Annotated in this window: 61 protein-coding genes and 1 riboswitch (2 of these 62 running past the window's edge); of the genes, 21 read left to right on the forward strand and 40 right to left on the reverse strand. The window is 59.7% G+C overall.

Features of this window, described 5'->3' with window-relative positions:
• Window positions 1-321, reverse strand: partial view of a glycosyltransferase gene (locus ACMGG9_RS13245; protein ID WP_033643379.1) — the start only. Its footprint begins 681 nt before the window's first position; only the first 321 of its 1,002 coding nucleotides appear in the window; the start codon lies at window positions 319-321; its stop codon lies beyond the left edge, outside the window.
• Window positions 322-846: 525 nt separating this feature from the next.
• Here ACMGG9_RS13245 and pabB point away from each other — a divergent pair.
• From pabB to ACMGG9_RS13265, 4 genes are all read left to right on the forward strand, one after another.
• Window positions 847-2,220: an aminodeoxychorismate synthase component 1 gene (gene pabB, locus ACMGG9_RS13250; protein WP_197755881.1), complete on the forward strand. Its 1,374-nt coding sequence runs from the start codon at window positions 847-849 to the stop codon at window positions 2,218-2,220.
• Window positions 2,217-2,795, forward strand: a complete 579-nt coding sequence (locus tag ACMGG9_RS13255) for a CoA pyrophosphatase (protein WP_033644292.1) — start codon at window positions 2,217-2,219, stop codon at window positions 2,793-2,795. The genes pabB and ACMGG9_RS13255 overlap by 4 nt, the downstream gene beginning before the upstream one ends.
• A gap of 446 nt (window positions 2,796-3,241) precedes the next feature.
• On the forward strand, window positions 3,242-4,606 hold the full coding sequence (sdaA, locus tag ACMGG9_RS13260) for an L-serine ammonia-lyase (RefSeq protein ID WP_025159820.1): 1,365 nt from the start codon (window positions 3,242-3,244) through the stop codon (window positions 4,604-4,606).
• 268 nt (window positions 4,607-4,874) lie between these two features.
• Entirely contained in the window at window positions 4,875-6,461 is a 1,587-nt protein-coding gene (locus tag ACMGG9_RS13265; protein ID WP_342173689.1) for an EAL domain-containing protein, read from the forward strand.
• Between the two features lie 16 nt (window positions 6,462-6,477).
• On the opposite strand, the gene ACMGG9_RS13270 is transcribed toward ACMGG9_RS13265, so the two are convergent.
• Window positions 6,478-8,022, reverse strand: a complete 1,545-nt coding sequence (locus ACMGG9_RS13270) for a TerC family protein (protein ID WP_033650932.1) — start codon at window positions 8,020-8,022, stop codon at window positions 6,478-6,480.
• A gap of 562 nt (window positions 8,023-8,584) precedes the next feature.
• On the opposite strand from ACMGG9_RS13270, the gene manX reads away from it, so the two are divergent.
• From manX to mntP, 5 genes are all read left to right on the forward strand, one after another.
• On the forward strand, window positions 8,585-9,544 hold the full coding sequence (manX, locus tag ACMGG9_RS13275; protein ID WP_033650931.1) for a PTS mannose transporter subunit IIAB: 960 nt from the start codon (window positions 8,585-8,587) through the stop codon (window positions 9,542-9,544).
• A gap of 56 nt (window positions 9,545-9,600) precedes the next feature.
• Complete coding sequence (locus ACMGG9_RS13280; RefSeq protein WP_033634888.1) at window positions 9,601-10,401, forward strand: PTS mannose/fructose/sorbose transporter subunit IIC; 801 nt, start codon at window positions 9,601-9,603, stop codon at window positions 10,399-10,401.
• Between the two features lie 15 nt (window positions 10,402-10,416).
• Window positions 10,417-11,259 (forward strand): PTS mannose transporter subunit IID, encoded by an 843-nt coding sequence (locus ACMGG9_RS13285; protein WP_033634889.1) that lies wholly within the window; start codon window positions 10,417-10,419, stop codon window positions 11,257-11,259.
• Window positions 11,260-11,313: 54 nt separating this feature from the next.
• Window positions 11,314-11,772 carry a DUF986 family protein gene (locus tag ACMGG9_RS13290; protein ID WP_414161475.1) on the forward strand — a complete coding sequence of 153 codons (459 nt, stop codon included), beginning with the start codon at window positions 11,314-11,316 and terminating at the stop codon, window positions 11,770-11,772.
• A gap of 218 nt (window positions 11,773-11,990) precedes the next feature.
• Window positions 11,991-12,177, forward strand: a riboswitch (yybP-ykoY riboswitch).
• 7 nt (window positions 12,178-12,184) lie between these two features.
• Entirely contained in the window at window positions 12,185-12,754 is a 570-nt protein-coding gene (gene mntP, locus ACMGG9_RS13295) for a manganese efflux pump MntP (protein ID WP_025159822.1), read from the forward strand.
• A 62-nt stretch (window positions 12,755-12,816) separates the two neighbouring features.
• Here mntP and rlmA read toward each other — a convergent pair whose 3' ends face one another.
• The gene (gene rlmA, locus ACMGG9_RS13300) at window positions 12,817-13,635 is read right to left on the reverse strand and encodes a 23S rRNA (guanine(745)-N(1))-methyltransferase (protein ID WP_414161476.1); all 819 of its coding nucleotides are present in this window, start codon (window positions 13,633-13,635) and stop codon (window positions 12,817-12,819) included.
• A 161-nt stretch (window positions 13,636-13,796) separates the two neighbouring features.
• Between rlmA and pgeF the strand changes: the two genes are divergently transcribed.
• A complete protein-coding gene (gene pgeF, locus ACMGG9_RS13305) occupies window positions 13,797-14,513 on the forward strand; it encodes a peptidoglycan editing factor PgeF (RefSeq protein ID WP_033650929.1) in 717 nt (238 codons plus the stop codon).
• A 52-nt stretch (window positions 14,514-14,565) separates the two neighbouring features.
• On the opposite strand, the gene cspE is transcribed toward pgeF, so the two are convergent.
• From cspE to ACMGG9_RS13320, 3 genes are all read right to left on the reverse strand, one after another.
• Window positions 14,566-14,775: a transcription antiterminator/RNA stability regulator CspE gene (gene cspE, locus ACMGG9_RS13310; protein ID WP_002221949.1), complete on the reverse strand. Its 210-nt coding sequence runs from the start codon at window positions 14,773-14,775 to the stop codon at window positions 14,566-14,568.
• Between the two features lie 41 nt (window positions 14,776-14,816).
• Window positions 14,817-14,933: a DUF2627 domain-containing protein gene (locus ACMGG9_RS13315; RefSeq protein WP_002211058.1), complete on the reverse strand. Its 117-nt coding sequence runs from the start codon at window positions 14,931-14,933 to the stop codon at window positions 14,817-14,819.
• Window positions 14,934-15,615: 682 nt separating this feature from the next.
• Window positions 15,616-16,653 (reverse strand): MBL fold metallo-hydrolase, encoded by a 1,038-nt coding sequence (locus ACMGG9_RS13320; RefSeq protein WP_414161477.1) that lies wholly within the window; start codon window positions 16,651-16,653, stop codon window positions 15,616-15,618.
• 221 nt (window positions 16,654-16,874) lie between these two features.
• On the opposite strand from ACMGG9_RS13320, the gene ACMGG9_RS13325 reads away from it, so the two are divergent.
• Window positions 16,875-17,165 carry a hypothetical protein gene (locus ACMGG9_RS13325; RefSeq protein ID WP_033643389.1) on the forward strand — a complete coding sequence of 97 codons (291 nt, stop codon included), beginning with the start codon at window positions 16,875-16,877 and terminating at the stop codon, window positions 17,163-17,165.
• A 40-nt stretch (window positions 17,166-17,205) separates the two neighbouring features.
• On the opposite strand, the gene ACMGG9_RS13330 is transcribed toward ACMGG9_RS13325, so the two are convergent.
• From ACMGG9_RS13330 to ACMGG9_RS13340, 3 genes are all read right to left on the reverse strand, one after another.
• Entirely contained in the window at window positions 17,206-18,567 is a 1,362-nt protein-coding gene (locus tag ACMGG9_RS13330; RefSeq protein ID WP_072627486.1) for an amino acid permease, read from the reverse strand.
• A 175-nt stretch (window positions 18,568-18,742) separates the two neighbouring features.
• A complete protein-coding gene (locus ACMGG9_RS13335; protein WP_025303167.1) occupies window positions 18,743-18,979 on the reverse strand; it encodes a DUF4060 family protein in 237 nt (78 codons plus the stop codon).
• A gap of 75 nt (window positions 18,980-19,054) precedes the next feature.
• Complete coding sequence (locus ACMGG9_RS13340; RefSeq protein WP_033643391.1) at window positions 19,055-19,357, reverse strand: phage protein NinX family protein; 303 nt, start codon at window positions 19,355-19,357, stop codon at window positions 19,055-19,057.
• A gap of 169 nt (window positions 19,358-19,526) precedes the next feature.
• On the opposite strand from ACMGG9_RS13340, the gene fos reads away from it, so the two are divergent.
• Window positions 19,527-19,934 carry a fosfomycin resistance glutathione transferase gene (fos, locus tag ACMGG9_RS13345; RefSeq protein WP_033643393.1) on the forward strand — a complete coding sequence of 136 codons (408 nt, stop codon included), beginning with the start codon at window positions 19,527-19,529 and terminating at the stop codon, window positions 19,932-19,934.
• 38 nt (window positions 19,935-19,972) lie between these two features.
• Here fos and ACMGG9_RS13350 read toward each other — a convergent pair whose 3' ends face one another.
• Entirely contained in the window at window positions 19,973-20,248 is a 276-nt protein-coding gene (locus ACMGG9_RS13350) for a YebO family protein (RefSeq protein WP_033643394.1), read from the reverse strand.
• Window positions 20,249-20,329: 81 nt separating this feature from the next.
• On the reverse strand, window positions 20,330-20,488 hold the full coding sequence (locus ACMGG9_RS13355; RefSeq protein WP_004927688.1) for a PhoP/PhoQ regulator MgrB: 159 nt from the start codon (window positions 20,486-20,488) through the stop codon (window positions 20,330-20,332).
• A 161-nt stretch (window positions 20,489-20,649) separates the two neighbouring features.
• On the opposite strand from ACMGG9_RS13355, the gene ACMGG9_RS13360 reads away from it, so the two are divergent.
• Window positions 20,650-20,883 (forward strand): YobH family protein, encoded by a 234-nt coding sequence (locus ACMGG9_RS13360; protein WP_033643398.1) that lies wholly within the window; start codon window positions 20,650-20,652, stop codon window positions 20,881-20,883.
• 40 nt (window positions 20,884-20,923) lie between these two features.
• Here the strand turns inward: ACMGG9_RS13360 and ACMGG9_RS13365 are convergent, their stop codons facing one another.
• On the reverse strand, window positions 20,924-21,163 hold the full coding sequence (locus ACMGG9_RS13365; protein ID WP_033643399.1) for a DUF2766 family protein: 240 nt from the start codon (window positions 21,161-21,163) through the stop codon (window positions 20,924-20,926).
• A gap of 188 nt (window positions 21,164-21,351) precedes the next feature.
• Between ACMGG9_RS13365 and ACMGG9_RS13370 the strand changes: the two genes are divergently transcribed.
• Window positions 21,352-21,564 (forward strand): YccJ family protein, encoded by a 213-nt coding sequence (locus ACMGG9_RS13370; RefSeq protein WP_004927694.1) that lies wholly within the window; start codon window positions 21,352-21,354, stop codon window positions 21,562-21,564.
• A 444-nt stretch (window positions 21,565-22,008) separates the two neighbouring features.
• Window positions 22,009-22,395, forward strand: a complete 387-nt coding sequence (locus ACMGG9_RS13375; RefSeq protein WP_004927697.1) for a helix-turn-helix domain-containing protein — start codon at window positions 22,009-22,011, stop codon at window positions 22,393-22,395.
• A gap of 25 nt (window positions 22,396-22,420) precedes the next feature.
• On the opposite strand, the gene ACMGG9_RS13380 is transcribed toward ACMGG9_RS13375, so the two are convergent.
• The 5 genes from ACMGG9_RS13380 to lysM form a co-directional block, all read right to left on the reverse strand.
• A complete protein-coding gene (locus ACMGG9_RS13380; RefSeq protein WP_046687262.1) occupies window positions 22,421-22,774 on the reverse strand; it encodes a DUF1304 domain-containing protein in 354 nt (117 codons plus the stop codon).
• 427 nt (window positions 22,775-23,201) lie between these two features.
• Window positions 23,202-24,143 (reverse strand): pirin family protein, encoded by a 942-nt coding sequence (locus ACMGG9_RS13385; protein ID WP_033643401.1) that lies wholly within the window; start codon window positions 24,141-24,143, stop codon window positions 23,202-23,204.
• A 106-nt stretch (window positions 24,144-24,249) separates the two neighbouring features.
• Window positions 24,250-24,414 carry a hypothetical protein gene (locus ACMGG9_RS13390; protein WP_162837199.1) on the reverse strand — a complete coding sequence of 55 codons (165 nt, stop codon included), beginning with the start codon at window positions 24,412-24,414 and terminating at the stop codon, window positions 24,250-24,252.
• A 23-nt stretch (window positions 24,415-24,437) separates the two neighbouring features.
• Window positions 24,438-24,593 carry a hypothetical protein gene (locus ACMGG9_RS13395; protein WP_162882310.1) on the reverse strand — a complete coding sequence of 52 codons (156 nt, stop codon included), beginning with the start codon at window positions 24,591-24,593 and terminating at the stop codon, window positions 24,438-24,440.
• Between the two features lie 263 nt (window positions 24,594-24,856).
• Entirely contained in the window at window positions 24,857-25,303 is a 447-nt protein-coding gene (gene lysM, locus ACMGG9_RS13400) for a peptidoglycan-binding protein LysM (RefSeq protein ID WP_015378169.1), read from the reverse strand.
• A gap of 226 nt (window positions 25,304-25,529) precedes the next feature.
• Between lysM and ACMGG9_RS13405 the strand changes: the two genes are divergently transcribed.
• Both ACMGG9_RS13405 and ACMGG9_RS13410 read left to right on the forward strand, forming a co-directional pair.
• Window positions 25,530-25,721, forward strand: coding sequence for a YebW family protein (locus ACMGG9_RS13405; RefSeq protein WP_004934567.1), 192 nt, complete (start codon window positions 25,530-25,532; stop codon window positions 25,719-25,721).
• Window positions 25,722-25,842: 121 nt separating this feature from the next.
• Window positions 25,843-26,067, forward strand: a complete 225-nt coding sequence (locus ACMGG9_RS13410) for a biofilm development regulator YmgB/AriR family protein (protein ID WP_033643403.1) — start codon at window positions 25,843-25,845, stop codon at window positions 26,065-26,067.
• A gap of 82 nt (window positions 26,068-26,149) precedes the next feature.
• On the opposite strand, the gene ompC is transcribed toward ACMGG9_RS13410, so the two are convergent.
• The 6 genes from ompC to ACMGG9_RS13440 all read right to left on the reverse strand — a co-directional run bounded on the left by ompC (window position 26,150) and on the right by ACMGG9_RS13440 (window position 33,961).
• The gene (gene ompC / locus ACMGG9_RS13415) at window positions 26,150-27,232 is read right to left on the reverse strand and encodes a porin OmpC (protein WP_033650925.1); all 1,083 of its coding nucleotides are present in this window, start codon (window positions 27,230-27,232) and stop codon (window positions 26,150-26,152) included.
• Between the two features lie 568 nt (window positions 27,233-27,800).
• Window positions 27,801-28,784 carry a succinylglutamate desuccinylase gene (astE, locus tag ACMGG9_RS13420; protein ID WP_414161478.1) on the reverse strand — a complete coding sequence of 328 codons (984 nt, stop codon included), beginning with the start codon at window positions 28,782-28,784 and terminating at the stop codon, window positions 27,801-27,803.
• A 10-nt stretch (window positions 28,785-28,794) separates the two neighbouring features.
• Window positions 28,795-30,135: an N-succinylarginine dihydrolase gene (gene astB, locus ACMGG9_RS13425; RefSeq protein WP_033643406.1), complete on the reverse strand. Its 1,341-nt coding sequence runs from the start codon at window positions 30,133-30,135 to the stop codon at window positions 28,795-28,797.
• 52 nt (window positions 30,136-30,187) lie between these two features.
• Window positions 30,188-31,660 (reverse strand): succinylglutamate-semialdehyde dehydrogenase, encoded by a 1,473-nt coding sequence (gene astD, locus ACMGG9_RS13430; RefSeq protein WP_414162274.1) that lies wholly within the window; start codon window positions 31,658-31,660, stop codon window positions 30,188-30,190.
• On the reverse strand, window positions 31,660-32,694 hold the full coding sequence (astA, locus tag ACMGG9_RS13435) for an arginine N-succinyltransferase (RefSeq protein WP_004934585.1): 1,035 nt from the start codon (window positions 32,692-32,694) through the stop codon (window positions 31,660-31,662). The genes astD and astA overlap by 1 nt, the downstream gene beginning before the upstream one ends.
• 52 nt (window positions 32,695-32,746) lie before the next feature.
• Window positions 32,747-33,961 carry an aspartate aminotransferase family protein gene (locus ACMGG9_RS13440; protein ID WP_015378175.1) on the reverse strand — a complete coding sequence of 405 codons (1,215 nt, stop codon included), beginning with the start codon at window positions 33,959-33,961 and terminating at the stop codon, window positions 32,747-32,749.
• A gap of 675 nt (window positions 33,962-34,636) precedes the next feature.
• Between ACMGG9_RS13440 and ACMGG9_RS13445 the strand changes: the two genes are divergently transcribed.
• The gene (locus ACMGG9_RS13445) at window positions 34,637-35,611 is read left to right on the forward strand and encodes an alpha/beta hydrolase (protein WP_208060855.1); all 975 of its coding nucleotides are present in this window, start codon (window positions 34,637-34,639) and stop codon (window positions 35,609-35,611) included.
• A gap of 2 nt (window positions 35,612-35,613) precedes the next feature.
• On the opposite strand, the gene ACMGG9_RS13450 is transcribed toward ACMGG9_RS13445, so the two are convergent.
• From ACMGG9_RS13450 to ACMGG9_RS13475, 6 genes are all read right to left on the reverse strand, one after another.
• Window positions 35,614-36,582 carry an ABC transporter ATP-binding protein gene (locus tag ACMGG9_RS13450; RefSeq protein ID WP_033650921.1) on the reverse strand — a complete coding sequence of 323 codons (969 nt, stop codon included), beginning with the start codon at window positions 36,580-36,582 and terminating at the stop codon, window positions 35,614-35,616.
• On the reverse strand, window positions 36,572-37,558 hold the full coding sequence (locus tag ACMGG9_RS13455; RefSeq protein WP_414161479.1) for an ABC transporter ATP-binding protein: 987 nt from the start codon (window positions 37,556-37,558) through the stop codon (window positions 36,572-36,574). Before ACMGG9_RS13455 ends, ACMGG9_RS13450 begins: the two co-directional genes overlap by 11 nt.
• Window positions 37,555-38,505, reverse strand: a complete 951-nt coding sequence (gene opp4C, locus ACMGG9_RS13460) for an oligopeptide ABC transporter permease (protein ID WP_046687269.1) — start codon at window positions 38,503-38,505, stop codon at window positions 37,555-37,557. Before opp4C ends, ACMGG9_RS13455 begins: the two co-directional genes overlap by 4 nt.
• A 4-nt stretch (window positions 38,506-38,509) precedes the next feature.
• Window positions 38,510-39,466 carry an ABC transporter permease gene (locus ACMGG9_RS13465; protein ID WP_004934604.1) on the reverse strand — a complete coding sequence of 319 codons (957 nt, stop codon included), beginning with the start codon at window positions 39,464-39,466 and terminating at the stop codon, window positions 38,510-38,512.
• Window positions 39,467-39,514: 48 nt separating this feature from the next.
• On the reverse strand, window positions 39,515-41,203 hold the full coding sequence (locus ACMGG9_RS13470) for an ABC transporter substrate-binding protein (protein WP_042784769.1): 1,689 nt from the start codon (window positions 41,201-41,203) through the stop codon (window positions 39,515-39,517).
• A gap of 154 nt (window positions 41,204-41,357) precedes the next feature.
• A complete protein-coding gene (locus ACMGG9_RS13475; RefSeq protein ID WP_042784770.1) occupies window positions 41,358-42,776 on the reverse strand; it encodes a PLP-dependent aminotransferase family protein in 1,419 nt (472 codons plus the stop codon).
• 144 nt (window positions 42,777-42,920) lie between these two features.
• On the opposite strand from ACMGG9_RS13475, the gene ACMGG9_RS13480 reads away from it, so the two are divergent.
• From ACMGG9_RS13480 to ACMGG9_RS13490, 3 genes are read left to right on the forward strand one after another with little or no spacing between them, the layout of a single operon-like run.
• Window positions 42,921-44,321, forward strand: a complete 1,401-nt coding sequence (locus ACMGG9_RS13480; RefSeq protein ID WP_004934615.1) for a cytochrome ubiquinol oxidase subunit I — start codon at window positions 42,921-42,923, stop codon at window positions 44,319-44,321.
• Window positions 44,322-44,323: 2 nt separating this feature from the next.
• Entirely contained in the window at window positions 44,324-45,331 is a 1,008-nt protein-coding gene (gene cydB / locus ACMGG9_RS13485) for a cytochrome d ubiquinol oxidase subunit II (RefSeq protein ID WP_063918510.1), read from the forward strand.
• 14 nt (window positions 45,332-45,345) lie between these two features.
• The gene (locus ACMGG9_RS13490; protein ID WP_004934619.1) at window positions 45,346-45,498 is read left to right on the forward strand and encodes a DUF2474 domain-containing protein; all 153 of its coding nucleotides are present in this window, start codon (window positions 45,346-45,348) and stop codon (window positions 45,496-45,498) included.
• A 9-nt stretch (window positions 45,499-45,507) separates the two neighbouring features.
• Here ACMGG9_RS13490 and ACMGG9_RS13495 read toward each other — a convergent pair whose 3' ends face one another.
• The 11 genes from ACMGG9_RS13495 to narI form a co-directional block, all read right to left on the reverse strand.
• A complete protein-coding gene (locus ACMGG9_RS13495; RefSeq protein WP_164106970.1) occupies window positions 45,508-45,774 on the reverse strand; it encodes a hypothetical protein in 267 nt (88 codons plus the stop codon).
• Window positions 45,771-45,995: a hypothetical protein gene (locus tag ACMGG9_RS13500; protein WP_033640066.1), complete on the reverse strand. Its 225-nt coding sequence runs from the start codon at window positions 45,993-45,995 to the stop codon at window positions 45,771-45,773. Before ACMGG9_RS13500 ends, ACMGG9_RS13495 begins: the two co-directional genes overlap by 4 nt.
• Window positions 45,996-46,101: 106 nt before the next feature.
• On the reverse strand, window positions 46,102-47,187 hold the full coding sequence (locus ACMGG9_RS13505) for an acyl-CoA desaturase (RefSeq protein ID WP_164106969.1): 1,086 nt from the start codon (window positions 47,185-47,187) through the stop codon (window positions 46,102-46,104).
• Entirely contained in the window at window positions 47,184-48,266 is a 1,083-nt protein-coding gene (locus tag ACMGG9_RS13510; protein WP_414161480.1) for a fatty acid desaturase family protein, read from the reverse strand. Before ACMGG9_RS13510 ends, ACMGG9_RS13505 begins: the two co-directional genes overlap by 4 nt.
• On the reverse strand, window positions 48,259-49,392 hold the full coding sequence (locus ACMGG9_RS13515; RefSeq protein WP_414161481.1) for a sterol desaturase family protein: 1,134 nt from the start codon (window positions 49,390-49,392) through the stop codon (window positions 48,259-48,261). Before ACMGG9_RS13515 ends, ACMGG9_RS13510 begins: the two co-directional genes overlap by 8 nt.
• Window positions 49,389-50,006 carry a phosphatase PAP2 family protein gene (locus ACMGG9_RS13520; protein WP_033650909.1) on the reverse strand — a complete coding sequence of 206 codons (618 nt, stop codon included), beginning with the start codon at window positions 50,004-50,006 and terminating at the stop codon, window positions 49,389-49,391. The genes ACMGG9_RS13515 and ACMGG9_RS13520 overlap by 4 nt, the downstream gene beginning before the upstream one ends.
• Window positions 50,003-51,289: a F390 synthetase-related protein gene (locus ACMGG9_RS13525; RefSeq protein ID WP_354620109.1), complete on the reverse strand. Its 1,287-nt coding sequence runs from the start codon at window positions 51,287-51,289 to the stop codon at window positions 50,003-50,005. Before ACMGG9_RS13525 ends, ACMGG9_RS13520 begins: the two co-directional genes overlap by 4 nt.
• Entirely contained in the window at window positions 51,286-52,092 is an 807-nt protein-coding gene (locus ACMGG9_RS13530; RefSeq protein WP_033643422.1) for an MBL fold metallo-hydrolase, read from the reverse strand. Before ACMGG9_RS13530 ends, ACMGG9_RS13525 begins: the two co-directional genes overlap by 4 nt.
• Entirely contained in the window at window positions 52,085-53,101 is a 1,017-nt protein-coding gene (locus ACMGG9_RS13535) for an NAD-dependent epimerase/dehydratase family protein (protein WP_414161482.1), read from the reverse strand. Before ACMGG9_RS13535 ends, ACMGG9_RS13530 begins: the two co-directional genes overlap by 8 nt.
• Entirely contained in the window at window positions 53,098-54,105 is a 1,008-nt protein-coding gene (locus ACMGG9_RS13540) for a 3-oxoacyl-[acyl-carrier-protein] synthase III C-terminal domain-containing protein (protein ID WP_069100988.1), read from the reverse strand. The genes ACMGG9_RS13535 and ACMGG9_RS13540 overlap by 4 nt, the downstream gene beginning before the upstream one ends.
• A gap of 273 nt (window positions 54,106-54,378) precedes the next feature.
• Window positions 54,379-54,717, reverse strand: partial view of a respiratory nitrate reductase subunit gamma gene (narI, locus tag ACMGG9_RS13545; RefSeq protein WP_033643426.1) — the 3' end only. 339 nt of this gene lie beyond the right edge of the window; 339 of the gene's 678 nt are visible here — the last part of the coding sequence; its start codon lies off the right edge, out of view — the gene reads right to left on this strand; its stop codon occupies window positions 54,379-54,381.

Here is a 54,717-nt window from a genome sequence, read left to right on the forward strand (position 1 = left end):
GGCCTGCTCCAGCAGCGTGGAATACATTTCCGGCGCCAGCAGATCGTCAGCGTCGGGAAACGCCACGTATTTTCCTCGGGCAACGGCGAGCCCGGCATTACGCGCATTGGAAACGCCGGCGTTCGCCTGATCGATAACCCGAATATGCGGATGCGCCGCCGCATAGCGGTGGGCGACCTCCCCCGAACCGTCGGTGGAACCATCGTTAACGATGATCACCTCCAACCGCTGTTCTCGTTGAGCAAGCAACGAAGCCAGGAAAGGTTCTAACAGTTCTCCCGCATTGTGCATCGGGACGATGACGCTCAGCATTAACGACATAGGCAGCTCTTCAATAATAATGTAACAAAATGATAATTTTATTTTTTTGAAAAATAGAAATCGCTTCAGCGCCCGAGCGAAATATGACGCAAACATTCACATTTCCGCCGCGAGCTAAATAAGATTCATCTTGTTTGTCTTTTCATGCTTTCTACAAGAAAAGCGTTCCACAACAAGGAATAACTTTCACAAGACGGCCACCTTAAAAAACACAGGCAAAACCGTTTCGCATCGCCCGCTTAATAACAGCGAGCAACAATAAAAGTGTGAAATTAACGAGTTGTCTTTATATTTCTCGGGTCTTGCGCCCTCGGTGAAAAATGCTTCCAGTTATTTTGACGTTAAATTTTTAACATAGAGAAGTAAGATGAATGGCGCAAAAAATGCCTTATTTCAGGTTTATTGAACTGCCGTTTATGTGAGGTGTGCTGCATGTCTCGCATGGCAAAACATGCATGCCATGGCCGTCTATGGCACACTAGCCGCTAGATATTGCCGTCTTCACAGCCAGGTTTATTGACGTTCATGAGCGTAACCGCCCCAAACATAAAGTCTTTGCCCTACCATCGCAGCGCCCTGATGACGCTTTTTGCCCCGCTTTCATCGCAGCCTTGGGCGATGCTGCTGCACTCGGGCTTTGCCGACCATTCGCACAACCGCTTCGATATTCTGGTCGCGCAGCCGCGCATTACTTTCACGACTCACGGCGCCACCACGGAAATCATAAGTGACGACGTAACAATACGGTCGCAACAAGATCCGTTTGAGTTGTTGCAACAGCAGATGGTGGCGCAAGGTTGGCAACCGGCCTTTAATCCGGATCTGCCGTTTCAGGGCGGCGCCCTGGGGCTGTTCGGCTACGATCTTGGGCGGCGGGTGGAAAGCTTGCCGCAGTTGGCCGAAGCCGACCTCGCCTTGCCGGACATGGCGGTGGGTATTTATGACTGGGCGCTGATCGCCGACCACCGGCTGCAAACGCTGACGCTGCTCAGCTATGGCGACGTGGAACAGCGCTGGCGCTGGCTCAATAGCCAAACCGCGCCTGCGGCACGCCCTTTCACACTGGTGAGCGATTGGCGCGCCAATATGAGCCGGCAGCAGTACGGCGAGAAGTTCCAACGCATTCAGCACTACCTGCGCAGCGGCGACTGTTACCAAATCAATCTGGCGCAGCGATTCTCCGCAGACTATCAGGGAGATGAATGGCAGGCGTTTTGCCAATTGAGCGCCAGCAACCGCGCGCCGTTCTCCGCGTTCTTGCGTCTGCCTCACAACAGCGTGTTGAGCGTTTCTCCCGAGCGCTTCCTGTGGCTGGAGCAGCAGCGCATCCAAACCCGCCCGATCAAGGGCACGCTGCCGCGGCTGGCGGACGCGGAACAAGACGCCGCACAGGCTCGTCGTTTGGCCGGTTCACCCAAAGACCGCGCTGAAAATCTGATGATTGTCGATCTGCTGCGCAACGATATCGGCCGCGTCGCCCAGCCCGGCAGCGTGCGCGTGCCGGAGCTGTTCGTCGTGGAGCCGTTCCCGGCGGTGCACCACCTGGTGAGCACCATCACCGCAACCCTGCCGGACACCGCCTCGGCGACCGAACTGCTGCGTGCCTGCTTCCCCGGCGGCTCGATCACCGGCGCGCCCAAGGTGCGGGCGATGGAAATCATCGAAGAACTGGAGCCGCAGCGTCGCAACGCCTATTGCGGCAGCATCGGTTACCTGAGCGCCTGCGGCACCATGGACACCAACATCACTATTCGCACGCTCGTCACCGAAAACGGCCGCATCCATTGCTCCGCCGGCGGCGGCATCGTGGCGGACAGCCAGGAACAGGCGGAATATCAGGAGACCTTCGACAAGGTTGGCCGCATTCTGCCGCAGCTCGGGGAGTGCGCCCAGTCGTGATCCCACCAAATGCACCGGCTTCACTGCACGCCTTTATCAGCCGTTTCCAACTGCAGCTGCCGCAGGCGGCGCAGATCTCGCACAATGTGCGCCCGGCCGCGGTGCTGATCCCGATCGTCTGCCGCGCCGAGCCGACGCTGCTGTTGACCCGCCGCGCCGACTCGCTGCGCAAACATGCCGGCCAGGTGGCCTTCCCCGGCGGTAAAACCGACGCTGAAGACGGGTCAGCGATCGTGACGGCGCTGCGAGAAGCGCAGGAAGAAGTGGCGATACCGCCGCAGGCGGTTACCATACTTGGCCAAATGGCGCCACTCGACAGCAGCACCGGATTTCAGGTCACGCCTATCGTCGGCCTGGTCTCGCCGGACGTGCAGTTCCGCGCCAACGAAGGCGAAGTGGCTGACGTGTTTGAAATGCCTTTGCGGGAGGCGCTGACCCTGTCGCGTTACTACCCGCTGGACATTCATCGCGCCGGCCATACGCACCGGATTTACCTTTCCTGGTACCACAGCCAGTTTATCTGGGGGCTGACCGCCGCCATCATTCGCCGCCTGGCGCAGCAAGTCAGTATTTAGCCGGTATTGCGTGATCTGACTCGCAATCTGGCACGGTTGCCGGCCTCCGCTGCGGGTAAAGCGATCGAAATCACTTCATTTGATCGCTTTTTCAACTACCGTTCCGGTTGAATGGTTTTAAAAAAACTGTAAACCCTCTCTTAAACCTTACGAAATACCTGTAAAATACCACCGTCCGAGATAAACCACTGTAGAAACAGGGATTAAGCCGGCGGCGTTCAGCAAGGAAAGCTGGCGCGATTACCGTTAATGGAGCTTGGGCGAAAGCGGATGCCCCGCACAAGGGTTCGCCCCGGGTAATCAGTAAAAAAAGCGACACCACGGATTATTTAATTTCATGCGAAAAAGGCAGCCGAACCCGCACGGCCCTTTTACAATATCGCTGTTCCCTGCGCGGTTTTTAACCGCCGCAGCCATAACAATACGTCTCTTTAAGGAGTTTTAGCGTGATTAGCGTTTTCGACATGTTTAAGATCGGCATCGGCCCGTCCAGCTCTCATACGGTTGGACCGATGAAAGCCGGCAAACAGTTTGTCGACGATCTGGTAAATAAAGGCCTGATGCCTTCTATCACGCGTGTTGCCGTAGACGTTTACGGCTCACTCTCATTGACCGGCAAAGGTCACCATACCGATATCGCTATCATTCTCGGCCTGGCCGGCAACATGCCGGACACCGTCGATATCGATAGCATTCCGGGTTTTATTCGCGATGTAGAACAACGTCAACGCCTGATGCTGGCCAACGGCCTGCATGAAGTCGATTTCCCGCGCGACGGCGGCATGGTCTTCCGCAGCGACAACCTGCCGCTGCACGAAAACGGCATGCAGGTCCACGCCTTCGCCGGCGATAAAGAAGTGTACAGCAAGACCTATTACTCTATCGGCGGCGGCTTCATCGTCGATGAAGAGAACTTCGGCAAGGCCGCCGAGCAAGAACTGCAAATGCCTTATCCGTTCAATTCCGCGCGCGAAATGCTCGACCACTGTCGCGAGACCGGGCTGTCGCTGTCCGGCATGGTGATGCAGAACGAACTGGCGCTGCACAGCAAGCAAGAGATCGACACCTACTTCGGTAACGTCTGGCAAACCATGCGCGCCTGCATCGATCGCGGTCTGAACACCGAAGGCGTGCTGCCGGGCCCGCTGCGCGTGCCGCGCCGTGCCTCCGCGCTGCGCCGCATGCTGGTGGCGTCGGACAAACTGTCCAACGATCCGATGAACGTGATCGACTGGGTCAACATGTTCGCGCTGGCGGTTAACGAAGAAAACGCCGCCGGCGGCCGCGTCGTCACCGCGCCGACCAACGGCGCCTGCGGCATCGTGCCTGCCGTGCTGGCTTACTACGATCACTTCATCGAGTCCGTCAGCCCGGACATCTATATCCGCTACTTTATGGCGGCGGGCGCCATCGGCGCGCTGTACAAGATGAACGCCTCCATTTCCGGCGCCGAAGTCGGCTGTCAGGGTGAAGTCGGCGTTGCCTGCTCCATGGCGGCGGCCGGCCTGGCCGAACTGCTGGGCGGCAGCCCTGAACAGGTATGCGTGGCGGCGGAAATCGGCATGGAACACAACCTGGGTCTGACCTGCGATCCGGTCGCCGGCCAGGTGCAGGTGCCGTGCATCGAACGTAACGCCATCGCCTCGGTCAAGGCGATCAACGCCGCCCGCATGGCCCTGCGCCGCACCAGCGAACCGCGCGTTTCGCTGGATAAGGTGATTGAGACCATGTATGAAACCGGCAAAGACATGAACGCCAAGTATCGAGAAACATCACGCGGCGGCCTGGCTATCAAGGTGCAATGCGACTGACCGACAACCCCGCCACCCGGCGGGGTTTTTTATGGGTAATCAATTCATTGAGCGTTTTTTGTGACAATGTCACCAGAAAAAATCCTGCATTTTTCTCATCGATCCGGCGGTTAGCCTGCAAATTGACCTTCTGTTTTGCCAAATCGAAATAATTTACTGAGTTACCATCAATCTTGTATAACCTCAGGCTAGAATTAGCCGAGCGCAACTTAAGGATCTATGGCCTGACCGTGACTCGGAGCTGGATTACCGAACAAGGATTTACCGGATGTTGATGACCCACCTCGCCGCGTCCCAATATCGTTACTACCGTTGGCTGCTGGCCGGAGCGGTGGGCGCGGCTATTCTGTTGGTATCGCTGTATACCCGTTACTATCAAGAGGTCAAAAGCATCGAGCAGAGCCAGCAAACGTTGGCCACCCGCACCGTCGGCAAGATTGACCAGCTGCTGTCCCCCGCGCAGCTGCAAGCGGAACGCAGTATGGACATGCTGGAACAACCCTGCGAGAACGTCTCATCGACCCTGCGCTTTCGCGCCGCGCAAAATCAGGCGCTGCGCGCCATGCTGCTGGTTAAAAATGGCATCATCTACTGCTCCAGCCTGTTTGGCGCCCGTCATTATCAGTTGGCCGCCGTGCTGCCGATTTTCGTCAACAGCAACGTCAAGCTTGCGCTGCGCCCTTCGTTGGCGGTGAGCAAAGGACTGCCCACGTTGGTGATGTGGACACCCTCCCCCGGCGATAGAACCAGCGGCGTTCTGCACGTCTTCAATATCGAGCTGTTATCGAACTTTTTACTCGAACCGCAGGAGCCTTATGTTCAGCGAATGGTGCTGAACGTAGCCGACAGCAGCCTGGAATACGGACGCCGTGAAATCCTGCGCCGCGACACCCTGACCAACGACCTGCGTTACACCGCCGGTTCCGAGCGGTACCCGTTCTCGATTTCGCTGTTCGGCCCGCAGGTCGGCATGCTGGCGTTTTCCGCACTGCCGCGCCATATTCCTCTGGCGCTGTTGATCAGCCTGCTGGCGGCCTACGTGGTCTACCTGCTCACCGCTAACCGTATGAGCCTGTCTTATCACATCGGTCATGCCATTACCCACCGGGAGTTCCGCGTTTACTGCCAACCGATCATTCACAGCGATACCGGCCGCTGCGCCGGCGTCGAGATGCTGCTGCGTTGGAAAAAGAAACGGCAGGGGTGGATCTCGCCCGACGTGTTTATCCCGCTGGCCGAGCAGCATGAGCTGATCATTCCGCTGACCCGCTATCTGATGAACACCGTGACGGAAAATCTGCAGCTGTTCCCGCCGCGGCCGTCGTTCTACATCAGCATCAACGTCGCGGCCGAGCATTTTAAAACGCTCAACATCATCGACGATATCCGCCAGATTTGGCTGCCGGCGCACCCAATGCCGTCACTGATGCTGGAGCTGACCGAGCGCACCGCGCTGTCGGCCATCCAGCATGACCAGATCCGGACGCTGAAAGACATGGGTATCATGCTGGCCATCGACGATTTCGGCACCGGCCACAGTTCGCTGAGCTACCTGAAAAACCTCAGCCCGGACGTGTTGAAGATCGACCGCGGGTTTACCGCGGCCATCGGCACCGACGCGGTAAACGCCACGGTGACCGACACCATCATTACGCTGGCGCAGCGGCTGAAGCTGAAGTTGGTGGCTGAAGGGGTAGAAACGGCGGAACAGGCTGACTACCTGCGCTCACGCGAGGTCAATGCCCTGCAGGGGTATTATTTCGCCAAACCGATGCCGATCCACGTTTTCCCGCTGTGGTTGCAGCAGTACGAATCGCGCGTCAGGCATGCGCAAGAGGATTCGCCGGAGGCCTGAGCCTCCGGCGAACGGGTTACGACTGCGTCGGCTCGTCAAAGACGACGCGGGTGACACGCACCAGTTCGATGCGGTATTCGGAGACGTCGACGATATCGAAACGCAGGTGGTTCAGCTCGATAGTATCCCCCACCACCGGCATCTGGCCGTAGTGGGCCAACAGCAGCCCCGCCAGGGTAGCGTAGTCCGCGGTTGGGCTCACCAGGTCATCGCAGGCCAGCGCCTGTTCCAGCGAGTGCAGGTCGGTCCCGCCCTTCACCAGCCAGCCGTCGCCTTCCACCACAATGTCCGGGGTTTCATCTTCGTCCGGGAATTCACCGGCAATCGCTTCCAGCACGTCCAGCGGCGTCACCAGCCCTTGCACGACGCCGAACTCGTTGGTGACCACCACCAGACGCCCTTTGGCGCGACGCAGCACCGCCAACAGCTTGATGACGTCCATGGTTTCCGGCACCACGATCGGCGGCGTGCGGGCGGCGAACTCGGCGATATCTTCACCCTGCTCCAGCGCCACCAGCAGATCCTTGGCGCGCACCACGCCGACAATCTCATCCACCGAATCGCGGCACACCGGGAACAGACTGTGCGGCGTGTCCAGCAGCTGTTCGCGCACCTCTTCACGAGAGCGCTCGCAATCGACCCAGGAAATCTCGGTGCGCGGCGTCATCACGCTGCGCAATGAGCGCGAGGCCAGCGTCAGCACGCCGCTGATCATATAACGCTCTTCCTCCGCAAAGGTTTCATCCCGCGGCAAGGCGACCGCATCGTCCGTCTGCTGCGCGCGCTGCTGCCCCATCAGGCGCATGATCGCTTCCGCAGTGCGCTCACGCATCGGGCGACGCGCCTGATGCTTGATGAAGTTGCGACGCGCGATCTGGTTGAACAATTCAATCAGGATCGAGAAGCCGATCGCGGCGTACAGATAACCTTTAGGAATATGCAAGCCGAAGCCTTCGGCGATCAGGCTCAGGCCGATCATCAACAGGAAGCTCAGGCACAGCACCACAATGGTCGGGTGCGCGTTAACGAAGTTAGTCAACGGTTTGGACGCCAACAGCATCACCGCCATCGCGATCACCACCGCCGCCATCATCACCGGCAGATCGTTCACCATGCCCACGGCGGTAATCACCGCATCGAGCGAGAACACCGCGTCGAGGATGACGATCTGCACCACCACCGCCCAGAACTTGGCGTAACCGCGGTTGGCGCCGTCCTGGTGCGTCTGCCCTTCCAGCCGTTCATGCAGCTCCATGGTGGCTTTGAACAACAGGAACACCCCGCCGAACAGCAGGATAAGATCGCGGCCCGAGAAGCTGAAATCGCCGACGCTGAACAGCGGCGTGGTCAGCGTCACCATCCAGGAGATCACCGACAACAGGCCCAAACGCATCAGCAGTGCCAGCGACAGGCCGATGATGCGCGCTTTATCACGCTGCTTCGGCGGCAGCTTGTCGGCCAAAATGGCAATGAACACCAGGTTGTCGATGCCCAGCACGATTTCCAGCACCACCAGCGTAAGCAACCCCGCCCAAATAGAGGGGTCCATTAAAAATTCCATATCAGACTCCAGAGAAAAGTGGGAATGAGCGCAGGAGGCTCAGACGTGACGATGCCGCCGCTGCATGGGCGCAGTCGACAATAGCAAGGTGACGGGATGGGATTACCGGGTGGTGGCCGAGCGGCCGAACAGCATATGTAACGCCAGCAGGTGGCGGGTGAAACCTGGAAAAACAGTAACTTCGGTGACAGTCCATAGGGAGGGCTGAGGCCCTTCACTCCTTAGTGATGAAAGAGGAAATTACTGTATCAGGATTTTTCTGGGGGACAAAGCGGCTTTTTCAACGGCGGTTTAAGGTTGCGCCCTGTCATCTCGCCCACGACCGTTAAGATTTATCCGAGCATTCAATAGCGGAGCAGCGTCACAAAAAATATTTTTTCACTCACTAAAATAAATCTCGCGTTCGTGAAGTATCACGCACAGGCATTTGAAACTGCGTGAGAAATGTTAGGCGTGCGTTTCTTTTTTTCTACCATAATGTATCTGAACCGCGGAAGTGACTGCCAAGACGGCGCGGAGAAACGACACAAACCGCGTCTGGAGTTCAACGAGGAGGTAGCGAGTGGCAATAGCTATTATCATCGGCACACACGGGGCTGCAGCGGAACAACTGCTGAAAACGGCGGAGATGCTATTGGGCGAGCAGGACAACGTCGCCTTTATAGACTTCGTTCCCGGTGAGAATGCCGAAACGTTAATCGTCAAGTACAACGAAAAAATCAGTGGATTGGATACCAGCGGCGGCGTGCTGTTCCTGGTGGATACCTGGGGCGGCAGCCCGTTCAACGCCGCCAGCCGCATTGCGGTCGATAAAGAAAACTATGAGGTCGTCACCGGGGTCAACATTCCGATGCTGGTGGAAACCTTCATGGCTCGGGACGATAACCCCGCTTTCGATGAACTGGTGGCGCTGGCGTTGGAAACCGGCCGTGAAGGCGTGAAAGCGCTGAAAAAACCGCAAGAAGAACCCGCAAAACCCGCAGCACCCGCCCCGAAAGCCGCTGCTCCTCAGGCGCCGTTGGGGCCGAACGATCACATGAAAATCGGCCTGGCGCGTATCGACGATCGCTTAATCCACGGCCAGGTCGCCACCCGCTGGACCAAAGAGACCAACGTCAGCCGCATCATCGTCGTCAGCGATGAGGTCGCCGCCGACCATGTGCGCAAGACCTTGTTGACCCAGGTTGCCCCGCCGGGCGTCACCGCTCACGTGGTGGACGTGGCGAAGGCCATCCGCGTCTGGAACAACCCGAAATACGCCAACGATCGCGTGATGCTGTTATTCACCAACCCGACCGACGTTTGGCGTCTGGTGGAAGGCGGCGTGGAGATTAAATCCGTCAATATCGGCGGCATGGCGTTCCGTCAGGGGAAAACCCAGGTGAACAACGCCGTTTCCGTCGATGAAAAAGATATCGAAGCGTTTAAGAAGCTGAACGACCGCGGTATCGAGCTGGAGGTGCGTAAGGTCTCGTCCGACAGCCGGCTAAAAATGATGGACCTGATTAACAAACTCAATTAGTGGCGCCAGCCGCTGATTATTTTACTCAGAGCTTTTTTGGTCATAGGAGAAGTGCAATGGAGATCACCACTCTTCAGATTGTGCTGATATTTATCGTTGCCTGTATCGCCGGGATGGGTTCCGTCCTCGACGAGTTCCAGTTCCACCGCCCGCTGGTCGCCTGTACCCTGATCGGCTTCATCCTCGGCGACATGAAAACCGGCATCATCATCGGCGGTACGCTGGAAATGATCGCCCTCGGCTGGATGAACATCGGTGCGGCGGTCGCGCCGGATGCCGCTCTGGCGTCCATCATCTCGACCATTCTGGTCATCGCCGGTGGGCAGAGCGTCGGCGCCGGTATCGCGCTGGCCATTCCGCTGGCGGCGGCCGGCCAGGTGCTGACCATCATCGTGCGTACCCTCACCGTGGCCTTCCAGCACGCGGCGGACAGCGCGGCGGAGCGCGGCAGCCTGCGCGCCATCACCTGGATCCATATCGGCGCCCTGCTGCTGCAGGCGATGCGTATCGCCATCCCTGCGGTCATCGTCGCCATCTCGGTCGGCACCGCCGGGGTACACGCCCTGCTCAACTCGATTCCGGAAGTGGTCACCAGCGGCCTGAACATCGCCGGCGGCATGATCGTCGTGGTCGGTTACGCAATGGTGATTAACATGATGCGCGCCGGCTACCTGATGCCGTTCTTCTATCTCGGTTTCGTTACCGCCGCCTTCACCAACTTCAACCTGGTGGCGCTCGGCGTCATCGGCGTGGTGATGGCCGTGCTGTATATCCAGCTCAGCCCGAAATACAACAAATCTCAGGTTGTCCAGGCCGGCCCGGCTAACGCGAACGATCTCGATAACGAACTCGACTAGGAATAGGTGAGAGAAATGGTTGATACAACTGCTCAAAAGAAACTCACGCCGGCCGACATTCGCGGCGTATTCCTGCGCTCTAACCTGTTCCAGGGGTCATGGAACTTCGAACGCATGCAGGCGCTGGGTTTTTGCTTCTCGATGGTGCCGGTGATCCGTCGCCTGTATCCGGAAAACAATGACGATCGCAAACAGGCGATCAAACGCCATCTCGAGTTCTTCAACACGCACCCTTACGTGGCGGCGCCGGTGCTCGGCGTGACCATGGCGATGGAAGAGCAACGCGCCAACGGCGCGCCGATCGACGACGGCGCGATCAACGGCATCAAGGTCGGTTTGATGGGGCCGTTGGCAGGCGTCGGTGACCCGATTTTCTGGGGCACCGTGCGGCCGGTGTTCGCCGCGCTCGGCGCCGGCATCGCCATGAGCGGCAGCCTGCTCGGACCGATCCTGTTCTTCGTGCTGTTCAACCTGGTGCGCCTGCTGACCCGCTACTACGGCGTGGCCTACGGTTACCGTAAAGGGGTGGATATCGTCAACGACATGGGCGGCGGCTTCCTGCAAAAACTGACGGAAGGAGCGTCCATTCTCGGCCTGTTTGTGATGGGGGCGCTGGTCAACAAGTGGACGCACGTGAATATCCCGTTGGTAGTGTCCAAGATAACCGACCAGACCGGGCATACCAACGTCACCACGGTGCAGACTATCCTCGACCAGCTGATGCCGGGCCTGGTGCCGCTGCTGCTGACCTTCGCCTGCATGTGGCTGCTGCGCAAGAAAGTCAACGCGCTGTGGATCATCATCGGCTTCTTCGTCATCGGTATCTTTGGCTATTGGATTGGCCTGCTGGGCCTGTAATCGTTCGGAACGGCCGGGGGGCAACCCCCGGCTTTTTTATGTGTGGAGCAAGAGATGTCACTGACCGACGCCGTACTGATGCTGTTCATCGCCCTGCTGTTGCTGTATTCGCTGTATGACGAATTCGGCATGGATCTGCTGAAAGGCAAAACGCGGCTCAAAGTGCCGCTCAAACGCCGCAACCGGCTCGACAGCCTGATTTTCGTCGGCCTTATCGCCATTCTGATTTACCGCAACGTCACCACCAACGGCGCGGCATTAACCACTTACCTGCTTATTTCTTTGGCGCTGCTCGCCATCTATATCGCTTATATTCGCTCGCCCAAGATGGTGTTTAAAGCGCACGGTTTTTTCTTCGCCAATGTGTTTGTCGAATATAACCGCATTAAAGCCATGAATTTATCGGAAGATGGCATTCTGGCCATCGACCTGGAACAGCGCCGGCTGTTGGTTCAGGTAACTCACCTGGACGACCTGGAGAAGATTTATCACTTTTTCTTTGATAATCAATAAATAAAAATAAATCCATTCCGTTATCGCTCAAAACCCGCGCTGCTTGTGGACAATTAATCGGCAGCGCCATTTCTTTTCTGACTATTATTTCCGCAATATTGTTACCCCCGGCTACATTATATTCCCCCATGAACTCAGATTAATGAAAACGAGTCTCAATTAAGAGCCAATATTGCCAAAGAATAAGGTTGTCGATGGCTGAAATAATATGGTATGGTTGCGCCGTCATTGGGGAGTAGCCGGTTTCTGGAGAATAAAAACCAGAAACGCCCGTATCAACATACTCGTTTCACCGTATGAAACGTGGTGCGGGCAGCCAGGTAAGGTTGGCGAGACCATAGACACGTAACTCCGTCGTTTGGTTGGGGGTGGGTTACGTGTATATGGAGCCACCCGGCCGAGGCTATTTCACATGAACCTTTCAGCAACGCTTATTCTCGCTTTCGGCATGTCCATGGATGCTTTCGCTGCTTCGATCGGCAAAGGCGCCAGCCTGCATCAACCCCGTTTTCGCGAAGCGATCCGCACCGGCCTGATCTTCGGCGTGGTGGAAGCGATCACCCCGCTCATCGGTTGGGCCATCGGCCTGTTCGCCAGCCAATACATCATGGAATGGGACCACTGGGTCGCCTTCTCGCTGCTGTTCATTCTCGGCATGCGCATGATCGTCGAAGGGGTGCGCAACAGGCCCGACGAAGAAGAGAAGGTCAAACGCCATGGTTTCTGGTTATTGGTCGCCACCGCCATCGCCACCAGCCTCGACGCCATGGCGATCGGCGTCGGCCTGGCCTTCTTGCAGGTGAATATCGTGCACACCGCGATGGCCATCGGCTGTGCCACCATGATCATGGCGACGCTGGGCATGATGATCGGCCGCTTTATCGGCCCGCTGCTCGGCAAACGCGCCGAGATCCTCGGCGGCGTGGTGCTGATAGGTATCGGCGTCAACATCCTGCTGGAACACCTCGGCTACCTGGCCTGAGGCGACCGAACTGCAAAAAAACCTGCCGCGGCAGGTTTTTTTGTTTCTGGACGCCGCGCCTTTTAAGCGTGACGTCGGTACAGCGCCAGGACGAAATCCGTCTCGCACACAAACTCCCCGCCCTCGGCCAACCGCTGTTGCACTTCCGGCGTGGCGCGCCAGGCGAACGGCGTCATCTGCAGCAGGTTGGCGGCCTGCGCGCCCGGCAAGGTCATCGTATAGGCCAGCGCCTCTTTGCGCTCGCAGTCGAACCCATCGAACTGTTCGTCCTGTTCGGCATGCAGCTGCACCTGCGGGTACACCCGCTCTTTCAGCTGGTACAGATGACGCGGGCCCGGCGAAACCGTCACTACCACGCCGCCCGGCTTCACCACCCGCGCCAGCTCCTGCGCCTTGCAAGGGGCGTAGATGCGCAAGACCGCATCCAGCGCCCCGTCGGCGAACGGCAAGCGGTGGCTGGAGGCGACGCAGAACGAGACCGCCGGATAACGTTTGGCGGCATAGCGGATCGCCACCTTCGCGACGTCCAACCCGTAGACCGCCATATTGCGCCCCTGGGCCAGCCGTGAGGCCACGGCGGCGGTGTAATACCCTTCCCCACAGCCTATGTCCAATAACGCGCCAGCATCGGCCGCCAGCGCCACATCCAGCCACTCGGCCACCTGCGCTTGCAACGGCTGATAATATCCACCGTCGAGAAACGCGCGCCGCGCCTGCATCATTTCCGCGCTGTCTCCCGGCTGTTTCGATCGCTTGTGCTGTACCGGCAGCAGATTGACGTAGCCCTCTTTGGCCTGATCGAACTGATGATTGCCGTCGCAACGCCATTGTTGAGATGAAAAATGCAGCGGCTGATGACACAGGGGACATTGATAAGACATGAATGGGCTTCCAGAGAGACAGGGCGCGGCTAGTCTAAAGAAGGTGCCGGTTTGATGCAAGGCGCATCCCCGCTCGCTTTCATCGCCAACAACACCTGGCCAAGCGGGGAAAAAGCTGGCTACACTGAGAGTCTGTTTTCTCACGCAGGTGAAAATAATTTATGAGCGATCGTTCCGCGCTGCTCGATGCGGTGCCCCACATTCAGCACGGCTTCGGCAGCAAACTCGCGCTGCTGCCGGGGCATTTGCTGCCCTACAGCGCCACATTGCCGGAAAAGAAGCAGGTGCATGGCACCCGCATCGTCGATGTGCTGCAACCGGCGCAGGCGTGCGGTGAGGCCGATGGCTTCTACACGCGCCAGCCCGGCATTCTGCTCAGCGTGCTGACGGCGGATTGCCTGCCGGTGCTGTTCAGCCGTCGTGACGGCGGTGCCATCGCGGCGGTGCACGCCGGCTGGCGCGGGTTGCTGGACGGTATTCTGGAACAGATGGCGGCCCGCATTCGCCAGGACGGCGACACCGCCGATTGGGTGGCCTCCATCGGCCCCGCCGCCGGCCCGTGCTGTTACGAAGTTGACGAAGCGCTGGTGGAAAACTTTAAACAGCGTCTGCCGCTGCCCGCTACGCTGATCAGCCCGCACTATCGGCATCTGGATCTGGCCGCGATCGCCGAATACAAGCTGACGACGCTCGGCTTCGCCGCCGTTGACCGCTCAGGCAGTTGCACTATCTGCACGCCGGACGTCGATCCGCAGCGGCCGCAGCGCTTCAAATACACCAGCTATCGCCGCAACAGCCATCGGCGCGCGCAGGATCCGACGCATCCGGGCATTAAAGGCCGCAACCAGTACGCCGGCATCGTCATCGTCGCCGAATGACGGAAACGAAAAAGCCCGCGCGAAGGCGGGCTTTTTGTACAGCTGACGCTGATTAGATAGCAGTAACGTTTACTGCAGATGGGCCTTTCTGGCCATCTTGGATTTCGAACTCAACGTTCTGGCCTTCAGCCAGGGTTTTGAAGCCGTTACCCTGGATTGCAGAGAAGTGTACGAACACGTCTTTGCTGCCGTCAGCCGGGGTGATGAAACCGAAACCTTTAGACTCGTTGAACCACTTAACTTGACCTTTGATCTTTGCCATCTTGAGTATTTCCTTTGGATTGTTTAAACCGCCCGTAGGCGTTACATAGACAAACTAGAGTCGTTACTGCTTGAGGCACTAAGATAAGGATCGGCAGAGAAGCGGTATTCAACGCTAACGTCTTTACTCAGAACTTCTTTACTGAAAATGCCACACATATACAGAACTGTACCTCGTTTTACCCAGATGCGTTATCACATACTCTGTATGCGATGGCAAGCCATTTTTAATCACTGAACGACATGTCGCACATATTTGAAACGGTCGAGAGCCACATTTGCTTAAATAGGCCAAAAGATGTTGAAGCACCGGCTATTTTCTGCTTGCCAAAATCACTGCGCCAGACCCCGCATTCTGCTGGCGTTTTAACAAAACTTTCATCGTATTGACGCCTATCTGCCTCATCATTTCCGCTTTTTTGCCGCTTATAGCGTTAAAAAATTTGAATCTTTATGGAATTTGATATGCAACATTTGAATATCGATGAACGGGGGCCAATTTATTCATCGCTCCTCCGACCATTTACCGCCGGAAAGCCCATTCATCATCGGCTTTCAGCCCTGCCGCCAAACGGCGCGGGCGAGCACGGCGCACGGGCCAGTGGTGACGCATCCGCCCTGCACAACGGATGCATAAACATGCAAAGCGCCGGCACCTCTCCCGCTTGCCGGTGGGTTCATCATAAATAATCCGAATATCATTAACCTCAATAGCCGGAATAGTCTTATCAATAACGAAAGTTCAACGTTGAATTAAATCCTGAAAACAAGGGGGTTATTTGAATCACCACCCGCGCTTATCAATTCGGCTAATTACAGCCGCGCTTTCAAACCGTTGGTTTTATTCATCCCGCAGCGCCGCCGGGTGGTGATGAGGTAACGCAGACGGTGAGTCCTGCAACGCGATGCGCTCGCCAATCTTCAGCGGATGGAATCGATGCTGCTCCAGCCCCGCTTCACTCAACGCCAGGTTCAACTGCTGCGGCGGCTCGTCCAGCGATTCATCCGCCAATTCGAACACCCCCCAATGAATGGGAATGGCGCGCGGCTGATTCAGTTGACGGTACAGCGTCACCGACTGCTGCGGATCCATATGCTGCTCCTGCATAAACCAGCGCGGCGCATAGGCGCCGATGGGCAGCGCCGCCACGTCGAACGGCCCCAGCCGTTGACCGATCTCCGCCAACCGTTCCGAATAGCCGCTGTCGCCGGAAAAATAAAACCGCAGCGCCGGATGGTGGATCACCCAGCCGCACCACAGCGAGCGATTGCGATCCCACAGCGTGCGCATGCTCCAGTGCCGCGCCGGCGTGGCGTAGACCGTCAGCTCGCCCAACGGCAGACTCTGCCACCAGTCCAGCTCATGCACCTTCAGCCGATAACGGCGGAACCAGCGCTTCAAGCCGAGCGGCACGATGAACTCGGCCTGAGGGAAACGCCGCGCCAATTGCCGCACCGTGCGCCTGTCAAGGTGATCATAATGGTTATGGGAGATCAGCACCGCATCCACCGCCGGCAGTTGCTCCACCGTCAGCGGCGGCGGCGTTCTGCGCTTCGGGCCGTAAAAGCTCAGCGGCGATGCGCGTTCGGACAACGCCGGATCGATCAGGATATAGCGCCCGCTCAACCGCAGCAGCATCGAGGCATGCCCCAACCACCAGACGCTGTCGCCACTGCCGCTGAGATCGGCCGGCTGCCACCAGCGTTCGGTAAATTGCGCGTAGCCCTGCTGCGGCGGCTTGGGCAACCCCTGGCGCTTGCGCTCATCTTGCCAACGTTGAAGATCCCCCTCCTGACGCCGCGAAGGTTCCGGGTTGCGAAATCCCTCCGGCGTGTGATGCGCCTTGGCCGCGTCGTAATAACGGTTGATTCTTTTCATCCAGCGTCTTCTCCCGACCCTCAGCGCCCTGCACGGGCATGACTTTCAGTGTAACAAACCCGATGAAGCTCGCACTTCGTCAGCCGTGCGCTGCATTGAGGGAGCTTTTGCCGTATGCTGTTGTCTCACTTCGGTGAGACAGCCAGGGCCGCCAAGAGCCCGTTAAGACTCTCTTAAGAACTTTGTGATTGACTTGTAGGGCATACAGAAAAGGAGAAGTTATGAGTCGTTCGACATCCCGCAAATCAGGCGCAGGCCTGGGGCGCCGTATTCGCAGCGCGCTGCTGGCGCAGAAGCAATACTGGAAAATGTATTTCGCCATGAAGCTGCGCCGCGTGCGCGTGCCTGCACCGCTGGTGCTGCTTGGCGGTTCGCTGCTCGGGTTCTTCATGCTGACCCTGCTGATGCTCAGCGTGGTGACCATCGACGTCATCAGCACCCTGCTGCTGCTGTGCCGGAAACTGCTGGGACGGGGTGACGGTGAGGGGCGCGCCTTTATGCCGCGCAGCTGACGAAAAGAGCGCGGAGGCGCAATACGCCTCCGCGCGCAGATTAACGCTTGGCGCCTTTGCGGCGCGTCAGCATGAACCCGCCCCACAGCACTGCAATCCACACCGGCATCAACAGCACCGAAATGCGGATCCCTTCGCTGAAATACATGATCACTAAAATCAGGCCGAGGAACGCCAGGCACAGATAGTTGCCGAACGGATACCACAGCGCCTTAAAGCTCGGAATGACGCCCTGACGGTTCTTCGCCGCACGGAATTTCAGGTGCGCCAGGCAGATCATCACCCAGTTGATCACCAGGGTGGATACCACTAACGCCATCAGCAGCTCAAACGCCTTGCCGGGCATCAGATAGTTGATCAGCACGCCGATCGAGGTAATCAGCGCCGACAGCGCGATGGACAGCACCGGCACGCCGCGCTTGTTGACGCGCGTCAGCGCTTTCGGCGCATTACCCTGGCTGGCCAGCCCGAACAACATGCGGCTGTTGGCGTAAACGCCGCTGTTGTAGACCGACAATGCGGCGGTCAGCACCACCACGTTGAGCACCGTCGCCACCAGATTGCTGTTCAGCGCATGGAAGATCAGCACGAACGGGCTGCCGCCCTCCACCACTTGCCCCCACGGATAAAGCGAGAGCAGTACGGTCAGCGAACCGATATAGAAAATCAGAATGCGGTACACCACCTGATTGGTCGCTTTAGGAATGCTGCGACGCGGATCGGCGGCTTCCGCCGCGGTGATGCCCACCATCTCCAGCCCGCCGAACGAGAACATGATCACCGCCATCGCCATCACCAGCCCCGAGAAGCCGTGCGGCATAAAACCACCCTGCTGCCACAGGTTGGTGATGCTGGCCTGTGGCCCGCCGTTGCCGCTGGCCAACAGCCAGGCGCCAAACACGATCATGCCGACAATCGCCACCACCTTGATGATGGCGAACCAAAACTCGGTTTCGCCGTACAGGCGCACGTTCACCAGGTTGATCAGATTGATCAACACAAAGAACAGCGCGGCGGACGCCCAGGTGGGGATCTCTGGCCACCAGTACTGAATGTAGATGCCGACGGCGGTCAATTCCGCCATGCCGACCAGAATGAACATCGCCCAGTAGTTCCAGCCGGAAAGGAAACCGGCGAAATCACCCCAATATTTATAGGCAAAGTGACTGAAAGATCCGGCGACCGGCTCCTCCACCACCATTTCGCCCAGCTGGCGCATGATCAAAAACGCGATAAAACCGCCGATGGCGTAGCCCAACAGCACGGCGGGGCCGGCCATTTTAATGGTTTGCGCAATGCCGAGAAATAAACCGGTGCCGATGGCGCCCCCGAGGGCAATAAGCTGTATGTGTCTGTTTTTTAATCCGCGTTTTAGCGGGGTATCCTGATGCTGACCGCCCATCTTATCCTCATATGGCGTACCTCCTTGCCGTTATCGGCCAAGATTTCACCAATCAATAAATGTATCTGCGGGCGGCTTTTTAACACTTAACCCCGTGAGCATCAAGGAGTAGCGCCCCGAGACGGCAGACCGGAGCGCGATTTTTTAACCGAGGGAGAGCGGGTAACGTCGGCGTTCAGCCAGGCATACCGCACAGTTTGGTCAGGTTGCGCGCGCCGATCATCAGCGTGGCGACATAAGATTGGCGACGCGTAACCACTTCCACCGCCACGCGATCGTTTTGATATTTTATCAGATAGGTCGAGGGCCAGCCCTGACGGCGCTGGCCGAAGCTTTCGGCATGACGATCGATCGCCGCATGGGCAATCACCAGATGAGACAAGTTTTTATCACCTTTGATAATGCGCTTCATAAACAGCCTCCGCCAACGACAGCTCTGTTATTAGAAAAAGGAGAAACTCTTACCAATCACCGGTATTTTTGCGAATCAGTTAGCCTGTCGGCTCATCAGAAAACAGATCATCGCCGCGCGCAGCGGGCTGGCGCTGTCGGCCTGCCATTCACCGCCCTGGGTGCTCATGCGCGCCTGCCACTGTGGGCTGTCGCTGTGGTTGTCGGGGTTCAGACTGATTTTGTTGGCGCAAATGATCGGCCAGGCGTCGGAGGGATTCTTGCAGTAATCTTTACCTTTCACGCCGCCGTAGGGATACCACTTGTCCGGGTTCTCCCCGGTCAGCAGCGCAATGCTGCGGTTCACTTCGGCATCGCTTTCTTCGTACCATTTAATCATCGGCTTTATCCATCTTTTGTAAGGTTCGCGCTACATTACGATGTCTGTAAGACAGTTTTATGACAGCGTCGCCGGTTTTCACATTATCTGCACTAATGTTTCGCCCCCTTTAACTTTTCTCCCCTTCTGCGTACACTTTTCGTCTGTTTAGCGCCCAGGAAACGCACGCATGTTGACCGGCCTCAACCACCTGACGCTCGCCGTCAGCGATCTCGATCGCAGCTTCGATTTTTACCGTCATCTGTTGGGGTTTACCCCTCACGCCCGCTGGCAAGGCGGCGCCTATCTGTCGTTGGGGGCGTTGTGGCTGTGCCTGTCATTGGATGAGGCCCGCACGCAACCACGGGCGCGTGATTACACCCATTACGCCTTCAGCGTCGCGCCGGAACACATTGAACGGGTCAGCGAGCGGCTGCGCCAGAGCGGCGCAGAAGAGTGGAAAAGCAATCGCAGCGAGGGCGAGTCGCTCTATTTTCTCGATCCTGATGGGCATCAGTTGGAGATCCATGCCGGCGATCTGGCCAGCCGCCTGGCGGCATGCCGGGAAAAACCGTATCAGGGCATGGTATTTTACTGAAGCGCCCCGGCGGCGCAGCGCCGGCCGGAGCAAGGTGTTCAACGTTCGGGGATAAAACCTTTAAAATCCAGCGCGGGGCTGAGATCGTCGTCATCAGCATCGCCGCCGTCGGCGCGAGCGCTGTGCGCCAAACGCTTCAACAGCGCCGTTTGTTGACGTTGCTGCTCGGCAATTTCCTGCAGCAGGCGAATCTGCTCGTTGGCGCGCACGCTGGCGCGGTTCACCAGGAACCAAACCCAGAGCCCCACCAGCAACGCCACGGCGGCGAGAGCCAACGACAACAGGCCGTTCTGGCCAAAACCTAAATCGTACATGGACAACCCTATCTACTGCGAAATTCAGGCCGCCATCTTAACACTCGCGGCGGCCGGGCGAACATCCCTGCCAAAAATTGCTTACCAGGGTACGAAGCGCGTCACCGAACAGATGCCCAGCGCAAAATTTCCACCATCGTCGCAATAACTGTCCAGCGCCAACAGGTAGAAAAACAGGCAGGCAGCGACGGCCGTCATTATCACGAGGATTTTTTTTCGCAACAAATTTAGCAGCCTCATTGTTATCAGGATGGTCTATCGCGCATGTTATCACAGCAAAGTTAAACGAAGTTTAACTTGTCGTTTAGATTTCTGGCTATCGTCCGGTTTTCAGACTGTTACCCTTGCCCTCGCGCTGGCGCCGTGGCTAGATGAACCCTCAGGGATAACGAGGAAACGCAATGAGCAGACTGATTAAGTGGGTACTGGTATTGGCGGTCATTTACGGCGGCTTTTTGATCTCGGGCTACGGCGTGCTGATCGGCAGCAACAAGAACGTCGGCGGATTGGGATTGCAGTGCAAATACCTGACGGCGCGCAACGTGGCGATCGCCCAGTACGTCAATGGCGACAACGGTTTCATCGGCGTGACCGACTGCCCGCTGTTCAAGAAAATCGAAACGGTGGTGGATTAACCGCCACCGCCCGACGCCGCCGCTCTGCGGCGGCTCCGCCTCAATCGCGGGTAAACTTCAACTCGATCAGCGCAATCGCCTTGTCAATCGCTCTGCGGGTCACCGGATCGGCGCCGGCGGGATGCGTGGAGAAATCGATGCTTTTGAGCTGGCCTGCCATCTTGTCGCGCACTTCGGTCGGCGCAATCACGTCGATAACGTCCAGAATCTGTTTAATGACCAGTTGGCAAGCGACCAGATCGGAAGCCAATTCCTGCTCGTTGCTCAGCATGTCAGACATAATAACTTTCCCTCTTGATTCAAACGCCGCACAGAATAGCATGTCGCCTGCGCCATTGCCCGCCCTCCCCGCCTTTTTCCCCATTCTGCGCACCGCCGGGCAAAAGCCCGCGGCAGATTAGCCTATACTTGCAGCATGACGGTGATAAAAACATCCGTAACCTAAGCCACAACCAACAGGAGATAGTTATGGCGAATCACAATGTGAAATCCTGGGCAACAGTGCGTGAAACTTCGGTGGAAATTGCCGAAGCTATTTTTGAACTGGCAGGGAACGATGAAGTGTTGGCGCAGAAGATCTGGGAAGAAGGCAGCGATGAAGCGCTGGAAAAGGCTTTTGCCAAAACCACCGCCGACCAGCTTTATTGGGGAGAGGAAACCGTCGAGCGTAAAAACGTTTAAGCCGCCAGGCAACAAAAAGCCCGGGTTTCTGGCCCAGGCTTTCCCGATTAGCGCTCACCCCGCTCAGCGGCGTGCATCTCTGCTTGCTCTCACGGTTCTTCACCTCCCACACCTTCCGCATTTTTCATGCTCATCACCGGCGTCGCCATAAAAGCGCCGACGCCCACGATTACAACCAGAGTAATAATCACTGTCATTAACATGCGATCACCCCATCAACGTTGAGTTGTTACGGCTGACTCTGTTTTGGCGGTTCTTGCTGCGGTCTGCTCCGCGTCACCCACCGCGGCGGCGACAGTCTCAGATTAGCCGTTTTTCCTTTCGGCTGACAAGCGGCGGTTCAACGGTTTTTCCGAATCATGCCCCGTCATCGGCGGCGTTTTTTGTCCGCGGCGGCAAGTTGTGTATACTTCACCGCTATGTAGATCTCACACTGACGCACTGATGATACAAGAACACCATCTCTCATTGGTCTGCGCCCTCAGCAAATGGGTCGAAACTCACCTCGGACGAGTGATCCATCTCGAAGAGCTGGCCGAGTACTCCGGCTACTCGCTGTGGCACATGCAGAAGCTGTTCAAAGAAGCGACAGGGATTTCGCTGGGCAAATACATTCGTGAACGCCGTCTGGCCGGCGCGGTCTATCAACTGCGCAGCAGTGAAGCGTCGATTTTCGATATCGCCCTGGACTTTGGCTTCGGCTCACAGTCCCACTTCACCTACATGTTCAGAAAGCGTTTTAATATCACGCCTTACGATTTCCGCCAGGATCTGAGCGTCGATCTGCACATCGATCCGCCGCTGCACGTCATTCACCAAAAATCCGCCTGATTTTCGCCCGCCGTCAACCGGCGGGTTAACGCGCGCCCCAGACCGCCAGCAGCGCGATCGCGGCCGGCAACGCCTGCACCCACAGGATCTTGCGGCTGGCGGTCAGCCCGCCGAACACGCCGGCCGCCAGCACGCAGCCGAGAAAGAACAGCTGCAGCGCCACATCTTCACGCCAATAGCCCCATACCAGGCCCAGCGCCAGAAAACCGTTATACAGCCCCTGGTTGGCGGCCAAGACCCGCGTGGCTGCGGCGAACTCCGCCGTCGTCCCGAATGCTCGCCTGCCGATCGGCGCGCGCCACAGGAACATTTCCAATACCAGGATATAAAGGTGGAGCGCCGCGATAAGCAGCAGAACAATGTCGGCAATGAGCTTCATGATTATCCAAATAGCGGAATGGGAATGCCGTCAAGTATAAGTGATGGGTGAATATCGCTCACTATCCAAGATAAAAAAACCCGCCGAAGCGGGTTTATGCAGGAGTCATTTTTTGAGGTTAGTGTAATACGGCAACCAACAATGCCGCGACAGAGACCCAAAACAGCGCCGTGGCAACCACGACATGGGACAGTCTTGCACGATAAAGAACTTGGCTCATAATGACCTCACTGACATCAGACTAACGGGAGACAACCTGACTTCCTGAGGATTATCCTAATCTTCTTCCGTTTATCATTATATGCGTCAGATCACTATTTCGTTGAGAAACTTTATATTGTCGTGAAGCTGGAGCCGCGATCACATTTATTGCGCGTTATTAGAGCGAAATAAGTCGAATAATCTCGGCGATTATATCCTAACGCTATCAAACTTCGCTCCACGGCAGGCGTGGCGCGGCCATGCGCTCACCGGAATAACCGCTGACCGCCGGAAAACGATCCGTTTCCTGCTCCCAATCGCGCTGAGCCTGAATAATTTCCGCTTTGGTATGGCCAACGAAGTTCCACCAGATAAGGATCTCTTCATTTAACGGCGCTCCACCGATTAATAATCCTCGGCTGCCCTTCTCTGCATTTAACTCAATAGAGTTATTACCCATGCCTAAATAGGCGAATGCGTCAGGTGAAAATGTTTCACCATTAAGTTCAAATGCACCAATCAGGGGCAAAAAGCCGATTTCATAATCATCGCGCAGCGGCAATTGCGCCGTCGCCGCCTCTTGCCATTCCATATCAATGGCGATTAATGGCGAAAGAGTAAACACCGGTGAACGATAAGCGCCAAATTCCCCGACCAGCAAACGGTGATTCACGCCGTTATTCCGCCACTGCGGCAAATCGGGATAATGATCGAATCGCGGCGCCATGTCGGCATATTCGGCCGGCAACGCAATCCACAATTGTGCGGCGTGCAGTCGTCGGTCCTCGCCCACCGACTGTTCCGTATGCGCGATGCCGTGCCCTGCGGTCATCAGATTGACCTGCCCCGGACGGATCAACTGTTCGCTGCCGAGGCTATCGCGGTGCAGCACCTCACCCTCGATCATCCAGGTAAAGGTTTGCAGACCGGTGTGCGGATGCGGCCCTACGTCCATGCCGGGCGCGGTGCCGTTGAATACCGTCGGGCCGGCGTGATCGAGAAAACACCAGGCGCCGACGGTGCGCCGCTCCCGGGTTGGCAACGCGCGGTTGATAGGAATGCCGCCCACTTCAGCATTGCGCACGGCAATGCGCTGGATCTGGCGCGCGCCGTCAACGACAGGGCACTCGCGTGAGGGTGAAAAGCGCGTAGGACGTGACTGACTCATCGCAAAGACCTCCTGAATGGCGCCGATTCGCCAAGGATAATCGCCCCAGCTTAGCACAGGACAACGCCCCCTGGAGAGCGACGACGCTCAGCCGCGCTCACGCGGATTAAGGTGTTTTGATGTAGCAGCTTTTAATATCGATATCGTCGTGGGCATGCCTGAGATCGGAGAAATAAGTCACTCCGAAGAGAATCGACACGACCAGCAGTACAGAAACCAACAGGCCGATAATCGCCAACAGTTTGGTTTCATCGTGGAGATTGGGCTCCATTTTCTCTCCCCTAGTTAATGACGTCAGGTCAGCCACAGCGTGACCGCCAACGTAAAAATGATCAGTGAGCAGGACGCAATCGCCAAAACGACGATCGCAAATTGCGCATCACCCAAGGTTTCTCTGTAGTTTTTATCCGTCAAGGCGTTACGCTGCTGTTTCACTAAATCGGCTTTCACTCGTTCAACTGCTGCATTGCTGTTTGATGGGGCAAGACACCCCCTCAGAATGGGGGAGCGAAATCCCCCTTCGGCTGCTCAGTCCGCAACCGGGCCATGACGCTACCAACTTTCCCCCCCAGGGTCAACACCGCCGCCGCGGGCCGGCGAGCGCAGGCACACGGTATGTGTAACTTTTATTTAGAGGGAAGGGAAATAAGAGATGCTTATAGCGGAGGCAAAAAAAAGCCCGGCACATCGCCGGGCCAGGGGAGACAGAGGCGTTATTGCGGGATACGCAGCACCTGTCCCGGATAGATCTTGTCCGGGCTCGACAGCATCGGCTTGTTGGCTTCGAAAATTTTGTTGTAGAGATTGGCGTTACCGTACATCTCTTTGGAGATTGCGCTCAGCGTATCGCCCTTCTTCACGGTATAGAAGCGGCTCTCGGCGTCGGATTGCGCTACCGCCACCTTGTCTTCCACACCGCTGATGCCCGCTACGTTGCCAATCGCCACCAGAATCTTCTCTTTCAGCTCCTGGCTGACGGCATCGCCGGTCACCACCGCTTTCCCATCGACCACCTGCACATTGACTTTGTCGGTGCCCGGCAGGCCGCTCTTATCGAGATGCTCCTTGAGTTTGGCGCTTTGATCTTCGGCGGAGGCATTGCCGGTGACTGTGTCCCACAGTTTTTCGCCCGCTTCTTTGACAAAGTTAAACAAGCCCATATTCACTCCTTTTGATGGTTGCACTAATGCGTTGATGTAAGGCTTGTTAAGCTTAGCATCGTCAAAAGGATCTGCCATCCGCTCTCGCCCCCAGAAACGGCTGGAGAATTCCGAAAGTGCCGTCTGCGGCGCCTCATTGGCGTTTTATCGCGCAATGATGCTGAAAAATCGCGCTTTTTTACCTACACTGTTGCAGACAAGGCGGCTCGACGAAGGAGGCTGCAAGATGTACGCATTGGTGATGTTTGTCTGTTATCTGGATGGCGGCTGCAGTGAAATGGTGGTGGACATATTGCGCGACGAACCGCAATGCCTGGTGGCGATGAAGGAACAGAACCTGCGTCACGCCGGCTGTTATCCCATGGAAGAATTTATTGACGGCTTCTGGTTGCCGGCCAGCGAATACTCGGATTTTTGATCCCCTCCCCGCCTGATGCTGAGGAATTTCTGATTTCATCGGAAACTGCATCTTCCTCCGAGGCACAAGGCCGCTGTTTTGCTAAATTGCGGCTCCCGAAGAAGAAAGACAGAGAAAGGTCATGTCAGCATCGGCTCATTCCAACGAGCAATATGAAATTCTGCTGCGCAACGTCAGTCTGGCGTTAGGCGACGCAGTGTTGCAGTTAATCAAAAACCATAAAAAGGTATCCGGCGGCAATATTCTTTCGCAGCTGGTGACAGAGATAGAGCGAGAGCAGGATCAGCAGCGGTTTGCCGCGCTGCGTTCGGCCATCGAGCTGGTGGGGTTGGCGCCAAAAGGCTGAGCGCGCGATACAAACGAAGGCAGGGCTTGCGCCCTGCCTGATTACCGATCCCGACACAGGATGAGGGTAATGGAATTGCAGCTTAGAAGCGGTAGGTCAGGTTGACGGCAACGATATCGTCAGTGCTCAGCTTCAGTTTGTTGTCGTCGTTCAACTGGTTGATCTTGTAGTCGACGTAGGTGTACATGTTTTTGTTGAAGTAGTAAGTCGCGCCCACTTCCACGTATTTCACCAGATCGACGTCGCCAATCCCTTCAATATCCTTGCCTTTTGACTGCACGTAGGCCAGAGACGGACGCAGACCGTTTTCGAACTGGTACTGGGCCACCACTTCGAAGTTCTGCGTTTTGTTGGCGAAGCCGGAGACGCCATTGCCGCTGATCGGCGTCATGTTGCGGGTATCGGCATACATGGCCGCCAGATAGACCTGGTTGGCGTCATATTTGATTGCGGTGGTCCAGGCAGTGGCCTTGTCGCCTTTACCGTACTGCAACGCTTTCTGAGCGCTGGTACGGTTGGAATCAGAGAACGCCGCCGCAACGCCGATGCCGGTGCCGCCGATGTCCTGATAGTCCAGAGACATGCCGTAACCGTCGCCGTTTTGCTTGGTCACGCTGCGGCCGTCACCGTCGTTTTTGCCCTGGTACTGCAACGCCAGATTCAGGCCTTCCACCAAACCGAAGAAGTCACGGTTGCGGTAGGTCGCCAGGCCGTTGGAGCGCGCGGTCATGTAGTTGTCGGTGTAGCTGTAGGAGTCGCCGCCGAATTCCGGCAGCATGTCGGTATAAGCTTCGGCGTCGTACACCACGCCGTAGTTACGGCCGTAGTCGAACGAGCCATAGTTGGCGAACTTCAGGCCGGCGAAGCCCAGACGGGTTTTGGTGCCGGTGGTGCCCTGCGCTTCATCGTGGTTGGCCTGAACGTTGTATTCCCACTGGCCGTAACCGGTCAGCTGATCGTTGATCTGGGTTTCGCCTTTAAAGCCCAGACGAACGTACGTTTTATCTCCGTCTTCACTTTTATCTTTACTGAAAACGTGTTTGGCCGAAACGCGGCCGTACAGGTCGAGTTTATTGCCATCTTTATTGTAGATTTCAGCCGCGTTGGCGAAGGAGGTGACCGCCCCGAGGGCGACAGCTAAGGCTAATACACTGCGTTTCATCATTTATTTTCCTAGATATTATAATTAGAACCCTGCCCGTCACGCCCAATTTATAATTTGGGCTGTGATTTTATCTTTTGGTATTTTATGAGCTCCCCTAATGCTGGGGTGATGTGACATTAGCATCATGAATCAAAACTTAAAATCAAAAAGTTCATGAAACAACGAGGAGAAAGCATGTTTATTTGTAACCATATATTTCAAAAAAGAGAATGCATAACCCATTGAATATAAGAAATTTTTATCACATAACTTATAACCAAAACGGTGCAACGCACCAATTTAGTGCATTTTGGTTTCGTTTTGCGTGCTTTCTGCGCGATTCAAAAGTAACAACAAGATTAGCATGGTTATTAAAAACGTTACTTATTTCACATTTTTATCTTAACAAAGTTACCAGGCAATTAAGGCTTTCCGATAACGGCTGAATACGGCCTTTATTCATTCACGTAAAGAAATCCCTATAGGACGAATAAAATTCGATTTATAGCCATTTAAATAGCGGGAAATAGCAGATTAAAATAATGAAAGGAATAAACGGCAGCGCGCTGACGGCGCCGCCGAGGATAAATCAATACAACGTAGAACGGGAAACTTCGCTCAACAACATGCCGGCACGCAGCCCCAGCGCCACAGTGGGGTTAGGAAACAGTATCCACGCGCCCTCTTCGCCAACGCGATACTCCTCCTGCGGCTGCTCGCACAGCAACATCCCCGGTTTCAACTCGGTGAAGTTGGCGGTGTCATCATCCAGATGCAGCTTGAAATCCTCGCTGTGTTTGATCAACGAGTGCATCACAAGGAATACCCGGATCGCCTCGCCCGCGCGCTCCGGCAACGGCCTCTCGCTGACCGCCGCCCGTAGAGCGCGATCGATGGCGGCGAACTGCTGCAGATCGTTGCTGCCGAACGGCCGCGCCTTGCCCAGCTCGAGCGTACAGCTCGCCGCATTGAGATGCTCGCTGGAATAGTGGCTGAAAGTCCCGCCCGGCGCACTGTGTACCACCAGCGCATCCAGATCGGCGGCATCCAGCAGCTTTAGCATCGGTTCGCTGTACGGGCGCTTCTGGAAGGGCAAAATGCCAAAGCGCGGCAAATGCGACTCGCGAATGGCGGTGTGCAGATCGTAATGGAAACGCGCCGCCTGTTCGCCATCAAAAAAAGCGGCGAGCGTGCGCTCCAACTGCTGGGCGCGCGCGGTTTCCCCGCTGGCGGCGAAGTTGCGGTAGCGGCCGCCGAACATGCGGTTCATGTCGCTGTGCAGATAGCGCTTGCCAGCCCGCATCGCCGCCGGGTTGCCCAGCACCACCAACAGCCGCACCGTCAGCGGTAACCGGCCGGCAAGGAGATCGCCGACCAGTTGATTGAGCAGTTCAATCGGCGCGGTTTCATTGCCGTGTACGCCCGCCGACACCACCAACGCCAGGCGATAACGCTGCCGCGGCGTGAGCTCCAACACCCCTTCCCCCAGCCAACGCCAGCGCAGCTGCGGCGTTTCACCCTGCCATTCGGCGGGTTCTTTCCCCTCCAGCGTCAGGGGCAGTAGATCGATCATGCAGCCTCCCTTAACGTTGGAACGGATAGATGGACCCGAGACCGAGGATCGACGTCAGAGAATCCAACGCCTCGCGCCCTTCGCGCAGCAGCAGCGGATCGGCCAGGTCATCCTGCGTCAGGCGATCGCGGTAATGACGATCCACCCACTCGTTAAGCGTCGCGAACAGCCGATCGTTCATCATGACGCGCGGATTCACCGCCCGCAGCTCTTGATCGTTGAGCGCCACCCGCAGCCTCAGGCAGGCCGGGCCGCCGCCGTTGCGCATGCTTTCGCGCAGATCGAACACGCGGATTTCATCGATCGGGCCGCCGCTGCCGACCATCTCGTTCAGATAGCGCCACACGCCGGCATGCTGGCGCGACTCTTCCGGCACCACGATCATCATCTTGCCGTTCGGCTTGGTGAGAATTTGGCTGTTGAACAGATAAGTCGCCACCGCGTCCGCCACCGAGACGCGCTCCGTCGGCACTTCGATCGCCACCAGCTCGCTGTCCAGCGTCGCCATCTTGCGGCGCACTTCATCCAGCGCCTGTTGCTGGCGGTAAAACGCCTGCTGGTGGTGGAACAGCACATTCTGGTTGCTGACCGCAATCACGTCGTTATGGAACACGCCCTGGTCGATCACCGCCGGATTTTGCTGTACGAAGACCGTATGCTGCTCGTCCAATTGGTGCAGCCGAGCGATCGCCTCACCGGCTTCGCGCGTCTGGCGCGCAGGATAACGCGCCGGCGCCGTTTCGCCGCCAAACTCCTGGCGACCGTAAACGAACACCTGCACGCTGCGCCTGGCGTAATCGCCGCCCAGCCGGTTATGGTTGGCCGCCCCTTCGTCCCCGAACAACGCCACCTGCGGCAGCGCTTCATGGTGGGCGAAATGCCGGTCGTCGTTAAACATCGCCCGCAAAACGTCGGTGGTCGTTTCCGCTTCAATGGCGCGGTGGAATTTATTGTTCAGGTTGGCGGCGGTGAAATGCACCTTGCCGTCTGCGCTGTCCGCCGAGGGGGACACCGTGGCCGCATTGGCGGTCCACATGCAGGACGCCGAGCTGAGCGCCGACAGCAAACGCGGCGATTGACGCATCGCCTGCGCCAGCACCGCCTCATCGCTGCCGCTGAAACCCAGGCGACGCAGCATCGGCAAATGCGGCCGCTCCTGCGGCGGCAATACCCCTTGCTGGAAACCGAGATCGGCCAGCGCCTTCATTTTCAGCAGCCCCTGCTTCGCCGCCAGCTGCGGGTTCGATACGCTGTTTTGATGCTGCGTAGAGGCCTCGTTACCGAACGACAGCCCGGCATAGTGGTGCGTTGGCCCCACCAAACCGTCGAAATTGACTTCATATCCTGACATGGCTATCCCCTGGGGATGGCCTGCGGCGACGCCATGACGCCGCCGCAGACGATTAACGGAACGACAAGCCCGGCGAGAGCGTCGCCGGCAGCGACAGGCTTTCGCTTTCCAGCGACGCCATCGGCCAGGCGCAATAGTCCGCCGCATAGAAGGCGCTTGGGCGATGGTTGCCGGAAGCCCCCACGCCGCCGAACGGCGCCGCGCTGGACGCCCCGGTCAACGGCTTGTTCCAGTTGACGATGCCGGCGCGCGCTTCCAGCAGCAGCCTCTCGAACAGCTCGCGCTGCGGCGAGACCAATCCCACCGACAGGCCGTAGCGCGTCTGGTTGGCGAGCCGCAGGGCCTCGTCGAAATCGCGGTAACGCACGATCGTGGTCAACGGCCCGAAGTACTCTTCATCCGGCACGCCCGCCACGCCGGTCAGCTCGATGATGCCCGGGCTGAGCAGCGAACTGCCCGGCTCCAGCAGACGCATGGCCAGCAGCGATTTGCCGCCCAGCGCCAGCAAGCGCTGCTGCGCTTTCAGCATGTTTTCCGCCGCAGCCGCCGACACTACGCCGCCCATGAACGGCTGCGGTTCGGCATCCCAACGGCCAACGCGCAGCTCGCCCGCCACCTGAACCAAACGCGCGATAAAGGCGTCGCCGTCCGCCCCCTGCTTAACCAAAATGCGGCGTGAACAGGTGCAGCGTTGGCCGGCGGAGATAAACGCCGACTGGATAGCCAGGTTGACCGCCGCGTCGCGATCCTCGAAACCATCGACGATCAGCGCGTTGTTGCCGCCCATCTCCAGCGCCAGGATCTTCTCCGGCTGCCCCGCCAATTGGCGATGCAGGTGGTAACCGGTGCCGGCGCTGCCGGTGAACAACAGGCCGTCGATATCCGCACTGGCCGCCAGCGCCTCGCCGGTTTCCCGGCCGCCCTGCACCAGATTGATCACCCCGTCCGGCAGACCGGCCTTCAGCCACAGCTTCAGGGTCTCCTCGGCGGTCAGCGGCGTCAGTTCGCTCGGCTTGAACACCACGCAGTTTCCGGCCAGCAGCGCCGGCACGATATGGCCGTTCGGCAGATGGCCGGGGAAGTTGTAAGGCCCGAACACCGCCAGCACGCCGTGCGGGCGATGGCGCAGCACCGAAGCGCCGTCGGCCATCGCCGTCTGGCTAAAACCGGTGCGCGCCTGATAGGCCTGCAGTGAAATGCCCACCTTGCCGATCATCGCCTGAATTTCGGTCAGGGTTTCCCAGCGCGGTTTGCCGGTCTCGCGGCTGATGGTTTCCGCCAGCGACTGTTTATGTTCTTCCAGCAAAGCGGCGAAGCGTTTCACCAGCTGTTCGCGCTGCTCGAACGGCGTACGTGCCCAGCCGGGGAATGCGGCGCGCGCGGCTTCGCAGGCGGCGGCGACGTCATCGGCGTCGGCGGCGTTGGCGCGCCACAGCGGCTGATTGCCGACCGGATCGGCCTTGCCGAACTCCGCGCCGCGGCCCAGCCGCCAGACGCCGTTAATCAACAGTGCAGGATGGGACATCATGCTTTCTCCTGTGCAATAAGGGGGAGTACCCGCACCGGGCTGCCCTGCTCGACGCCGAGCGCCGCAGCGGTGGCGGCGTTGATATGCAGGCGGTCGTCATACAGATCGGCATTGACCAGCAGTGCGCGGTAATTCTGATAGTTGTCGTTGGCGACCAGATGGACCGGCGCATCGGCGCGCATCGGCGTGTCATCCAGCACCACTTTGACCAGGCGGCTCTGCTTCACCGCACGGATGTGGTCGATTTCGGCTTCCAGCGTCGGGCCACCGTCGAAGATATCGACGTAGCCCTGATAGCTCAGGCCTTCCGCCTCCAGCAGGCGGCGCGCCGGCAGGGTTTGCGGGTGCACTTCACCGATCACCTTCTGCGCGTCTTCGGCCAGGAAATCGACATACAACGGATGTTTCGGCATCAGTTCGGCGATAAACGCTTTTTGTCCGGTGCCGCTCAGGTAGTCCGCCTTGGCGAACTCGATGGAGAAGAAACGGTGGCCGACGCTCTCCCAGAACGGCGAACGGCCGTTTTCATCGGAGAAACCGCGCATCTCGGCGATCAGACGGCGGGAGAAGCGTTCACGGAACGCGGCGATAAACAGGAAACGCACCTTCGACAGCAGCTTGCCGTTCTCGCCGTGACGATAGTCCGGATCGAGGAACAGCGTGCACAGTTCCGAATGCCCGGTATGGTCGTTGCTGAGGAACAGCGTCGGCACCGATTTATAGACGTTCAGCTGTTTGGAAGCGTGCACCTGCGTGCCGACGCGGAAGCTGTACCAGGGTTCCGCCAGGCCGACGGCCACTTCGATCGCGCAGACCCCCACCGCCTGCCGGCGCTCGCTGTCTTCCAACACGAACAAATAACACTGGTCACTTTGCGGAAGTTCGCCTTGCCAGGTTTTTAACGCCCGCTCAATGCGTGCCGACAGGGTATCTTCATTTTGCGGCAGCGACGTGAGACCGATACCGGATTTGCCGGCAAGCGTCAGCAAATCCGCCAAATCGCGGCGCTCTATAGGGCGAATAATCATCATAATGCGAACCTCTTCTGAATCAGGCTGCGCCGATGAAGGCGCAGCCCGCTGATTAGCTGCAAATGCGCGCCACGGCGCGCGCGAATCGCGCCAGCCCCTCTTTCACATCCTGCTCAGGGATGATCAGCGACGGCGTGAAACGCACCACGTCCGGGCCGGCGATCAGCGCGATAACGCCTTCTTCGTTGGCCAGTTGGGTGATCTGCTTCGCTTTGCCGGCATAGTCTTTCTTCAGTTGGCAGCCGATCAGCAAACCGCCGCCGCGGATTTCGGCGAAGATCGGATACTGACGGTTGATGTCGTTCAACCCGTCGATGAACCACTGGTGGCGCTGCTTGACGCCTTCCAGCACTTCCGGGGTATTGATGATGGAGAACACTTCCCCCGCCACCGCCGTCGCCAGCGGGTTGCCGCCGTAGGTGGTGCCGTGAGTGCCGACGCCCAGCGTTTTCGCCAGCGCATCGGTGGTCAGCATGGCGCCGATCGGGAAGCCGCCGCCCAGCGCTTTCGCGGTGGTCAGTACGTCCGGCACCACACCGTACTGCATATAGGCATACAGGTGGCCGGTGCGGCCGACGCCGGTCTGCACTTCGTCGAAGATCAACAGGGCATTATGGCGATCGCACAGTTCACGCAGCCCCTGCAGGAAACTGGCTTCCGCCGGCAGCACGCCGCCTTCGCCCTGGATAGGCTCGACGATCACCGCGCAGGTGCGATCGTTGATAAGCTCGGCCGCCGCGGCCAGATCGTTATACGGCGTATGGGTGATACCGCCCGGCAGCGGCGCAAAGTCCTGCGAATATTTTGGCTGGCCGCCGGCGGACACGGTAAACAGCGTACGGCCGTGGAACGCGTTGTTGAACGCCACAATCTGATCTTTACCGGCGCCGTGCTGGTCGTGCGCATGTTTGCGCGCCAGTTTCAGCGCCGCTTCGTTGGCTTCTGCGCCCGAGTTACAGAAAAACACCTTGTCGGCGAACGTGGCGTCGATCAGTTTCTTGGCCAGGCGCAGCACCGGTTCGTTGGTATAGCCATTGCCCAGATGCCACAGTTTGCCCGCCTGCTCCACCAGCGCCGCCTTGACCGCCGGGTGCGCATGGCCCAACGCGTTAACCGCGATGCCGCCGGCGAAATCGATGTAAGACTTACCCTGTTGATCCCACACCTGCGATCCTTCACCCCGCACCAGAATAAAATCGGCAGGGGCATAAACCGGGACCATCCAGTCATCGAAAGACTGGCGGGTAACTGCGATTGGCTGTTCCATAGTGACCTCATAATCTCAGCAAAGGCTGAATTTTGACTGTAAGGACCGCGCAAGCCCGGCTAGGCCGCCACAATGCAAAAAAACCGCTGCTCAAAACCGACTTTCCCGGCGGAGAAAATGCTGTCTCTCACCGCTGATTTAGAAACAAATCTGTTACATAAAATCGGTTTTTCACTATTTATGGCGCTTATCCGGTCCCTGAGCGGGGAGTAAATGTTAACGAGCAGTTAAAATACATGTCGTTTGATAAAGAGTGTAGAGCAGCTATCGTGCCAAAACGGGATTTTTGCCGGATTTTGCTATTTTTTACGTTAAAACAACGGCTTATAATGCATATTTATTCATTTTATATGCATTTGCAATGCATAATTTAAAAAATAAGGCCTAAAATCATCATTGCTCGCGAAATCCTATTCAATTGCGAAAAACTTCAGGATTTCTGATCGCGCTCGCAAAAATAATTTCATCCGATTTGCTCGCCATCACACTTTTTGCCCCAACCCGGTGCAGCGCTGCGCCAGGATCGGGCAATGCGGCGACGAAGCGCCTATTCCATCGGCAGCACCCCGGAAAACGAACCGCGCCGAACGCCGCCGGCCGCGGCTCCCGCTTTATGCGCCAACGACTACACTGTGATTCTGACCGCACTTTTTCTTCTGCGCACAAGGAGTCACCATGCCCAAACGAACCGTCGATCTCAGCCGGCCTCTCCTCCAGCACGACATCCGCGCGTTTCTCGAGACGCTGAATGCCGCCGGCGGTAAACCTATGGAACAAATGAAGCTCAAAGAGGCGCGCAGAGTTTTGGAAGCGGCGCAGCGCAGCGTAGACGTGCCGCTGCGCGAGGTGGAGATCAGCGAGAAAACCATTCACGTAGAAGGCCAGGATATTCTGCTGCAGCTGGTGCGGCCGGCCAGGGTCAAGGAGACATTGCCGGTATTCATGTTCTTTCACGGCGGCGGCTGGGTGCTGGGCGATTTTCCCACCCATGAACGGCTGGTGCGCGATCTGGTTTACAGCTCCGGCGCGGCGGCGGTGTTCGTCAACTACCCCCGCTCACCGGAAGCGCACTATCCGCAGGCGATCAATCTGGCTTACGCCGCCACGGAATGGGTGGCCGAATATGGCGAAAAAATCAACGTCGACGGTTCACGGCTGGCGGTGGTCGGCAACAGCGTCGGCGGCAATATGGCGGCGGTAGTCAGCCTGATGGCCAAAGAAAAAGGCCTACCGGCATTACGTTGCCAGATCCTGCTGTGGCCCGTTACGCACGCCCATTTTGATACCGATTCCTATCATCAGTTCGCCGAAGGCCATTTCCTGACCCGCAATATGATGAAGTGGTTTTGGGACAGCTATGCGCCCGATAAGGCGCAGCGCAAAGACATCTACGCCTCGCCGCTCAACGCTACGCCGGAACAGCTGCGGGGCTTGCCGCCGGCGCTGGTGCAGACCGCCGAGCTGGACGTGCTGCGCGATGAGGGCGAAGCCTACGCGCGTCTGCTCGACGCCGCCGGCGTCGAGGTCACTTCTACCCGCTACAACGGGCTAATTCACGACTACGGCCTGTTGAACCCGCTCGCCCACGTCCCGGCGGTGCATTCGGCGATCCACCAGGCCGGGCGCGCGTTGAAACACTACCTGTCCTGACGCTAACCGACCAGGTGGCAAGCCACCTGATGACCGGGCGCCACGCTGCGCAGCTGCGGCGCCTGTTCGCGGCACTGCGCCGTGGCCAGCGGGCAGCGGGGATGGAAACGGCAGCCGCGCGGCGGGTTGGCGGGGTTCGGCGGCTCGCCGCCGGCCACCCACGCCGGCGCGCGTTGCGCATCCAGCGTCGGCACCGCCGCCAACAAGGCCTGCGTGTAGGGATGCAGCGGTTGGCGGAACAGCGCATCGCGATCGGCGCTCTCAACGATCTGCCCCAGATACATCACCGCCACATCCTGGCACAGATGCTCCACCACGCCGAGATCGTGCGAGATAAACAGCAGCGTCACCCCCTGCCGCTCCTGTAAATCGGAAAACAGATTGATGATCTGCGCCTGAATCGACACGTCGAGCGCCGATATTGGCTCATCGGCGACGATAAATTCCGGTTGCAGGATCAACGCGCGCGCAATGCCGATACGCTGCCGCTGGCCGCCGGAAAACTCATGCGGAAACCGCCCGTAATGCTGTGAGGACAACCCGCAGATCGCCAGGGTATCGAGCACCCGTTCGCGCAGTTCCGCCTTGCTCGCCAGGCCGTGTTGCAACAGCGCTTCCCCAATGGCGTCGCCCACGCGCAGACGCGGATTCAGCGAGCTGTAAGGATCCTGAAACACCAGCTGCATTTTCGGCCGCAGGGCGCGCAACGCGTCCTTGCTCAGGCCGTCCAACGCCTGCCCTTTGAACAGCACCTCACCGGCGGTTTTGTCGTGCAGGCCGAGCAGCGTGCGGCCAACGGTGGTTTTGCCGCTGCCGGACTCGCCCACCAGCCCGAAAACGCGCCCCTTGCGGATGCTGAAGCTGACATCATCCACCGCCTTCAGTTGGCCGGTGGTGCGCCCGAACAGCCCGTCGCGCAGCGGAAAATATTTCTTTAACCCCTTTACCTCCACCAAAGGTTCAGTCGACATACGGATGCCCTCCGGCATTGAGAAAACAGGCGGACTGACGCTGACGGGAGCCGTACAGCGGCGGAATGCCGTCGCGGCAGCGAGCGGAGGCCTGCGCGCAGCGCTCGGCGAAAGCGCAATGCTCCGGCAGCCGCGCCAGATCCGGCACCTGACCGGGAATGGAGTACAAGCGGCGTCGCCGCTGCCCCGGCACCGGCCGCGAGGCGATCAGCCCCTGCGTATAGGGATGTCGCGGCTCGTCCAGCACTTCCCGGGTCGTTCCCTGCTCGACGACGCGCCCGGCGTACATCACCGCCAGCCGATCGGCCATCTGGGCGATCACCCCGAGATCGTGGGTGATCAAGATCATCGCCATGTTGTGTCGCCGGCTCTGCTCGCGCAGCAACGCCAGGATCTGCGCCTGCACCGTAACGTCGAGCGCCGTGGTCGGTTCGTCGGCGATCAGCAGCGCCGGCCGGCACCCGATCGCCATGGCGATCATCACGCGCTGCAGCATGCCGCCGGAAAGCTGATGCGGGTAGCAGCGCATCAGCGCCTCCGCGCGCGCCAACCCCACTTCCGTCAAGAGTTGAATCGCCTGACGCCAGGCCGTTTTCGGCGACAGAAGCAAGTGCCTGATCAGCGGCTCCACCAGCTGTTCGCCGAGGGTCAACACCGGATTCAGCGCGCTCATCGGCTCCTGAAAGCTCATCGCCAGCCGGTTGCCGCGCAGATCCGCCATCTTGGATGCCCGCAGCGACAGCAGGTTTTGCCCTTCAAAGCGAATCTCACCGCCGTCTACCTGCGCCAGCGGCTGCGGCAACAGCCCCATCAGCGCCATGGCGGTCACGCTTTTGCCGCAGCCCGATTCGCCGACGATCCCCAGCGTTTGCCCGGCCTGCAGTTCAAGACTGACCTGTTGCACCGCCCGCACCGGCCCCTGCTCGCCATGAAACGACACCGACAGCCGGTCGAACGCCACCAGCGGTTGACTCATCGTTTTACCCCGCTCATTTTCGGATCGAGCGCGTCCCGCAGGCCGTCGCCCAAGATATTGATCGCCACCACGGTGACGAAGATCGCCAGCCCCGGCGGCATCCACAGCCAGGGGCGGCGCTGAAAGTCGATCAGGCTATTGGCGGCGTCCATCATGTTGCCCCACGACGGCGTCGGCGGCACCACGCCCAGCCCAAGGTAGCTCAACGCCGACTCGCTGAGGATGGCGTTGGCCACCGCCATGGTGGCGACCACCACCAAAATCGGCACGGTATTGGGCAACAGATGGCCGAAGAGGCGCCGCCGAGTGGAGAGCCCCAGCACTTCGGTGGCCAACATGAAATCCCGCTCGCGCAGCGACAGGATTTGGCCGCGCACCAGCCGCGCCAGCGACGGCCAGCCCAGCAGGCTCAGCATGATCATCACCATGTAGATACGGTAGTCCGGCGACACGTCGAGTTCGGTCAGCATCGCCCCCATGATGATCAGCAGCGGCAGGCCGGGAATGGTCATCAACAGATCGGCGAAGCGCATGATCAGCCGATCCGCCACGCCCCCCAGATAACCGGCGAACGCCCCCAGTACATAGCCCAGCGTCACCGACAGCAGCATCGACACCAGGCCGATGGTCAGCGATATTCGCCCCGCCAGCAGCAGCCGGGTGCAAATATCGCGGCCGAGAAAGTCGGTGCCCAACCAATGCGCGCCGCTCGGCGCCTGATTGATGTTCAGCACATCGCCGGCGTCGTCAGGCCACGGCGACAGCGACGGCCCAATCAGGCACAGCAGCGCCAACAGCACCAGCAGCGCCAGCGAGATCATCGCCGGTCGGTGGCGGCGCAGACGGCGCCAGGCCTGCGCGGCGGGCGGCGGAGACAGCTGCGCCAGCGCCGGCAACTGCGCCTGGCGCCAGCGGCGACGGCGCCCGAAAAACAGCGTTACCCACATCGTGTTACCTCAAGCGAATGCGTGGATCGGCGTAGGCGTACAGAATGTCCGCCAGCAGATTGCCGAGAATGGTCAGCGCCGCCAGAAACAGCGTGAACCCCATCAATACCGGATAATCGCGCGCCGCCAGCGAATCGATATGGATATGCCCGGCGCCCGGCCAGTTGAAGATTTTTTCGGTGATCAGCGCGCCGGAGAACAATCCCGGCAGCTCGAACCCCAGCAGGGTAATGATCGGCAACAGCGCGTTGCGCAGCGCGTGTTTGAGGATCACCGTTTTCTCCCTGAGCCCTTTGGCGCGCGCGGTGCGGATATAGTCCATGCGGATCACCTCCAGCATGCTGGCGCGAAAATAGCGCGTCAGGCTGCCGGCCTGCAGCATCACCAGCGCCAGCACCGGCAACAGCAGGTGCGCCGCCACCTCCAGCGCCCAGGCCAGCCCGCTCGCTTCGCTGCCGGTGCGCAACATGCCGCCCGCCGGCAACCAGTGCAGATCGACGGCGAACCATTTGATCAGCAACAGGCAAAGGAAAAACGTCGGAAACGACATGGCGGCGAACACCGCCACGGTGATCAGATGATCGAACAGCGAATAGGGTTTCATCGCCGAGATCACTCCCACCGCCAGCGCGATGCCCCAATACAGCACCATCGCCACCGCCGCCAGCAGGAACGAGTTCCAGATGTATTGGTTCAGCAGCGTGCTGACCGGGATCTGATACTGCAGCGAGAAGCCGAGATCGCCCTGCAACAGCCGGCCAAGCCAATGCAGGTAACGGCTGAACAAGGGCTGATCTAACCCATACAGTGCCCGCAGCTCGGCGGCGCGTTGCGCGGTCAGGTTGATATTGCCGTCGATAAAGTCGCCGGGCGCCAGGGCGAAGATGCAAAAAATCAGCAATGAAGCCAACAACAGCATCGGGATAGTCTGCAACAAACGGCGCAGGATAAAATTTCTCATCGCGAATTCCATCGCCGCCGCCCGGAATAGCGCGGCGGCATCGGGGCGTTACGGCGCCGGTTTGACGTTCGGCAGGCTGCCGACCAGTCCGTTGTAGATATCCGGTTTAAAGCCGGTGACGCGCGCGCTGCTGGCGCTCAATATTTCGCGGTTGCCGAGCAGGATCACCGGCGGATCGTCCGCCAGCACCTGATACAACTGATGGTACAGCGGCTTACGCTGCGCGATATCCAGCGTGGCGTTGGCTTTGGCGATCAGCGCGTCCACCTGCGGGTTGTGGTAGCCGGTCTCGCTCTCGCGGCTGATGAAGTCGCGTACGCCGTCGTGCGGATCGTTCAGCGTGCTGGTGCTGAGAGACGCCAGGTCGTAATTGCCCGCCTTGCGCTGCGCCAGCAGCGCGTTGAAATCCAATACCTGCGGTTTCAGCACCACGCCGAGCCGGCGGTAGTTATCCTTGGCGATCGGCACCAGCGCGTCGTTGATCAGCTTTTTGGTCACCAGCAGCGTCAGCTCCAGCTTTTTACCGTCTTTCTGCCGGATGCCGTCAGCGCCCACCTGCCAGCCCGCCTCGTCCAACAGCTTTTTGGCCTTATCGAGATCGTAAGCGTAAGGATTGATGCCGTTGGCGTCGTAAGCCCAGGAGATCGGCGAAATCGGCTGGTTGGCGACCTTGCCGTACCCCTGGTACACCACGGCGATCAGTTTTTGCCGATCGAGGCCGTAGATCAGCGCCTGACGCACCCGCTTGTCCTGCAGCGCCGGGCGTCTGAGGTTGAAATCAACCCGGCTGTAATCGCTCGAGCTGTAAAGGTTGATATTGGCGAAGCCGAGCAGTTTGAGCTGTTCGATATCGTCCGGCTTGGCGGTAAAGGCGTCGTAGTCGGTCTCACCGGTCTGGAACAGCTGGAAGTTGGTGGCCGGGTTGGTGACGCGATAGATAAAGCGCGCCATCGGCGGCGGGCCGAGGTAGAAGTTCGGATTGGCGTGGAAGCGGATTTCCTGCCCCGGCACGTACTTGTCGTAAATGTAGGGGCCGTTGCCGAGCGGCTTGCCGTTCAAGGCGCGCACGCCGTCGAGCTTGCCGCGCTGATAGTCTTTGCCGTAGTAAGCCCGCGACAATACCGGCCCGCCAATCAGTTGCAACGTGGTCGCGCCCGGTTGGGTGGTGACGATCTGAATGGTGCGATCGTCGATCACCTTCAGCCCGCTGATGCCGGCCGCGGTGCCGTTTTTATACTCGGCGCCGCCCTGAATGTGCGCCGGCGTGATATCGGTATCGCCGTCATAGGCCGGGTCATGCAGCAGCGTCAGGGTAAAGGCGATATCGTCGGCCTTCAGCGGCGAGCCGTCGCTGTAGACCAGATTCGGCCGCAGCTTGATGGTGTAGGTCAGATTATCGGGGCTGACCTGCCAGGACTCCGCCAGGCGCCCTTCCGGTTTGCCCTGGCTGTCCAGGCCGATCAGCCGGCTGAAGATCACGTCGGTCACGTTCTCGTCCCAGCCGTTGGTGAACAGATACGGATTGAAAATCCCCTGCGGCTCCGAGATGCCCGCCACGACGGTATCTTTGCGCAGTTTGGCGGCGGCCGGCACCCGAGCGGCGTCGCTGGCCGGCGTAATGCCTTCGGCCAGCGTTTCCGCCTGCGCGCCGGCGCTCAATCCCAGCGCGCAGACCAACGCCAGCGGCGTCAGCCGATAGCGCAACAGTTTGTTTAGCTTATTTTTTATTCCACTCACCCACTGCCCCTCGTCTACCCGTTGATAAAAATGTGACAAAATTTATCGCAGAGTAATGGGCGGCTGGAGGGCTGTCTAACAACGAAACCGGCATTCCATTGCCGAAAAAAGCATTATGAATTTTTCTGGGGTGAAGCGGCGGGAAAAACGCGATTCAGCCGGCCGCCGCCAGCCCCCGGATAAGTTTGGCTAAGGTTTTTATCGCCTCTTCAAAGCGGTCATTCCATTCAAATGAGGCGTTGAGACGGAAGCAGTGGTTGAAATGGTCGCCGGTGGTGAACATGCGCCCCGGCGCGATGCTGATGCCCCGTGCGAGTGCGCGCCGGTACAGCTCCATCGACGACAGCGCCGGATCGAGTTCCAGCCACAGGAAATACCCGCCGTCAGGCTGACTGACTTTCACCGTCGGCGGGAAATGGTGGGCGATCGCCTGACGCATTGCGCTTTGGCGCTGGGCCAGCAGGCGTCGCAGCCGCCGCAGATGGGTGTCGTAGCCGCCGTGCAGCAGATAATCCGCCAGCGCCATCTGGGTCGGCACGCTGGTGGAAACGGTGCTCATCAGCTGCAAACGCTGGATCTGTTGCGCATAACGCCCCGCCGCCACCCAGCCGACGCGAAAGCCCGGCGCCAGACATTTGGAAAATGACGAGCAGTGCAGGATCTGGCCGCCGCTGTCGAGCGCCTTCGCCGGCAGCGGCCGTTCGGCGCTGAAGTACAGCTCACCGTAGACGTCGTCTTCGATCAGCGAGATCTGCCGTTCGCGCAGCAGCGCCACCAGACGCTGCTTGTTGGCCTCCGGCAGGGTGGCGCCCTGCGGGTTCTGGAAGTGGGTCATCAGCCAGCAGGCTTTGATCGGATACTGCTCCACCGCCTGCTGCAACGCGTCCAGATCGATACCGTCCTGCGGATGCGTGGCGATCGCCACCGCCTTCAGCCGCAGCCGTTCCAGCGCCTGCAGCGCGCCGTAAAACGCCGGCGACTCGATCGCCACATAGTCGCCCGGTTGGGTCACCGCCTGCAGGCTGAGGCTGAGCGACTCCATCGCCCCGGCGGTGATGACGATCTCGTCCGGCGCGACCTGCATGCCGCTCAGCGCATAGCGTTGGGCAATGTGCCGTCGCAGCGCGTCGTTGCCCGGCGGCAGGTTGACCAGCGAACTGTGCGGCGTGAACTTGCGCGCTACGCTGCTCAGCGCCCGCGCCAGCTTCGGCTGGGCGAACAGCGTGGCGTCGGGAAACGCCGAACCGAAAGGCACGATGTCCGGATCCTTGCAGGCCTGCAGCACGTCGAAAATAAAGGCGTTGATGTCCACCTGTTCGCTCAGCAGCAGTTTCTCGCCGCGCGAAGGCTGCGGCAGCGGCTGCGGGCGCGCCGCCACATAGTAGCCCGACTGCGGCCGGGCGACGATCCACCCCTGGCTCTCCAGCAGTTGATAAGACTGCACCACCGTCATCAGGCTCAATCCGGCGCGTTTGCCGCTCTCGCGCAGCGAAGGCAGCTTGTCGCCCGCCCGCCACACCCGGTTCTGGATCTGTTCTCTAATCTGCTGCGCAAGCTGCTCGTATCGGGTCATAACCATTAACTGTTATATGAAAAAGTAAAATAACTGTCACTATTATAGGAACTGTACTCCGTGCTTAACTTAACGCCAAGCATTTCACATAAAAATGACAGCTATACTCAAGAGGTTAATTTATGTTCAACCCTAGGAGGCGCCATGCTGGGTCTTGATGCACTGGAACTTGCCAGAATACAGTTCGCCTTCACCGTGTCTTTCCATATCATTTTCCCCGCCATCACCATCGGTTTAGCCAGCTATCTGGCGGTGCTGGAAGGATTATGGTTGAAAACGCACAATGAAGCCTATCGTGAGCTTTATCACTTCTGGTCAAAGATTTTCGCCGTTAACTTCGGCATGGGCGTGGTATCCGGGCTGGTGATGGCTTACCAGTTCGGCACCAACTGGAGCTTCTTCTCCGAGTTCGCCGGCAGCATTACCGGGCCGCTGCTGACTTATGAAGTGCTGACCGCCTTCTTCCTCGAAGCCGGTTTCCTCGGCGTGATGCTGTTCGGCTGGAACCGCGTCGGCCCCGGCCTGCACTTCTTCGCCACCTGCATGGTGGCGCTCGGCACGCTGATCTCCACCTTCTGGATCCTGGCCTCCAACAGCTGGATGCAGACCCCGCAAGGGCATGAAATCATCAATGGCCAGGTGGTGCCGGTTGACTGGCTGAAGGTCATCTTCAACCCGTCCTTCCCGTATCGCCTGCTGCACATGTCCACCGCCGCCTTCCTCTCCTCGGCGTTCTTCGTCGGCGCGTCCGCCGCCTGGCATCTGCTGCGCGGCCGCGACACGCCGGCGATGCGCAAGATGCTGTCGATGGCGATGTGGATGGCGCTGATCGTCGCGCCGGTGCAGGCGCTGATCGGCGATGCGCACGGCCTGAATACGCTGAAACATCAGCCGGCGAAGATCGCCGCCATCGAAGGCCACTGGGAAAACCCGCCGGGCGAAGCCACGCCGCTCATCCTGGTCGGTTGGCCGGACATGCAGCGTGAAGAGACCCGCTTCAAGCTGGAAGTGCCCTATCTCGGCAGCCTGATCCTGACGCACAGCCTGACCGAGCAGGTGCCGGCGCTCAAATCGTTCCCGCCGGAAGATCGCCCCAACTCCACCGTGGTGTTCTGGTCGTTCCGCATCATGGTCGGGCTGGGCATGCTGATGATCCTGGCCGGGGTGTGGAGCCTGTGGCTGCGCTGGCGCGGCGGGCTCTATCAGTCGCGTCCGTTCCTGTATTTCATCCTGTGGATGGGCCCTTCCGGGCTGCTGGCGCTGCTGGCGGGCTGGTTCACCACCGAGATAGGCCGCCAGCCGTGGGTGGTGTACGGCCTGCTGCGCACCAAGGATGCGGTGTCCGCGCACGGCGATCTGCACATGAGCATCAGCCTGCTGGCGTTCATCATCGTCTACTGCTCGGTGTTCGGCGTGGGCTACTCCTACATGATGCGCCTGATCCGCAAAGGGCCGCAGCCGCATGAACACCAAGAAGACAATACCGAGGGCCGCCCGGCGCGTCCGCTGTCCGCGGTCAACGACACTCTGGACGACAGGAGCTGAACATGGGTATCGATCTTCCGCTGATTTGGTTTGTGATCATCGTGTTCAGCACCATGATGTACGTGGTGATGGACGGTTTCGATTTGGGCATCGGCATTCTGTTTCCGTGGGTGAAGGCGAGTGACGACCGCGATCTGATGATGAACACCGTCGCCCCGGTGTGGGACGGCAATGAGACCTGGCTGGTGCTGGGCGGCGCGGCGCTGTTTGGCGCCTTCCCGCTGGCCTACTCGGTGATCCTCGACGCGCTGGCGATCCCGCTGACGCTGATGCTGATCGGGCTGATTTTCCGCGGCGTGGCCTTCGAGTTTCGCTTCAAAGCGACGCCGGAGAAGCGCCATATCTGGGACAAGGCGTTCATCTGGGGCTCTCTCTTCGCCACCTTCAGCCAGGGTGTGGTGGTGGGCGCCGTGATCAACGGCTTCCCGGTAGAAGGCCGCACCTACGCCGGCGGCGCGCTGGACTGGCTGACGCCGTTCGCGCTGTTCTGCGGGCTGGGGCTGGTGGTGACCTACGCCCTGCTCGGCTGTACCTGGCTGGTGATGAAAACCGCCGGTGACCTGCAGGCGCGCATGTATCACCTGGCGACACCGCTGCTGGCCATCCTGCTGCTGGTGCTGGCTGCGGTCAGCATCTGGACGCCGATCGCGCATCCCGAAATCGCCGCGCGCTGGTTTACGCTGCCGAACCTGTTCTGGCTGCTGCCGGTGCCGGTACTGGTGCTGCTCAGCGCCTGGGGGATCCAGCGTGGGGTGAAACGCGGCGCGCACTACTCGCCGTTCATGCTGACGCTGCTGCTGGTGTTCCTCGGCCTGAGCGGGCTTGGCATCAGCATCTGGCCGCACCTGATCCCGCCGGCCATCAGCCTGTGGGACGCCGCCGCGCCGCCGCAGAGCCTCGGCTTTATGCTGGTCGGCGCGCTGTTCATCATCCCAATCATTCTGGTCTACACCTTCTGGAGCTACTACGTGTTCCGCGGCAAGATCAGCCATGAACACGGCTATCACTGAGGAAGGAGGACGCTATGCAAGATAAAACGGCAGCCGCCGCTCCAGCACCCTGGTGGAAACGCATCGGTTGGCTGGTGATCATCTGGAGCGCCAGCGTGCTGGGGCTGTTCGTGGTTGCCTCGCTGTTCCGCCTGCTGATGACTGCGGCGGGCATGAAGTCACATTGACGTGACGCCTTATCTGGACGCGCTGTTGGGAAAGTAAAAAGAGACCACCAGCGTGACCAGCGGCAAGGCGCCGATCTTCACCAGCTCAAACACCTGATTCAGCGCTTCGTTTTTGTCCCAATACGCGTGGGCGGCGAATACGCCCACGCTGACCGCGAATATCCCGCACAGCACCTGGCGTGCCAGGCGCAGCCGCTCCATTTCGTCGAAGACCAACACCTGCTCCAGATAAACCTGGCTGGCCTCATCGCGCAGATTACGGCTTTCGATGTTCATGGGAAGATCTCCACGACCCGCCCCACCGCTTCAAGCTGTTCGCCATTCTCTCGTACGATGCCAAGAGACGTACCATCCTGTTTCATCCAGTACTTATCGGCAATGGTAATCAGTGCAAACGCCATTTTGATTACCTCGGTTTTTTCCATCCCGTGACGTCGGGCGATATCGTTCAGATCATCATCAATTTTGTTGGATAACCGAATCGGCAAGCTGCGCATACTCCACCTCCTGTGGTCGTTGATTCACCGAGGGAAAGTCTACTGGAACGCCAAATGTCGTTCAATTAGTGAACTGCGTAACACCTCGCACAATTCGCATGCAACGCTAGTGCGGCTTGCGGCCCATCGCGCTGAGGAAGCGTTGCTGCAGACGCAACAGCTCCTCCAGCTCCAGCAGGCGGTAGTCGATGCCGAAACGCGGCGCCACCTCGCCGATAATGCGGCTCAACGCCGGGTAATGACGGTGGCTCCAGTGCGGAAACAGATGATGCGTCAAATGCAGATTCGCCCCGCCCAGCCAATAGCCCAGCCAGCGCGGCCGGGTCTGCCAGTCGAACGTGGTGGCGAACACATGGTGATACCAACCGTGCGGCATCGCGCCCTGCGCCGGTGCCTGATAGAAGTTGGCCTTGGCCCAGTGGGTGCCGATGATCAACATCACGAACAGCAATGAAGAAAGCATCTGGCTCAGCAAATAGACCAGCAGAATTTGCCCAATGCCGATAGCCGGCGGCAACAGCCAACATGGGATCGCCAGCGCCAGCAGCAGGTGCGCCGCCTTCCCCGCCAGAAACCCGATCCAGCCGCGTACGCCCTGCTGCGCCATGCGCGCCGCCACGCGGGTGCGGCCCGCCCTGTCCAACCAATCGAACAGCCAGATGTAGTACGGAAAAGTCAGCGCCGCCACCAACGGCCAATAGTAACGCTGCGCGCGCATAAAGGGCCGCCAGCGCTGGAACGGCGTTTGCCGCAGCACGCCATTGGCGTCGATGTCGGGGTCGTAATGTTCGATATTGTTATGGGCATGGTGAAACAGCACGTGGCGCACGCGCCAGCAGTCGGGATCCAGCCCCAGCGGCACGCTCACCAGTGCGTTCAGCCAGCGGTTGGCCCAGGGGCGGCGGAAAAACGCGTTGTGCGAGGCGTCGTGCACCACGTTCACCGTCAGGAACATGCCGATAAAGATAAAGCCGAAATAACAAGCGAAAAACGCCCAGCCGTTTTGCTGCTGCAGGCTCAACCCGTAACACAGGCCGCACAGCGCCAGCAGCAGCGCGACCTTCGCCAGCATGCCGCCGTCGGCGAAGCGGTGATCGCCGTTGGCCGCCAGATAATGCTGTGCGGCCTGCATCAGCGCGCGGTGCAACCCGTTATCGTCGCGCCGATAGGCTAACGGACGCAGCGGTTTCATGGCTGTCCCATCCGGCGTAAGAAACGCTGTTGTTGCGCTAGCAGTTCGCGATAGCCGATGCAGCGGTACGCCATGCCGTGCCGCTGCGCGACCTCCGCCACCGCGGCAGCCAGGGCCGGATAGTGGCGATGATTCCAGCCGGGAAACAGGTGATGGGTCAGGTGATAGTTCAGCCCGCCGGTCAGATGCTCCAGCCAGCGCGGTTCGGGCTGCCAGTCGCAGGCGGTGGCGAAATTGTGCCGATACCAGCCTTGCGGCATGCTGTCGCCCGTCGGCGCCGGGTAAAACTCGGCCTGCGCCCAATGGGTGCCCAGCAGCAAGAACACCACCAGCAGCGAGGCGCACATCTGGCTGAGCGCGTAAGCCAGCAACACCCAGCCCCAGCCGATGCCGTGCACGTGGCCCACGACCAGCGGCGCCACCAGCACCAGCACCAGATGCGCGAGCTTGCACAGCACGAACAGCGCCCAACCGCCGCGCCCCGCCAGCACGCGTTTTTCCCGCAGCGGCGTTTTATCGAGCCGATCGGACCAATCGAAAATCCAGGCGATATAGGGCAGCGAGAGCGCGGCGATCAGCGGCCAGTACAGATGCTGATAGCGCATATGGGGCCGCCAGCGCTGGAACGGTGTCTGGCGGAAAAAGCCGTTCTCTTCGGTATCCAGATCGTAATGTTCGACGTTGGCGTAAACGTGGTGGTAATCCACATGCCGCGTGCGCCAGTAGTCCGGATCGACGCCCAGCGGCAGCGTCACCAACCGCCCCACCAGCCGATTGGCCCAGGGCGCACGCAGGAAAGCGTTATGCGAAGCATCGTGGTTGACGTTGACATTGAGCAGCATGCCCATGGTCACGAACAGGAAATAGCAGAGGAAAAACGCCCAGGGCTGATGCTGCAGCAGGCTCAGCGCGTAAAACCCGACGCACAACGCCAGCAACAGCGCGGCCTTGGCCAATCGCGCGGCATCGGCATAGCGATGATCGCCCGCCAGACAGGCGTGGGCCGCGCGCTTAAGATCGCGGTGGAAGGCCTGTTCGCCATCGACGGGAAAACGCAGCGGCGGCAATGATTCAGCCATGCGGTTCCTCCACGGCGGCCGGTGCGGCTACTCTTCCCCAGCCCAACGCGACGCACAGGGCATGCAACGCCACGGCGGCCATGGCGATATGCCAATAGCGCTGCGGCCAACCGAGATAGCCGATAAACAGCAGCGGCATGCCCAGCGCGATCAGCAGCCAGAGGGCGCTCGCCCACCGCCGCCCTTCCGTCATGCCGCCCAGCGCCACCGATCCCAACGCCAGCAGCGCCAACAGCAACATTTGCGGCCAGCTGATGTCGCTATAGCCGTAACCGTATTGGTAGACGTAACCGACCACCAGCGAGAACAACAGCATGGCGCCGCTGAAAACGCTGAACGCCGAACGGCGGTCGCGTGGCCGGCCCGGCGCCGGGCGCCATGCCAGGCGCAAATAGCGCAGGAACGGCAGATTGCTCGCCCAGAATGGGTTGGCGGACGGCCTGTCGCCGCCGACGCCATAGCTGAACGGCGTGCTCGGCAATGCCGGGCAAAAGGTGCCGAACAGCTTGTCCCAGAAGATAAAGCTGCCGCCGAAATTCTTATTGGAATACGCCATGTCCTTGACGTGATGCACCCGGTGATGCGCCGGCGTGACCAGGATGTTTTCCAGCACGCCGAGCTTCGGCGTCAGCGCATTGTGGTTAAACAGCTGAATGCTGTAATGAAAAATAGAGACCGCAACGAACACCGACAGCGGCACCCCCGCCAGCGCCAGCAGCAAAAAGAACGGGATCGACGTCAGCGACGAATACCAGGAGTTGCGCACCCCCAGCGACAGATTAAAGTGCTCGCCCTGATGGTGCACCACGTGCACCGCCCACAGCAGGCGGAAACGATGGTGCAGACGGTGCAGCCAGTAGAAACCGAAGTCCCACGCCAGCAGGGCGAACAGCCACATCAGCAGCGGCGGCCAGGCATCCAGCAGCCCCAGGCTGAAATGCGCGGCCACGTAGCCGTAGCAGGTGATCTCCAACCCGCGGAACAACCACAGCATGATATGGCCGGAATTCAGGTTGAACACCAGATCGTGCCAGTTGACCGGATCGCGACGCCCCCACTGCAGCGCCACCGCCTCGGCCACCACGATGAACAGCATGAACACTATCGGCAATGCCAGATCGCTCATCCCATTTCTCCTTTAACGACGCGCCTGCGCAGGGTTTTCATGCGCAGGGCCAGCCAGCCGGCGAACAGCGCCAGCAGCGCGCCGCCGGCCAAATCGACAAACAAATGCCGACGCAGTTGCAGAATCGAGAACGCGATCGCCACGCCCCACAGCATCCACAGCGCCGTGCGCACTTTGCGCTCGCCGTCGCTCAGCGCCCACACCGCCAGCACCGTCAGCGCCATATGCAACGAAGGCAGGCAGTTTTGCGGCGAGTCCACCCGGGTTAACGCCGCCAGCAGTTGCGCGCTGATCCCGACGCCATCGTTCTGCGGATAGGCCATGGTGGTCGGCCACAGCAGATAAACCGCCCCGGCGCCCAGCGCGGTCAGCTGCATCGCCAGCGTCAGCCATTTGATCCGCGGCAGCGGCGCCAGCAGATAGCCCGCCGGGACGATGAGGAAGAACGACAGATAGAGCCAGATGGCCGTGGGGCTGAACGGGATCGCCCGATCAAGCGCCGACGGCGGCAACAGGGTTCCCGCCCCCTGCAGGCGATCGGTCAGGCTATACACCACGCCGACCGTGCCCCATCCCAGCAGCATGTGCCATAGCCTGAACAGTGCGCTTTTCATGCCGCCTCCGCCCGGCGCACGATGCGCCGCCGCTTGCGATCGAACTGCGGCAGCACCGCTTGCGCCGTCAACCGCCATTCGAGGCGATCGGTGGCGATGCCCTGACGAGCGAACAGCGCCATCAGCTGCGCCTGACAGTGCGCCAACGCCGCCGGGCTGCAATCGGCAATCAGCTCCAACCGCCGTTCGCCATGCTGGATCAGGCGGTAATCGCTGGTCAGCGGCAACGCATTGGCGATCGTTCGGCTACAGGCATCGGCGAACACCGCCTGCGGTTGCCGCTGCGCATCGGGCAGCATCAGCTGATCGTCGCGCCGCCCCTCGATACGGGCGATCGCCCGCGTCGGTTGCCCGCATGGGCAGGGTTCCTTGCGCAGCACCAATACATCGTCCAGCCGATAGCGCACGATCGGCTGCGTACTGCGGGTAAAATCGGTGATCAGCGGCGTGAAGCGCAGTTCGTCGATCCACTGCGGCTCGATATGCAAAAACTCCTCGTTCAGGTGCAAGGTGCCGTGCGCGCAGGTGGCGGCGAGGAACCCCTCGGTAGCCTGATACACTTCGCCGACCGCCGGAAACACCTGCTGCAGCAGGCAGCGATCCTGTTCTTCAAGCACCTCGGCGACCGAGATCACTTTTTTGACCGACAGCGTCACCTGCCCGGCCAGCACCGCCAACGCCAATGCGCGCAGCACCTGCGCCGGGGCTACGATGATGCTGGGCGCCTGCCGTTCCAATGCCGGCAAATGGCCGCTGAACGGCGCGAGCAAATCGTAAAACGCCAGGCTCAGCCAACGGTTGTTCACGCTGTGATAGAGATTATTGTCCGCGCGCAGAAACAGTGCGACGCGCTCGCCCGCCGACAGCCCGTCCGGCAGCATTTTCGCCAACATGCCGCCGGCCCACACCTGCTGTTCCCGCGGGCTGACGACAAACACGCCGCGCTGCCCGGAAGTGCCGGACGACAATCCGACGCTGTAGCGCCCGATCTTCGGCGTGAAATCGCGATCCGCCTCGCTGCGCTGCGCGCAGGCCAACACCGCATCGCGCCGCAGCCCGGCGGTGTTCATGCGGTCGAACTGCGCCATCATCAGCGCCTTGTCCATCTGCGGCCATTCGGCGAACGGCCGGCGGCTGAAGCCTTGAAAATAGGGACTCTTGCTCAGCACCCGGCGGGCAAACCCCTCAAGCTGTCGGGCCTGATGCGCCTCCAGCGCCGCACGATCGCCAAAGCGCAGGCGCCGGGCGCGGAAATAGTGCCAAAGGGTCATGAAGGGGATCACAGGTCCCCCTCGTGGCACAGCAAAATGTTGACCTGGCCGCCCGCCCACAGCTGGTTGAGCCGCTCCAGGGTGCGGGTGTAAGCCGCCGCGTCGTCCATCACCAGATTGGCCAGGCGCGAAGGCCCGCGCAGCGTCTGGTAACTCTGCGGCGACCAGGCGGCGTCGCTGGCCAGCAGTGTCCAGCCGGCGTCGGTGAGAATAAAGGCGCCGATATGGCCGGCCGCATGCCCCGGCAACGGCACCAGCACGATCTGCCCTTCACTGCCCGGCAGCGCGTAACCGCGATCGAACGGCGCCAACAGCGCGGGCAACGCCACCGCAGGAAAAGACTCCATAAACTGCAGACGGCTCTCGAAATCCGCCGGGATCAGGCCGGGAATAAAGGCGCGCTTCAGCGCCGCGAAACCGCGCAGCCCACGGGTTTGCTGCCAGCCCTCGCCGGAGCAAATAAAGTCGAGTTGGCTGAAATCCTGCAGCCCGGCGATGTGATCGGCGTGAAAATGCGAGACGATCAGCGCCTGAATATCCCCCTCGGCATAACCGGCTTCGCGCAGCTGATGCGCCAACGACTCGGCCGGATCGAAATAGACCGGCGTCATGCGGCGGTAAAGGCTGAACAGCCCCGACTGCGTGTGCTGCTGAAAATAACGCGCGTAGCCGGTATCCCACAGCCAGCGGCGCTCCCCCACCTCCAGCAGATAGGCGCGCGCCGGGAATTTGCACACCCGGAATCCGGCGCCGCGCAGCGCCATGCAGCCGATATGCGTGCAATAGCCCACTTCAAACACGGTGACCTTAGCCATGCTGTCCGCCTCCTTGCCGCCGCAGCCACTCGCCGGTCAGACGAATGCCCTCTTCCATCGAATAACGCGGCCAGTAACCCAGCTCTTCGATCGCACGGGTCTGGCTCAGCGTCATGTCAAAATGCACCGCCGCCACGCTGTAGCGCGTCAACAGCGGTTCCTTGCCGCTCAGCGCCGCCCACAGCTCCATGCCGCCGGCCAGCGTATGCAGCAGCGGATAGGACACGGCCTGCAGCCGGTAACTCAGCCCCAGTTCCTGACGCAGCAACGCATCCAGCATCTCCGCCAGCCGCTGCGGTTGGTGGTTGGTGATGTTGTACACGGCGCCGGACGGCAATCCGCGCTGCCGGCTGGCCAGATCCATCGCGTGCACCACGTTGGGGGCGAAGGTCAGATCCAGCAGCGCTTGTCCGCCGCCGGGCAATCTCAATACCCCGCGGTCGCGTTCGAGCTGGTGCAACAGCCGCGGCACGATCACCCGATCGTGCGGGCCAAACAGGCCGCGCGGCCGCAGCAAAATGTAGGTGGTTTGCGGATAGATCTTCGCCTGCGCCAACAGGCGTTGTTCGGCCGCATACTTGCTGGCGGCATAGTGATTGGCGAAGCGCCGGGCGCGGTAACCCTCGTCAAGATCGTAATGCGGCTGAAAATCGAAGTAGATTGCCGGCGTGGAGATATGCACGAAGCGCCGCACGCCGCAGCGCCCGGCCGCCTCCGCCAGCTTCTCCGTCGCCGCGGCGTTGATGCGGTGAAACTCCGCTTTGCCGCCCCAGGGCGAAGACTTGGCCGCGCAGTGCCAGACCCACTCGCAGTCGGTCACCAGCTCCCGACACTGCTGCGGCGTGGCCTGCGCCAGATCGAGCGCGCAAAACTCGGCGCCCAGCCGACGCAGCGTTGCGCCGGCCCGTTCATCGCGGCCGGTGGCGCGCACCTGATGTCCGGCCTCCAGCAACCACTGCGCCGCGTTGCGTCCCAGCCCGCTGGTCGCCCCGGTGACCAGCACCCTCATGGCAGCAACACCATGCCGGCCAGCGCCAGCCCGGCGGCGGTGCCGATCAGCATCACCGGCTGACCGGGATTGAAGCGCCCGGTGGTCACGGCGGCATGCAGCGCCGTCGGGATAGACGCCGCCACCTGATTACCATGATGGCGGTAGATATCGACCAGCGCCTCGCTGGAGACGTGCAGCCGTTTGCGCATATGTTCGAGCGACAGATGGCTGGCCTGATGCGGCACCACGGTGGCGATCTGCGCCAGGGTCAGGCCGCTGGCGCTCAACAGCCGATCGAGGTAACCCTCAATCAGCGCCGAGGCCTGGCGGAACAGCGGCTTGCCCTGCATATGAAACAGGAAGTCTTGCTCACACATGCCGGCGCGCGGGTTGCGACGCGTGCCGCCGGCGCGGATCTCGCACAGTTCGCTGCCGGCGGGGTAGGTTTCCACCAGGCTGGCGAGGATGCCGCTGGCGCCGTCGCCGCGCTCCACAATGGCGCAGGCCGCACCGTCGCCGAAGATCAGCGACGACTCTTCGTGCTGCCAGTCGATGCCGCGTGAAGCGAGATCCGCCGAGACGATGGCGATGCGTCGATACGTCCCGGCGTTCAGCAGCCCCGCCGCCACCTGCAGCGCAGAGATAAAGCTGACGCAACTGCTGTTGATGTCGAAGCCCGGCGTGCCCGGCGCCAGCCCCGCCACCTTGAGAATGTGCGCGGCGGTGCACGGCAGCGCCTGCACCGAAATCGCCGAGGCGGAGATCAGCAGATCGATCGAGTCCGCCGGCATGGCGCGGCGAGCCAGCGCATCTTGCAGCGCGGCGGCGGCGAGTTCGGCCTGGCTGGCATCGTCGGCGGCGTGATAGCGGTAAACGATGCCCGAGCGTTTTTCAACGTAGCCGGCCGGTTTCCCCAGCCGAGCGTCGAGCGCAGAGGACGCCACGCGGTTAGGCGGCAACGCGGCCCCGGTGGCGATGATTTTCAGAGGCAGCAGCTCGGGTGAACGTAATTGTGTGGTCATTATTGTTATTGATTAACCTGACTATCCATAAAGCGATTCTCCCGTAGGGCACGAAGGCCACACGGATCATCCCCGGTTTTTATGTCCCAAAATGCCTTTCATCAAGGCGGTATCTCTTGTTATCGGCTACCACAGGCCGACGTCCGTCGGCGGAAGCATAAACGTAACATAACTGAGATAGTGAGTTTACGACAAGGCGACGAGAATGGGCAGACGGCGGGAGAATTATCGGAATAGCGCCGCCGCTGGCGATCGGCGGCGGCGGGGTCAGGCTCAGCGGCGGTTGCGCACCAGCTGGTAACGGCGGGTCAGGTACTCTACCGGCGCACTCCAGATATGCACCAGGCGGCAGAACGGGAACAGCACGAACAGCGTCATGCCCAGCACCATATGCAGCTTGAAGATCAGCGCCACGCCTTCCAGGTGCGCAGAAGCGCCGGCGTGGAAGGTCACGACCGCCTGCGCCCAGGCCACCAGCTTCATCATTTCGCTGCCGTCCATATGCTGGGCGGAGAACGGAATGGTCAGCAACCCCAGGCACACCTGCACCACCAGCAATGTCAGGATCAGGATGTCGGCGACGCTGCTGGTGGCGCGCACCCGCGGGTTGGT

Source organism: Serratia sp. BNK-10 (genome assembly GCF_047456065.1).
Lineage (GTDB): Bacteria > Pseudomonadota > Gammaproteobacteria > Enterobacterales > Enterobacteriaceae > Serratia > Serratia ureilytica.

Excerpts from the sequence above, each read along its gene's own strand:
- pgeF (WP_033650929.1), top strand. The coding sequence starts at position 13,797 with ATGAGCGATCGTTCCGCGCTGCTCGATGCGGTGCCCCACATTCAGCAC.
- ACMGG9_RS13365 (WP_033643399.1), bottom strand. The coding sequence starts at position 21,163 with ATGTCTGACATGCTGAGCAACGAGCAGGAATTGGCTTCCGATCTGGTC.
- ACMGG9_RS13495 (WP_164106970.1), bottom strand. The coding sequence starts at position 45,774 with ATGAACATCGAAAGCCGTAATCTGCGCGATGAGGCCAGCCAGGTTTAT.
- ACMGG9_RS13490 (WP_004934619.1), top strand. The coding sequence starts at position 45,346 with ATGCAAGATAAAACGGCAGCCGCCGCTCCAGCACCCTGGTGGAAACGC.
- ACMGG9_RS13390 (WP_162837199.1), bottom strand. The coding sequence starts at position 24,414 with ATGGAGCCCAATCTCCACGATGAAACCAAACTGTTGGCGATTATCGGC.
- astD (WP_414162274.1), bottom strand. The coding sequence starts at position 31,660 with ATGTCCCATCCTGCACTGTTGATTAACGGCGTCTGGCGGCTGGGCCGC.
- ACMGG9_RS13535 (WP_414161482.1), bottom strand. The coding sequence starts at position 53,101 with ATGAGGGTGCTGGTCACCGGGGCGACCAGCGGGCTGGGACGCAACGCG.
- ACMGG9_RS13385 (WP_033643401.1), bottom strand. The coding sequence starts at position 24,143 with ATGAGTCAGTCACGTCCTACGCGCTTTTCACCCTCACGCGAGTGCCCT.
- ACMGG9_RS13320 (WP_414161477.1), bottom strand. The coding sequence starts at position 16,653 with ATGAAAAGAATCAACCGTTATTACGACGCGGCCAAGGCGCATCACACG.
- ACMGG9_RS13265 (WP_342173689.1), top strand. The coding sequence starts at position 4,875 with ATGTTGATGACCCACCTCGCCGCGTCCCAATATCGTTACTACCGTTGG.
- ompC (WP_033650925.1), bottom strand. The coding sequence starts at position 27,232 with ATGATGAAACGCAGTGTATTAGCCTTAGCTGTCGCCCTCGGGGCGGTC.
- ACMGG9_RS13465 (WP_004934604.1), bottom strand. The coding sequence starts at position 39,466 with ATGAGAAATTTTATCCTGCGCCGTTTGTTGCAGACTATCCCGATGCTG.
- astA (WP_004934585.1), bottom strand. The coding sequence starts at position 32,694 with ATGATGATTATTCGCCCTATAGAGCGCCGCGATTTGGCGGATTTGCTG.
- ACMGG9_RS13530 (WP_033643422.1), bottom strand. The coding sequence starts at position 52,092 with ATGGCTAAGGTCACCGTGTTTGAAGTGGGCTATTGCACGCATATCGGC.
- ACMGG9_RS13475 (WP_042784770.1), bottom strand. The coding sequence starts at position 42,776 with ATGACCCGATACGAGCAGCTTGCGCAGCAGATTAGAGAACAGATCCAG.
- ACMGG9_RS13505 (WP_164106969.1), bottom strand. The coding sequence starts at position 47,187 with ATGAAACCGCTGCGTCCGTTAGCCTATCGGCGCGACGATAACGGGTTG.
- ACMGG9_RS13330 (WP_072627486.1), bottom strand. The coding sequence starts at position 18,567 with ATGGGCGGTCAGCATCAGGATACCCCGCTAAAACGCGGATTAAAAAAC.
- ACMGG9_RS13520 (WP_033650909.1), bottom strand. The coding sequence starts at position 50,006 with ATGAAAAGCGCACTGTTCAGGCTATGGCACATGCTGCTGGGATGGGGC.
- ACMGG9_RS13270 (WP_033650932.1), bottom strand. The coding sequence starts at position 8,022 with ATGGAATTTTTAATGGACCCCTCTATTTGGGCGGGGTTGCTTACGCTG.
- ACMGG9_RS13335 (WP_025303167.1), bottom strand. The coding sequence starts at position 18,979 with ATGAAGCGCATTATCAAAGGTGATAAAAACTTGTCTCATCTGGTGATT.
- ACMGG9_RS13405 (WP_004934567.1), top strand. The coding sequence starts at position 25,530 with ATGTACGCATTGGTGATGTTTGTCTGTTATCTGGATGGCGGCTGCAGT.
- ACMGG9_RS13280 (WP_033634888.1), top strand. The coding sequence starts at position 9,601 with ATGGAGATCACCACTCTTCAGATTGTGCTGATATTTATCGTTGCCTGT.
- ACMGG9_RS13340 (WP_033643391.1), bottom strand. The coding sequence starts at position 19,357 with ATGATTAAATGGTACGAAGAAAGCGATGCCGAAGTGAACCGCAGCATT.
- ACMGG9_RS13455 (WP_414161479.1), bottom strand. The coding sequence starts at position 37,558 with ATGAGTCAACCGCTGGTGGCGTTCGACCGGCTGTCGGTGTCGTTTCAT.
- ACMGG9_RS13325 (WP_033643389.1), top strand. The coding sequence starts at position 16,875 with ATGAGTCGTTCGACATCCCGCAAATCAGGCGCAGGCCTGGGGCGCCGT.
- opp4C (WP_046687269.1), bottom strand. The coding sequence starts at position 38,505 with ATGTGGGTAACGCTGTTTTTCGGGCGCCGTCGCCGCTGGCGCCAGGCG.
- astE (WP_414161478.1), bottom strand. The coding sequence starts at position 28,784 with ATGATCGATCTACTGCCCCTGACGCTGGAGGGGAAAGAACCCGCCGAA.
- ACMGG9_RS13360 (WP_033643398.1), top strand. The coding sequence starts at position 20,650 with ATGAGCAGACTGATTAAGTGGGTACTGGTATTGGCGGTCATTTACGGC.
- cydB (WP_063918510.1), top strand. The coding sequence starts at position 44,324 with ATGGGTATCGATCTTCCGCTGATTTGGTTTGTGATCATCGTGTTCAGC.
- ACMGG9_RS13285 (WP_033634889.1), top strand. The coding sequence starts at position 10,417 with ATGGTTGATACAACTGCTCAAAAGAAACTCACGCCGGCCGACATTCGC.
- ACMGG9_RS13450 (WP_033650921.1), bottom strand. The coding sequence starts at position 36,582 with ATGTCGACTGAACCTTTGGTGGAGGTAAAGGGGTTAAAGAAATATTTT.
- ACMGG9_RS13355 (WP_004927688.1), bottom strand. The coding sequence starts at position 20,488 with ATGAGGCTGCTAAATTTGTTGCGAAAAAAAATCCTCGTGATAATGACG.
- ACMGG9_RS13370 (WP_004927694.1), top strand. The coding sequence starts at position 21,352 with ATGGCGAATCACAATGTGAAATCCTGGGCAACAGTGCGTGAAACTTCG.
- ACMGG9_RS13540 (WP_069100988.1), bottom strand. The coding sequence starts at position 54,105 with ATGACCACACAATTACGTTCACCCGAGCTGCTGCCTCTGAAAATCATC.
- ACMGG9_RS13480 (WP_004934615.1), top strand. The coding sequence starts at position 42,921 with ATGCTGGGTCTTGATGCACTGGAACTTGCCAGAATACAGTTCGCCTTC.
- ACMGG9_RS13440 (WP_015378175.1), bottom strand. The coding sequence starts at position 33,961 with ATGGAACAGCCAATCGCAGTTACCCGCCAGTCTTTCGATGACTGGATG.
- fos (WP_033643393.1), top strand. The coding sequence starts at position 19,527 with ATGTTGACCGGCCTCAACCACCTGACGCTCGCCGTCAGCGATCTCGAT.
- ACMGG9_RS13445 (WP_208060855.1), top strand. The coding sequence starts at position 34,637 with ATGCCCAAACGAACCGTCGATCTCAGCCGGCCTCTCCTCCAGCACGAC.
- ACMGG9_RS13290 (WP_414161475.1), top strand. The coding sequence starts at position 11,314 with ATGTCACTGACCGACGCCGTACTGATGCTGTTCATCGCCCTGCTGTTG.
- ACMGG9_RS13350 (WP_033643394.1), bottom strand. The coding sequence starts at position 20,248 with ATGTACGATTTAGGTTTTGGCCAGAACGGCCTGTTGTCGTTGGCTCTC.
- rlmA (WP_414161476.1), bottom strand. The coding sequence starts at position 13,635 with ATGTCTTATCAATGTCCCCTGTGTCATCAGCCGCTGCATTTTTCATCT.
- lysM (WP_015378169.1), bottom strand. The coding sequence starts at position 25,303 with ATGGGCTTGTTTAACTTTGTCAAAGAAGCGGGCGAAAAACTGTGGGAC.
- pabB (WP_197755881.1), top strand. The coding sequence starts at position 847 with ATGAGCGTAACCGCCCCAAACATAAAGTCTTTGCCCTACCATCGCAGC.
- ACMGG9_RS13315 (WP_002211058.1), bottom strand. The coding sequence starts at position 14,933 with ATGTGTGGCATTTTCAGTAAAGAAGTTCTGAGTAAAGACGTTAGCGTT.
- ACMGG9_RS13380 (WP_046687262.1), bottom strand. The coding sequence starts at position 22,774 with ATGAAGCTCATTGCCGACATTGTTCTGCTGCTTATCGCGGCGCTCCAC.
- ACMGG9_RS13410 (WP_033643403.1), top strand. The coding sequence starts at position 25,843 with ATGTCAGCATCGGCTCATTCCAACGAGCAATATGAAATTCTGCTGCGC.
- cspE (WP_002221949.1), bottom strand. The coding sequence starts at position 14,775 with ATGGCAAAGATCAAAGGTCAAGTTAAGTGGTTCAACGAGTCTAAAGGT.
- ACMGG9_RS13500 (WP_033640066.1), bottom strand. The coding sequence starts at position 45,995 with ATGCGCAGCTTGCCGATTCGGTTATCCAACAAAATTGATGATGATCTG.
- ACMGG9_RS13510 (WP_414161480.1), bottom strand. The coding sequence starts at position 48,266 with ATGGCTGAATCATTGCCGCCGCTGCGTTTTCCCGTCGATGGCGAACAG.
- astB (WP_033643406.1), bottom strand. The coding sequence starts at position 30,135 with ATGTCAGGATATGAAGTCAATTTCGACGGTTTGGTGGGGCCAACGCAC.
- ACMGG9_RS13375 (WP_004927697.1), top strand. The coding sequence starts at position 22,009 with ATGATACAAGAACACCATCTCTCATTGGTCTGCGCCCTCAGCAAATGG.
- mntP (WP_025159822.1), top strand. The coding sequence starts at position 12,185 with ATGAACCTTTCAGCAACGCTTATTCTCGCTTTCGGCATGTCCATGGAT.
- ACMGG9_RS13515 (WP_414161481.1), bottom strand. The coding sequence starts at position 49,392 with ATGAGCGATCTGGCATTGCCGATAGTGTTCATGCTGTTCATCGTGGTG.